This is a genomic window from Acinetobacter sp. BHS4, from assembly GCF_018454425.1.
Taxonomy (GTDB): Bacteria; Pseudomonadota; Gammaproteobacteria; order Pseudomonadales; family Moraxellaceae; genus Acinetobacter; species Acinetobacter pittii.
This window is the reverse complement of record NZ_CP075323.1, coordinates 3,570,390-3,628,060: the sequence shown is the minus strand read 5'-3', so window position 1 is coordinate 3,628,060 and position 57,671 is coordinate 3,570,390. Positions and strand designations below refer to the sequence as shown.

The window sequence follows — 57,671 nt, the reverse complement described above, 5'->3', positions numbered from 1 at the left end:
AAATAGCCCTCTTCAATTTGTTCCAAGATATAGCGGTTAATATTTTGTAGTTGATAGAGTTCTATTGATTGGTGGAAAGTTAGTGCTTCAAGTAATTTAAAGCGCTGGACCGCAATTTGTCCGATTCCGTGTACGACAAAAAATAAAAAGGCCAATAAGGCACTATTACCAATCGTATTTAAATTATTGTAGTCAAATAAACTGCCAACGAAGCGTTGGTAAATAACCGCAATGACTGCAAGTAATGTAATGAGCAACGACATTCTTGCGCTAAGTAAAATGGCCGAAGTAAATATGGCAATAACATAGAGCAAGCTGAGTTGAAGATTTGGTTCACCTACAGAAAATGTAAGTAAACTCAGACAGATAATATCAACTACAAAAAATAAAATGAGCTGCCTTGTTGCCTGAGTGGCAATAAACTTAAAGCATAAAAGTTGAAGAAGGCTTAATAGCGAATAGCCGAGTAGTGTATAAGAATATAAAGCAGGTTGTTGTAGACTATTATCGATTTGAGCATCGGTTAAAACCAAAATAATATTTAGACTAACCGCAATAATAAGGCGATATAAACCATACCACGTGCCCAAACGAAATATCGTATTGGACAAGGATGAGTTTAAGGGAAATTGCATATAAGTCTGATTAAGGCTTGATCAGACCGTAGCGAATCGCGAGATGAGTCAGTTTAACATCACTATCAATGGCTAGCTTTTCAAAAATACGGTAGCGGTAAGTATTCACTGTTTTGACACTTACAAAAAGTTTGTCTGCAATTTCTTGAGCGCTAATACAGTTTACAACCATCATTGCAACTTGCATTTCTCGTTCAGATAGAGAGTCAAAAGGCGATTGCTGTGTATCGGATAAATATGAACTCGCTAATTGCTCGGCAATATCGGCGCTGAAGTATTTGCCACCTTGCATCACTTTATTAATTGCGCGAACCATTTCTGTAATTGGAGCACCTTTGGTAATGTAACCTTTAGCTCCTGCTTTAAGCAACAGAGATGGGTAAGGTTCTTCTGCTAAGCCACTGACTGCAATCACTTTTGTATCTGGTGCGGTTTGTAGTAAACGGCGGGTTGTTTCTACGCCACCGATGCCAGGCATGTTGACATCAAGTAGAACAACTTGAGGATGTTTCTGACGAACAATAGCAATTGCTTCTTCACCCGATTCGGCTTGTCCAATGACCTCTACATCGGCATGATCTTCTAACATACGGCAGATACCTGTACGTACAAGTTCATGGTCATCCACAACTAAAACTGTAATCAAGAAGACCTCCTTTCTTTCAAAAAACAAGTTTTTTGTTACATAAAGCAAAATTAGCTTGCAATGGAATGACAAAATTAGCAATCCTATTCTTATATAGTGAGCGAATAGTTGTGCACAATTGTGTCGGTAAAAGCGTTATACCTTATCCCTCAAATGTAAGGCATAATTATAGTAAGCGCAAATGTGTATCACCCTGAGTCGAGTATTGTGCCGTGAAAAATTCTAAAAAGTCTTTAATGCATGTGCTAAGCATGTCTATTTTGCTTAGTTTGAGTTCAACAAGCTTTGCAGAACTCGTCAATAACCCGTCCTCAGGGAATAGTGGTACTGCAAGCTTAAATTGGTCAGCAGCGGATGCTAGTCAACTTTTAAATGATGAAGATGATGAACCAACTCCGCAAGGTTCAACATCTGTAACTACAACTTTGCGTGGCAGTAATGCGCCAAAAGTTATTAGCTCTACACCTAGAGTTGCTCCAATCCGTGATACGTCTGGTTACAATGCCCAGCCGAGTGTAAGTGCTCGAGCTGCACTTGTGATGGACGCGCAAACTGGTGAAGTGCTCTACAGTAAAAATACCAACGCTTCTGTACCAATTGCATCTATTACAAAAGTGATGACAGCGGTTGTAACGGCGGATGCCCGTTTAAACATGTCTGAAGAAATTACACTTGAGCAAATTGACTTTGCTGGTGCTGGTGGGAAAAATTCTAGCTCTACCTTACGTGTTGGCGACAAGATGAACCGTGCAGAAGTTCTTTTGTTTGCTTTAATGAAATCTGAGAACCCTGCAGCGGCTGCCTTAGCACGTACTTATCCAGGTGGTCGCCCTGCATTCGTAGCTGCAATGAATGCTAAAGCTCGTGCTTTGGGTATGAATTCGACTCATTACTATGAATCAACTGGTCTAGATCCACGTAATGTATCTTCGGCACGTGATTTAGGTATTTTAGTAAGTACCGCATCTCAATATGGTTTGATTCGTCAATTCTCAACTACACCGACTTATGACTTTAATTTGGGTTATCGCGTGTTGAAATCTAACAACACAAATGCTCTAGTTCGTAACGGTGGTTGGAATATTAACCTGTCTAAAACTGGATATATTAATGAAGCAGGTCGCTGTGTTGTAATGCACACGACTGTAAATTCACGTCCGGCAGTCATTGTATTACTTGGTGAACCAAGTACACAGGCACGTAATAATGATGCAACTAACTTATTGGGTTGGTTAAGTAATTTACCAAAACGTATTTAAGTTCAATATTCTAAAAACGCTTCTATCAAGAAGCGTTTTTTTATGGCTATAAAAAGACATAAAAAAACGGCTGTTTAATACAGCCGTTTTTTGAAAAATCAGATCTTACATATTAGATAAAATCGAATCTTTTACTTGGTCCATTGTTGCATCAATTGACAACATAACTGCATCAGCACATTGTTTGATTGCAGTGTCAGGATCTTTCAAGCCATTACCAGTTACTGTACATACAATTACAGAACCTTCAGCAATTTTACCCGCTTTAATATCACGGATCGCACCGCCGATAGAAGCAGCAGACGCTGGCTCAACAAATACACCTTCATACATAGAAAGTAAGCGTTGAGCTTCTAAAATTTCGCTGTCTTGAAGTTCATCAAACCAGCCTTTAGAGTCGCGTACTACAGCTTTTGCATGGTTCCAGCTTTGTGGATTACCAATACGGATTGCAGTTGCAACAGTTTCAGGGCTTTCAACTGGAGCACCACGTAAGAATGGAGCTGCGCCAGAAGCTTGGTAACCTACCATAGTTGGTAAACCTTCTGGTTTTGGACCAGTGAATTGATCAGTAGTAGCATCATAAATCACTTGTTCAAACTGATCAGCAGGTTGGTTTGCTACAGCTTCGGTATAACCCATCCAGTGAGCAGTGATGTTACCTGCGTTACCTACAGGTAAGCAGTGGTAATCAGGTGCGCGGCCTAAAGCTTCAACGATTTCATAAGCAATAGTCTTTTGACCTTGCAAACGGTAAGGGTTGATTGAGTTTACAATCGTTACAGGCGCTTGATCAGCGACTTCTTTTACAAGACGCATACCATCATCAAAGTTACCACGAATTTGCATAGTGATCGCACCATACATCATCGCTTGTGCCATTTTACCCATCGCAATTTTGCCTTCTGGAATCAAAACAAATGCTTTGATACCTGCACGTGCAGCATAGGCAGCAGCAGCAGCAGAAGTGTTACCGGTAGATGCACAGATAATCGCTTTAGAGCCTTCTTCAACCGCTTTGGTTACAGCCATGGTCATACCACGGTCTTTAAATGAACCAGTTGGGTTTAAACCCTCGTATTTCACATAAATTTCAACATCTTTGCCAATAATACGTGGAATATTCTCAAGTTTAATGAGTGGGGTGTTGCCTTCACCCAGAGAGATAGCACGAGTAGTTGCCGAAACTGGCAAACGGTCACGATAACGATCTACAAGACCAGTATAACGATTGGCATTAGACATGATGGTGTTCCAATTAGAGATGAAGCGGGAGAGGGAATCTTTCCCTCAACCTGATTAACTATCGAGCGATTCTAAACGAATTCTTACGATTTCGCCACGAATTGCAGGTAATGCTTGAATTTGTGCAAGAGCATCATCCATTTTTGATTCAACGATTGGATCGGTCAGAATCACGATTGGAATAAGATCTTTTAAACGAGATTGTTGCATGATCGCATCAATGCTAATTCCAGCGCGACTTAAGATGGTAGTTACATCTGCAAGTACGCCAGTTTGGTCTTCTGCATTTAAGCGGATGTAATAACCTGTGGTCATTTCTTCACGGCTTAAAATTGGCACATTGGTTAATGCTTCAAAAGCCAACTGAGGAATTGTGCCTGCACCGTCTTCGGTATAAGAGATGTCACGGACAATATCAATAACGTCGGCAACAACCGCAGAAGCTGTAGGACCTGCGCCTGCACCCGCGCCGTAATAGAGTGTTGGACCTACGGCATTTGCCTGAACTAACACAGCATTTTTAACGCCGTTTACATTCGCAATCAGCTGTTCATCTGGAATGAGTGTTGGATGAACACGTAACTCAATACCTTTTTCAGCACGACGTGCAATACCGAGATGTTTAATGCGGAAACCAAGATCTTCTGCATATTTCACATCTTGTGCAGTGATTTTGCTGATACCTTCGGTATAAACCTTATCAAATTGAAGAGGAATACCAAACGCACAAGACGCTAAAATGGTAAGTTTATGCGCAGCATCAATACCTTCAACGTCAAAAGTTGGGTCTGCTTCTGCATAACCGAGTTCTTGAGCTTCTTTTAATACATCATCAAATGCACGACCTTTCTCACGCATTTCAGTCAGAATAAAGTTACCTGTACCATTAATAATACCTGCCAACCATTCGATATGGTTGGCAGCAAGACCTTCACGGATCACTTTAATAATTGGAATACCGCCAGCAACTGCTGCTTCATAAGCAATTTGCACAGCATTGTCTTCTGCTGCTTTAAATAATTCATTGCCATGTTCAGCGAGTAACGCTTTGTTTGCAGTCACGACTTGTTTGCCGTGTTTGATCGCTTCCATGATAACTTCGTAAGCAGGGTGGATCCCACCCATAACTTCTACAACTACATCAACGTCTGGTTGACGAACGATGTCAAGTAAATCGGCGCTTTGTTTAATCCCTTCCAATTCAAGATCTGGACGAGGGCGGCGTGTTCCAACGTGGGTAATTTGAATTTCTCGACCGGTGCGACGTTTAATTTCAGCGGCATTTTCTTGTAGTAGTTTAAGGGCTCCTCCACCTACGGTTCCTAGACCGAGTATTGCCAGGCGAACTGGTTTCACGTCACACTCCATTCATCATTTAATCATTTAGTTGAAGCTAGATCATAGCTAAAAAAAACGCCAGACTCTAGCGCTTTTAGTGCTTGTTCAATGAATTAGAGTGCGATGTTTGGAAAAGAAGAGTAGATCAGTCTTTAAACAGAGGTTGTTTAAATATTAATTATTGAAAAAACAAAGCGCTGCAATCAGAGCAGCGCTTTTTAAAAGAGATAGATGATTAATCATTCACCAGCTTAAAGGATGTTATTTATCCAGACGTTTAATTAATTCATCCGGTGTTAGGTATCCACCTAAGTACTCGCCATCAACATTGTAAATAGCTGGTGTTCCATTTACACCCATGTTTAAGCCAAGTTGATATTGTTCACGAACAGGGTTTTTACATTGAGCAGGTGGGATATTAATACCTTGTACTGCTTGGTTAAAGGCAGCTTTACGGTCTGCACTACACCATACAGCTTCCATGGTCGGCATAAATTGTTCACCGCGTGGCCAAGCGATATAACGTACCTCAATACCTTTTTCATTAATTTCAGGTAAATGCTCATGTAATTTATGGCAATAAGGACAGCTTGCATCGGTAAACACATAAATCACATGTTTAGCCTTACCACCTTTAGCTGGGTAGACAATCAAATCTTCATTTTTTAAAGCAGCAAGATGCTTCTTGTTTTCTGAAGCTTGAAGATTATCGCCAATATTATGCAGTTCTTTACCGCCTAAACGAATGACATCACCTTGAATCAGGTATTTGCCATCACTGGTTGTATAAATCGACGTCATTCCTTCGAGATTTACCCAATATAAGTTAGGCACTTCAGTAGGCTTGATATCTAGAATTTTGGCGTTGATGTTTGCATTCTTAAATTGTTTTTGCAAAGTTTCAATTAAACGCTGTTTCTCATTGCGTTCAATGATGGTTGAAGCTTCCCCAGTAGCAGGTGCGGTCGCAGTGAGCGCATCTTCTTTTTGTGGTTTGTTTTCTTTAGAACAAGCACTGAATAACAGGCTAGAGGCCAACGCACAGGCAAGAAAAAGTTGAGATCGGGTAAAAGACATAGATAACCCTTATTTCATCAGTATTTATAGTCAGAAGCTGCTAAGCATAACAAAAAATCTAGTGTGTATTGTTAAAACTTTCTTAACCTTTGTGAACGAAATCAATTGATTGTTGGGTGTATTTAAAATAATAAGTTTTAAATTTTTTAACCTCTAGGATGATGTTTTTCATGCAATTGTTGCATTCTTACTTGTGCTACATGTGTATAAATTTGAGTAGTTGATAGGTCACTATGGCCCAGTAACATTTGCACTACGCGTAAATCGGCGCCGTGATTGAGCAGGTGTGTTGCAAAGGCGTGACGTAAGGTGTGAGGTGATAGTTCAGCTTGAATATTGGCTTGAAGCGCGTAACGCTTAATGGCATACCAGAAGTTCTGACGGCTCATAATCCCGCCATGCTGAGTTAAAAAGAGGTAGTCGGTTGAACTTTTATAAAGTTGAGGTCGAGCATCCTGTAAGTAGCGTTCTACCCATTCACAAGCAAATTGGCCTAGCGGGACCAAACGCTCTTTATTACCTTTACCAGTAATTCTTAAATAGCCTTGTTTTAAGTTAATAAGTTCTAGGCGTAAGTTCAGCAGTTCTGAAACACGTAAACCACATGCGTAAAGGACTTCAAACATTGCCCGATCACGTAATCCCAGTGCCGTATCAATATCAGGAGCCTGAATCAGTGCTTCGACATCTTCTTCTGATAAATCTTTGGGTAATGCTCTGCCAATTTTTGGAGAATGATGGGTTGCTACAGGATTATCGCTTCGTAATTTCTGTTCACGTAAAAATTTGTAAAACTGGCGTAGGGCAGATAAGCAGCGGGCAATCGAGCGCGGGCTTTTTCCAACTTTAGTCAACTCAATCAAAACATCAGCGATATCATCACTTGTCCACTCTGGAAGAGCTGATTTTTTATGAAGTTCACTGCATTGAATAAGGTCAGATAAATAAGCATTACGTGTATGTGGACTTACCGTCTGAGCAACGAGATAGTCACGAAAACCTTGTAAAAAGCTCAAATGTTCAGGAATTTGAACAGGGCTTGGAATACGCGGTTTTTTATTCAACATACACTAGATCCTCTAAACCTCTGTACTGTAAAAGAAACTTTAAGGTTTGTCGATTAAACTAGATAAGAAGTGAAATTTAACCTTATTTGGTAATTATTCTCATTTATATGTATACTATTAAAAAAGGTTTAGGATCGGATGCGGTGCGTTTATCAGCTTTAAAAGTGAAGCAAGCGGCGACCATCACCAAAGTGAATCGGATAGAAGTAGAGTCCGAGCAGCAAGATTTGGTCGCAATTCGTTTGGAAAGTCTGGGCTTTGTACCGGGCACACGAGTGGAAGTGATTACCAAAGGTGTTTTTGGTGGTGATCCGATCTTGATCCAAATAGGCTTTACTCGTTTCGCTTTACGTAAAGCAGAAGCGGAAAAAATTGAAATTCAAGTAGAAGAAGGAGTACCCGCATGAGTGATGCGTTACGTATTGCCCTTGTGGGAAACCCTAACTGTGGTAAAACCTCTCTTTTTAACCATTTAACTGGAACTCGACAAAAAGTTGCAAACTATGCGGGCGTAACGGTCGAGCGTAAGGTTGGTCATTTTCAGTTGCCTTCAGGTCGAGCTGTGCGTGTACTCGATTTACCGGGTACATATAGTCTTAATGCAACTAGTCCTGATGAAGTGATTACCCGTGATGTTTGCTTGGGTAAAATTGCAGAAGAGGGGCAGCAAGATGCCTTTTTATGTGTGGTTGATGCAACTAACTTAAAATTGCATTTAGGGCTAGTGCTCGAAATGATCGAGCTAGGTCGCCCGATTTTACTTGTACTGAATATGATGGATGAAGCGCGTCGTCGTGGTATCCAAATTAATACTCAAAAGTTATCTCAGCGTTTGGGCGTACCAGTTGTTGAAACAGTTGCTGTTCGAAATGCGGGGATTGAAAATTTATTACACGCCCTTGATCAAGAAAAATACAGTGTGCCACAAACCGAACTGAGTGGTTTAACTGGGACTCATCATCAGAAAATCGATATGATTTTTAAAGATGTTGTTTATTATGTTGATCAGGGTGATAAGCGGACTGATTTTCTAGATCGGATTTTCTTACATCCAGTTTTAGGTTTACTTAGCCTTGCCATCATGATGTTTATTGTGTTCCAAGCAGTTTTTGCATGGGCAGCTCCTTTTATGGACGGTATTGAGGGCTTCTTCGGCTGGCTGGGTGAAGTAATAGGAAGTGTGATTACGCAGCCACTACTGCATAGTCTGGTTGTCGACGGAATTATTGCGGGTGCAGGTGGCGTAGTTGTGTTCTTGCCACAAATTTTGATCTTGTTCTTCTTCATTTTGGTATTAGAAGAATCGGGCTATTTACCGCGTGCAGCATTCTTGCTTGATAAATTAATGTTCCAAGCTGGCTTAAGTGGTCGTGCTTTCATTCCTTTACTTTCGAGCTTTGCTTGTGCAGTGCCAGGAATTATGGCAACGCGTAGTATTAGTGACCCTCGTGATCGTTTTACGACCATTATGGTTGCGCCTTTAATGACCTGTTCGGCACGTTTACCGGTCTATGCCTTGCTGATTGCTGCCTTCATTCCAGAGAAAATGGTCTGGGGTATTTTTAACCTGCAAGGTTTAGTGCTTTTCGGTCTGTATATGGCTGGTATTGTGAGTGCGCTTTGTGTTTCATTTTTAATGAAGTTTTTGCAAAAAGATAAGTCGCAACATGCTTTACTGCTAGAGCTACCAAGTTATCGTTTCCCTGATTTAAAAAGTGTGGGAATCGGTTTATTGGATCGTGCAAAGATCTTCTTGAAACGCGTCGGCGGAATCATTTTTGCGCTCTCTATTTTGCTTTGGTTCTTGTGTACTTTCCCGCAGCCACCAGAAGGGGCGACATTACCTGCCATAGATTATAGTTTTGCAGGTATGCTCGGGCATCTTATCCAACCTTTATTTGCTCCAATTGGTTTTAACTGGCAAATCTGTATCGCGTTAATCCCAGCTATGGCTGCTCGTGAAGTGGTAGTCGCGGCATTAGGTACAGTTTATGCCTTGTCTGCAACAGATGATGATGCTGTGGCACAAGGTTTGTCACATCTGATTAGTGCAGATGGAACAGGTTGGTCTTTGGCAACAGGTTTATCGCTTTTAGTGTGGTTCATTTATGCTCCACATTGTTTGGCAACATTGGCAACGGTACGCCGTGAAACAGGTTCATGGAAACATGTTGCAGCTATGACTGCATATCTGTTTGGTTTAGCTTATTTTGCATCGTTTGTTACCTATCAAATTGCTTCCCACTATTGGGGCTAAGGCAATAAAGGAGGTTGTATATGGTTCAATATCTGATTATTGCGGTTTTAGTGATTTGGAGTGCTGTAGTTGTTTTTAAGAAAGTATTTCCAAAAACAGCAAATTCAGTCTTTTCTTCACTCTCTGCATTTTGCGAAAAGCAGGGTTGGGCAACTTTGGCAAAGTGGCTTAAACCGAAAATGACCTTTGGTTGTGCTGGCGGTTGTGGTTGTTCAAGCGAAGATAAACCTACGAATACAGTTCAAGAAATTAAGCCGATTAAATGGCAGTAGATTCAGTATTTCTTGTTTCGTTTAAAAAGCCATCATATTGATGGCTTTTTTACGCACTGACACAAAAAAAGATGAATAAAGTTCAAACTGAAAAAGCATTCAAAACAGCAAAGTGCTAACATTTTTGCCATTCTGTCGATTGATAAATTGTGGGGCAAAAATGTTAATACAACGTGGTGGGTTAAAAGTTGTAGCAGGCTTGGGAATATCAGGCGTTTCTGCTGTAAATTTCTTGCATGAACAAGGCTACCAAGTTGCAGTAACAGACTCTCGCCCCACGCCGCCAGGACATGATCAGATTCCAGCAGGAGTAAAGACAAGTTTCGGTCAACTTGACCAAGAATTATTATTACAAGCAGAAGAAATTATTTTAAGTCCAGGCCTTGCACCACAATTACCGGAAATTCAGGCAGCTATTGCTAAGGGTATTTCTGTGGTAGGGGATATTCAATTATTACGCCGTGCAACCGATGTGCCTATTGTGGCTATTACTGGCTCTAATGCGAAAAGTACAGTAACGACTTTAATTGGCTTAATGGCTAAAGATGCGGGTAAGAAAGTTGCTGTAGGTGGCAATCTTGGACGCCCAGCTCTAGATTTATTAAAAGATCAACCTGAGTTAATTGTACTTGAGCTATCAAGTTTTCAGCTAGAAACCACGTCTCACTTAAATGCTGAAGTTGCTGTGGTTCTCAATATGAGTGAAGACCACTTAGATCGTCACGGCAATATGTTGGGTTACCATCAAGCAAAACACCGTATTTTCCAAGGCGTTAAAAAAGTAGTATTTAACCGTGATGATGCTTTAAGTCGTCCTCTTGTTCCAGATACCACGCCAATTCAAAGCTTTGGTTTAAATGCACCAGATTTAAATCAATATGGTGTTTTAAGAGATGGTGATGGCACGCTTTGGCTTGCGCGTGGTTTACAGCGTTTAATTAAAAGCTCAGATTTATATATTCAAGGCATGCATAACGTAGCAAATGCTTTAGCTTGTCTCGCATTAGGAGAGGCAATAGGCCTGCCTATGGAATCTATGCTTGAAACCTTAAAACAATTTAAAGGGTTAGAGCATCGCTGTGAATATGTAAAGACTGTGCATGATGTACGTTATTACAATGATTCTAAAGGCACTAACGTTGGCGCTACGCTTGCAGCAATTGATGGTTTAGGCGCTGCCATTGAAGTGAAAAAAGGAAAGGTTGCCTTGATTTTAGGTGGGCAAGGTAAAGGTCAGGATTTTGGTCCATTACGTTCTTCTATCGAAAAATATGCCAAAGTTGTGGTATTGATTGGTGAGGATGCTCCGGTGATTGAACAAGCCATTCAAGGTGCAACCAAAATTTTACATGCAGCAACGCTTAAAGAAGCTGTAGAGCTGTCTCAACGTGAAACACAGGCCGAAGATGTGGTGTTGTTATCACCAGCATGTGCAAGTTTTGATATGTTTAAAAGTTATAATGACCGTGGTCAGCAGTTTGTTGCCTGCGTCAATTCGTTGGTTTAAAGAAAACATGATTAGGAATGTAGTATGGCAGGCTTAGCTCAGACCACAATCCAGAAAATCAATCATTGGTATGAACGGATATTGCCTAAATGGCCAGCGGAAGTGACGCCACGTAATGTCCTGATTTTCTGTGTCGTTGCATTATTATGTATCGGTTCAGTGATGGTTGCATCTGCTTCGATGCCCTATGCTGAATATATGCATGAAAACCCGTTTCACTATGTGATTCGTCATGGTATTTCGATTGTCGCTGCGGGTGTAGTGGCTTATTTGACCTATCGAATATCACTGAATACGTGGTTTAAAAATACCTTCCCGCTGTGGTTATTAACCATGGTTCTGTTGCTTGCTGCTTTGGTGGTGGGTTCGGAAGTCAACGGTTCTACTCGTTGGATTAAGATCGGTGGCTTTACCTTGCAGCCAACCGAGGTTGCCAAAGTCATGATGGCAATCTTTACCGCAGACTACGTTGTGCGCCGTGCCAAAGAGGTTCGTACTCATTGGAAAGGCTTATTGCGTTTAAGTGGAGTTATGGCAATCACGGTCGGTTTAATTATTGCTGAGCCTGACTTGGGGGCAACAGTCGTTATTGTCATGATGATGGTTGGTGTGTTCTTTTTAGCGGGCGCGCCACCAACTCAGTTCTTAATCATGCTTGGTGCGATTGTCACAGGTATTGTGTTTTTGATCTTATTTGAACCCTACCGTTTCCAACGTTTGATTTCATTTACTGACCCATGGGCAGACCCGTTGGGTGTGGGTTATCAGTTATCAAATGCATTAATGGCTTTTGGCCGTGGTGAATGGTTTGGTACAGGCTTAGGGCATAGTGTACAAAAACTATCTTATTTACCTGAAGCACATACTGACTTTATGTTGGCAGTGCTAGGTGAAGAGTTTGGTTTTGTGGGTATTTCTATTGTTATTGGCTTGTCTTTCTTGATGCTGGCATGTTGTATCAAAATTGGTCACCGTGCTTTGAAACATCATTATCTTCGCGCAGGCTATTTAGCTTACGGCATTAGTATTATTTTCTTGCTCCAGATTTTGGTAAATGCGGGCATGAATATGGGCTTAATGCCGACGAAAGGTTTGACTTTGCCATTCATTAGTTATGGTGGTACGTCTTTAATGATGTGTGCTGCGATGATTAGCTTAATCTTAAAGATTGATGCATCAACACAAGAAGTCAACCCAGAACGAGAAGAGTCGAACTTCTAATTGAGTATTTAGAAGTTTAAAAAGCCCGATTTGATATCGGGCTTTTTTATTATTTATAGATATGTTCCGCTGAGCTCTTGCCCATGGGGAATCAAATCAACATTCCACTGTGCTACAGCTTGTTTGAGCATCAGTCTAGGTTGATCTAAATCAACGTTGGGTTGTCCCAAGGCCAGTATCGCTTTTTGAAGTAATTCAGGTGCTTTTGATAAATCGAGTGCTTGAGCTAGATTTTGTTTAGAGAGCTTTTGCCCTTGGTCATTCATTGCAAGGGGTAGGTGCATATAGCTTAGTTGAGGATAACCTAGAAGCTGACCTAGCCAAATCTGACGTTCGGTGTTATTTAATAAGTCTGCGCCTCGAACGACATGGGTAATGCCTTGTAGATAATCATCCACAACGACTGCAAGTTGATAGTTAATAATCCCATCACGGCGCTTAAGAACAAAATCTCCAAGATCGTGTTGTAGATTGGAACAATGACGTCCTTGTAATCGGTCATCAAAACAGATCTGCTGATCTTGAACTTTTACCCGAATCGCTTGACCTTGAAAATCAAGATTGAGATCGCGGCAAGTACCTGCATAGATTGCATTTGAACCAAGCATTTTGCGGGTACATTGACATGCATAGATAAGACCTTCTTTTTTGAGTTGGTCTAATACGCTTTCATAAATGTCTAAACGATTTTTTTGAAAGATGATCTCTGTATCGGGTTCGAATTGGAAGGCTTCGAGTGATGTAAGAATATGCTCTTCACTGCCGGGATAAATACGAGGGATATCTGTATCTTCGATACGAACGAGCCATTTGCCTTGATGGGCTTTTGCATCGCAATAGCTGGCAACAGCAGTAATGAGTGATCCAAAATGCAAAGGGCCGGTTGGCGATGGCGCAAACCGACCTGAGTATGAGCAGCGATTAAGCGGAACATTGTTCCGCCGCTGCGCAAGAGAAAAGCTATGCTTTTCTGGCAGGCGATTTAACTGCTGCACAACAGCCGAGTTGTGCTCGGCTGGAGAATTATCAACAGTCACAATTAACCGTTATTTTGCTTCTCTTTGATTTCTGCCAAAGTTTTGCAATCAATACATAAAGTGGCAGTTGGACGTGCTTCTAAACGACGTAAGCCGATTTCAATACCACAAGTTTCACAGAAACCGTAGTCTTCATTCTTAATAGCTTCCATAGATTGTTCGATTTTACGAATTAACTTACGTTCACGGTCACGTGTACGTAATTCAATTGCAAATTCTTCTTCTTGGGTAGCACGGTCGTTTACATCTGGCAGTGCAGTTGATTCGTCTTGCATCGTATTTAAAGTACGATCAACTTCAGACATTAATTCAGCTTTCCATGCTTGCAGAATTTGTCGGAAATGCTCGAGCTGTCCTTCAGACATGTACTCTTCATTTTTCTTAGGTTGATAAGGTGCAATACCAAATAAACTTGCAGTTGTGCCTATGTCAGAAGTTTTAGGTTTCACTTTACGTGCACGTTTTGCAGAAGCTTTGTCACCTTCCACTACAACTTCTGTATGTTCATCCAAAACTTGGTTGTGGTTGTCATTCGCCATAATAGGGCATTCCTCATCATACACGTATTATCTATACGCAAAAAATATGGTGATATGCAAGTGTTTTTATAGAAAACCATCGATGGGATTTTCCCATCGGGTCGTCATCATATAGATTTTTCCTGCAAGATGATAGTCATTCCGACCCGTAAATATTTTCAAAACGTGTTTACCCCAGTCATAATTATATATAAGCATATAAGAAATAGGGCTAATAGCCTGAAATATCAGTGTTTATATGGCCTTGAAAATTTTCAAGACGAAAGACTTCGGTTTCAAAACTACCATCGTTTTTTAGACGAATGTAACGATAGCCGGGAGCATTTTGATCGAGTGCAAAATCATTACTAAAGGGTTTAAACTGCACACTTGTCGAGGGTGTAGAGAAAAATTCGATCCCTTGCCAAGTGTTTATTGAGTCCTGATGAACATGCCCGCAGACTAAAGCTTTTACATTTTTAAATGGAGCCAATGTAGTAAGCAGAGCATTAGAATTTTGTAACTTGTGATGATCAATCCATTTTGACTTCATGGCAAAAGGATGGTGATGACAAGCCAACAAAATCGGGTTATCTGCATACTCTTCGAGTAAATTCGTTAAGCTGTCTAGCTGTTCTGCTGATAGATGTCCATCAATATGACCTTTTACCGCACTATTTAATAAAATAACTCGCCAGTTCCCTAAGCAAATGACCACAGGTTCCTGATGATTCTCTTTATGCAATGGAAAATGGTCAACATTGTCATGATTACCTAAGGTCTGAAAAAAAGGCAGACCAAGCGTTTGCATATATTGAATATAACGTCTGTAGGTGATAGGCGTTGGTGCCTGAGCTAGGTCCCCAGTATGGATAATTGCATCAGTTTCAGGATGTTTATTAAGTATCTGTTGAATAATCGCATGAAAGCTTTCTTCAGGATTTATACCCACAAATTCTAAGTGCGGATACTCCAATAGGTGGGTATCGGTAATTTGTATAATGACATGGTCTTTTTGTGAAAGTGTTGAGACTTGAAAAGTCACCGTCCTACCTCTTCGGGTTTATTATCGTTTTGCTGTGTTGGGCCAGCCATTGTAATGCCATAATGACAGGAGCATTTCTTAAACGTCCGCTGTCGAGTAGAGTCTGGATTTCACAATAATTAAATAAGTGCAGTTGAATATTTTCCCCCTCATCATCTACGCCAAATACACCCCCTTCAGCGGGTAATGCAGTTTCAGCAACATAGAGATGGAATAACTCTGAGCAAGCACCAGCTGACGGGTAAAAGCTAAATAGATGCTCTAAATCTTGAACTTCGCAACCTGATTCTTCAAGGCTTTCGCGTCGAATACAACTTTCTGGTGATTCATCACCATCTAACACGCCTGCAATTATTTCCAGCTGCCACGGTGATTGAGAGTCATCTAAAGCCCCAACACGGAACTGTTCAATCAGTGCAAACTGTTGTTTTTGATCATTGTAGAGTAGTACGCCAGCTGCTTCAGGCCGATGAACGAGTTCACGCTGCAATACATGAGTATATTCAGATTGATTAAATAGACGATGTCGAAGGCTGACTTTTTCAACTTGAATAAAACCACGGAATAGAGATTCACGTGATGTTACTTCGACATCTTTAGATGTATAACTTGGACGTTCAACAATACTCATGATTCGGTCAGGACGAAATCTATTTATTTCATCCTAACCGAGAATCATGGCTAGGCAAGTGTTTTTTTTGAATATTTACACTTTATGATACAGTTTTTGACCTTGCTCCTGATAAACCTCTTTCATCGCTTTGAGGCCTTCTTCAACCTCTGAATTGTTATTGGTGAGGTTGTTGGCATAGTCGCGTACATTCTGAGTGATTTTCATTGAACAGAATTTTGGACCACACATTGAGCAGAAGTGTGCAGATTTATGAGCCTCTTTTGGTAAGGTTTCATCGTGCATACTACGTGCTGTATCAGGGTCCAAACTTAAGTTGAACTGATCATCCCAACGGAACTCAAAACGTGCTTTTGATAAGGCATTATCACGTACCTGTGCACCCGGATGTCCTTTCGCAAGATCGGCGGCATGTGCTGCAAGCTTGTAGGTAATAATCCCGTCTTTAACATCTTTTTTGTTTGGTAGACCCAAATGCTCTTTCGGTGTGACATAGCAAAGCATTGCTGTGCCGTACCAACCAATCATGGCTGCACCAATTGCAGAGGTAATGTGGTCATAACCTGGAGCAATATCGGTCGTTAAAGGCCCAAGCGTATAGAATGGCGCTTCTTTACACACTTCTAGTTGAAGGTCCATGTTTTCTTTGATCATGTGCATTGGTACGTGACCTGGGCCTTCAATCATGACTTGAACATCATGTTCCCATGCACGGTGAGTCAGTTCACCTAAGGTTTTAAGTTCGCTGAACTGTGCTTCGTCATTTGCATCTTGAATACAGCCCGGACGTAAGCCATCACCTAAGCTAAATGAAACGTCATAAGCTTTCATGATTTCACAGATTTCATCGAAATGAGTGTATAAGAAATTTTCTTCATGATGCGCTAGACACCACTGCGCCATGATCGAACCACCACGAGATACAATACCTGTTAAACGGTTTGCTGTAAGTGGTACATAGCGAAGTAATACACCTGCGTGAATGGTGAAGTAGTCAACACCTTGTTCAGCTTGTTCAATTAGTGTGTCTTTGAAGATTTCCCAAGTCAGGTCCTCTGCAACACCATCAACTTTTTCAAGTGCTTGATAAATCGGTACTGTGCCGATTGGAACAGGTGAGTTACGAATAATCCATTCACGTGTTTCATGAATGTTTTTACCTGTCGACAAGTCCATAATGGTGTCGGCACCCCAACGGGTTGCCCAAGTCATTTTCGCAACTTCTTCATCAATTGAAGAACCAAGTGCTGAGTTACCAATATTGGCATTAATTTTAACCAAGAAATTACGACCAATAATCATTGGCTCAAGTTCTGGGTGGTTAATGTTTGCAGGAATGATTGCACGACCTTCAGCAACTTCTTGGCGAACAAATTCAGGTGTAATTTCTTTTAAATTTTTTGCACCAAAATTCTGACCAGCATGTTGACGCATATCAACACCTTCACGCTGGCGTTGATTTTCACGAATTGCAATATATTCCATTTCAGGTGTGATGATACCTTGCTTGGCATAGTGCATTTGAGTGACATTTTTGCCTGCTTTAGCACGGCGTGGATTTTGAATATGGGCAAAACGAATATCAGCGGTACGAATGTCTTTTAAACGTTCCTGACCAAATTTTGATGTCAAGCCAGAAAGTACGTCAGTATCGTTACGTTCTTCAATCCAGTTTTGGCGAACTGAAGGTAAACCTTTGTCTAAATCGATTTGAACATTTGGGTCGGTATAAACACCTGAAGTGTCATATACCATAACAGGAGGGTTATGTTCACCGCCAAGACCGGTAGGGGTGTCGGTTAAAGAAATTTCTCGCATTGGAACCTGAATGTCAGGGCGAGAGCCTTCAATATAAACTTTTTTAGAAGCGGGTAAGATGCGAGTTAAATCTTTTGCATCTTGTTCATGTTGTGCTGAAATTTCAGCAGAAGAAAGATTCGTTAACTGGTTCATCACATGATCCTTATGAATAACATCAACGAATCAAGCACGACCAAAAACGATGGCGGATTTATCTTTATGAGATAAATTTAAGGCTGTAAGTTTTCAGATGGCTTGATTCCTACGCAGGTCTTAACCTGATCAGGTTCAACGGTACTTGTGATCAAACTTGTGTTGCGACAACACGGAATTTACACAATCTCAGCGAGCTATTACTCGCGCTCCGTCAAGCGATTTACAGACTAACATGTTTTAGGTTGGCTGGCATTGTCAATTTGTATCTATACAAACCGCATCCATATGGCAGTCACGATAGACTTCCGTGTTCCATGGTGAATCAAATTTTAAGAGCTGCTCAAGCTGTTCATGAGTCATCTGATAATTTGATTTTTTATCACCATTTTTATCAGTTAAATCTATTTTAAATTGCTTATTGCGCTCTTCTACAGGCGTAGCAATAAACTTAAGAAACAGTTGAGCAGATTTGGCTAAACTCGACTCATTTTGTGTAGAGAGAAACCGAATTTGCTGAAGCGCATCTTTATCAAACCATGTGTTCGGTGCATATTCATCTGACACGGGCGTATTGTCTAAGCCAAAGAAAATAAAATAGCGATATTCATTAAATAGTAGTTTTGCATCACCAATAAAGTGGCTCTTTGGATATTTCTGAATAAACTTTTCCCAAAATAATGCGCGTTCAGTGAGCTCTTTCCAAGATATAGCCAACGCACCATCGTTATAAAAAATATTTTGATTGTCTTTCGCCATACGCGTTAAAAACTCTTTTTGGTCCGCGGGTAAGGACTTAGAAAAAACATCAACTAAATAGCTTGGTTGGCGTCGATAGGTAAACATGCCTTCACCTTGATAGAGAAGTTCAATGTAGGCTTGCCCTTCATGTTGAAGTAAATATTGATCACGTGGGCTCAGTTGGGCGAAGAGCTTTTTCTGACTTTGAATTACCTTTTTAAGGTCTTTTTTCTGTTCTAAAACGGCATAGCCAAATGCTTCAAAAGCTCTCCCTGTTTTTTCAGTGTAGTCTTGTTTTAGAAAACGTTGATACATGGCAGTTGATGCATCAATCAGCTTAAGCTGCTCATGATTTTTTAAAGAAGGAACACAGGTTTTAAGCTTTTCATTAATTTGATTTAAGTCTTCTATTTTGCTGTTTTGATTAATCGTGTGCATAGCTACCATAATTTGTAAGCAGCTACTGTCTTGTTTTTGAGTGGCCTTTTGCTCAGTTGGTTTTTGCTCTTTAGATACAGCCTGATCTTGCTCTGATGTTTTATTACATCCAGCTAAAAGTAGTGCACCGCACATACTCATTATTAGAACTTTTTTCATCATTGTACTTTTATAGAAATTAATATTGCTCAAATTATAACGCTTAAAAAGATTGCATCATTGTTAGAAATCTTTATTATTAGGTAGGTCGGTCTACTTAATTAAAAGCTATGAATGATAAAACAGCAAGACAGAAAATTCTCGATGCAGCAGCAACCTTATTTTATAACGATGGCATTACGGCAACAGGAATCAACTCAGTTACGGCTAAAGCAGATGTTGCGAAGATGTCGCTTTATAATAATTTTTCTTCAAAAGGAGATCTTGTTGATGCCTACATTGCTGCACGCCATCAAGAGTGGCTTGATCTCTACCAAAAGCGTTTAGAAAAAATAAAAACAGCTAAAGAAGCCATCTTGGCCGTATTTGATGCCTATCAAGACCATGCGGAATTTGCCTACGAAAAAGGCTTTCGAGGTTGTGGTTTATTGAATGCTGCGGCTGAGTTTCCGGCCAATAGTACAGGACGTAGTTCTGTAAGGCAGCATAAAGAGGAAGTGGAGGCTATTGTTGCTGAGCATTTAAAAAAATTAATCCCAGAGTCACAGCGCGTTAACTATGTGGCTACGCAGCTTTCTTTTCTTTTAGAGGGTTCTATGGCACGAGCAGGCTTAGAAGGAAACAGTCGTCAACTTCTATTAGCAAAACAAATGGCAGAAGACATTTTAAATAGAGAATGTCCACATGATTAGCCTCATTAAAAATAGTAGCTATGGAGGCACAATTGCAATTTTAGTTGCTTCTGTTTTGTGGGGAACAACAGGTACGGCGGCAGCATTTGCACCGACTCTTGGCCCACTTGCTATTGGCGCTGTAGCGATGGGCGGTGGAGGACTTTTACAAGCTTTGGTTGCATCACGAGCAATACGCGAAAACCGTCAGTTTATAAGGGAAAATATTTCAATACTGCTTTTAGGCATAGCGGCGGTGGGTATTTATCCTTTGGCTTTTTATTCCTCAATGCATTATGCGGGCATTACGATTGGCACCGTTGTTTCAATTGGTACCGCTCCATTAATAGCAGCAATTTTAGAGCGATTTTTTGACCGCAAAGCTTTATCGGCTATTTGGTTTCTAAGTTTTGTGTGCGGTGTGCTTGGTGTAAGTATGTTATCGATGGGGGAAAGTCATGCGATCCAAGAGAGTACAAATCAATGGAATAAATTCTTCGGTATTTTTCTTGGGCTTGTCGCAGCTACAACTTATTCACTTTATTCATGGGCTGCAAAAAGATTAATAGATCGGGGTGTTGCTGCTAAAGCTGCAATGGGTATGATTATGGGCGGTGGAGCGGTTATTTTACTGCCTACTTTGTTGATTACAGGTGGAGGGTTATTGCATAGCTCAACCAATTTACTTGTGGCTGGCTATATGATGCTGATTCCTATGTTTTTGGGTTATTTACTTTTTGGATTTGGTCTAAAAACAGTAAATGCCAGCAAAGCGACAACCTTAACTTTATTTGAACCTTTAGTGGCTGCGATTTTTGCGATTGTTTTGGTTGGCGAGCATGTTTCATGGGTAGGTTGGATAGGTATATTTTTGATTTTTATTTGTATTTTAATATTGTCAAAAACTAAGAACGCTTAAAAAACTAAAACTTTTAATGGCTTGAGTTTGATTTGAATTTTTCTTAGTCTTAAAGGCAAGTTTTATCGTTGATTTGAACAATGAAAATAAAATTAATGGTCGCTGTTGGCCTTTGGAGTTTTGCATCTTCGAGTTTTGCTCTAGATTTGGTTGAAGCTTATGAGCGCGCAAAACAAAATGACCCGACGTGGCAAGCCAATCAACAACAATATGAAGCAGATCAACTGAACTTAGGCTTAGCAACAGGGGCATTATTACCTACTGTCACATTGTCTGGAAATATTACCCGTAATCGGCAAACTGTAAAACGTTCAAACTTTCCGGGTGTTGATCAAGAAGGCCTGTCAGATGCTTTGGTAAGTAATACATCAACGACTCGACAAGCCACTCTCACTGCACGTCAGCCATTATTTCGAATGGATGCTTGGGAAGGTTATAAGCAAGTTAAAACTTCGGTTGCCTTAAGTGAAATTACCTTAAGACTGCAAAAACAAGATCATGTTTTAAATGTGGCAGAAGCCTATTTTAATGTGTTGCGTCAGCAGGCATTGAGTGTTGCATACTTACAAGAAGAAAAGGCTTTGCTTGAACAGCTCAATATGATGAATGCCAAACTCAAAGAAGGGTTGGTGGCACGTAGTGATGTAAGTGAAGCAAATGCTCAATATCAAAATGCCAGAGCCAATCGTATTTCAACCAATGTTCAATTACTTTTAGCTCAAGAGCAGCTTTCTGAATATATTGGTTCTTATCAAGATAAACTCGCTGTACTGCGAAGTGATTTTAATTTTCAAAAGCCTTATCCAGCAGAACTTAATGACTGGCTTTCTTTGGCGCAGCAAAAAAACTTAAAGATCCAGCAAGCCCGTTTACAGCAAAAATATAGTGAAGATCAGCGCCGTGTCGAAAAGGCTGCGCTTTATCCTCAAATAGATGCCGTAGCAAGTTATGGCTATACTAAACAAACGCCAGAGACACTCATTTCGACTGACGGAAAATTTGATCAGGTCGGGGTAGAAATGAACTGGAATTTATTTAATGGTGGACGGACCCGAACATCAATTAAAAAAGCCACTGTAGAAGTCAGTAAAGCGCAGGCACAACTTGATGCAGCCATTCGCCGTGCCAATGTCGATGTGAAAAGTGCGTTTATGCAGGTAGACACAGATCAAGCCAAACTTGAAGCAAGAAAGGCTGCAATGGATTCATCTTCTTTAGTTTCTCAAGCTTCAAAAGCGAGTTATAACGAAGGCTTAAAAAGTATGGTTGATGTTTTATTGGCGCAGCGTAATGCTTTTTCTGCAAAACAGGATTATCTTAATGCTCAGTATGACTATTTATTGAATGTGCTTCGTTTAAAAGCTGCGGTAGGCCAGTTGGGTGAAAAAGATCTGGTTGAGCTTAATAGCTGGTTAACTTATCAGTAATTAAATGCTTTTATCTGAAATTTAATTTTGTCATAAAAACTTAATGATTGCTGTGTTTTAATGCTCAATCATTTTATTCCCGCGCCATCATGTTGGAGGCTTCCCTTGAGTCCGAGTAATCCGGTGTTAAGCCATCATATTTCTTCTCAATTTAATGAAGATTTGCAAGATGTAAACACAAAGTTTATGACCATGGGTGGCTTGGTCGAACAGCAGGTTGCAAATGCAATCCATTCTTTACTTGATACCGACGCAAATTTAGCGATTGATGTTCAATTTAAAGATAATGCAGTCAATCAATATGAACGTGATATTGATGAAGGCTTAACGTTGATTTTGGCGCGTCGTCATCCGGCAGCGATTGATTTGCGTATGGTTATTGCCATGAGCAAAGCCAATACTGACCTTGAGCGTATTGGTGATGAAGCAGCGAAAATTGCCCGTATTGCACAAAATCTGTGTGAAGAGGGCGGGTCACCGCGTGGCTACATGGAAACACGTCATATTGGTAACCAAGTTCGTGTCATGATTCATGATGCACTTGACGCTTTTGCACGTTTAGATGCAGATCAAGCTTTACGTGTACTTTTAGCGGATGCTGACATTGACCGTGAATATCAATCAGCAACACGTACATTAATGACCTATATGATTGAAGACCCGCGCCATATTGCTCGTGTGATTAATGTCATGTGGGTTTTACGTTCATTAGAGCGTATTGGCGATCATGCACGTAACATTGCTGAGCAAGTGATTTATATGGCCAAAGGCTTTGATGCTCGTCATACCAAAATTGAAGAAATTGAAGCTAAAGTCCACGAAAAGTAATCTTGAGCTGAAATATTTAAAGGCCTTGTTTGAAGCAAGGCCTTTTTATTTTTAAAAATAATAGATAAAAAAATGTCCCGAACTTTGGGGGGAAGTTCAGGACAGAAAATCAAGTGCATAAACACGACAGGGATCGTGTTCTTCTTGCTATAGAGTGATATTAAGTTCTTCACTTTTTGATGTCATGTAGAGTCCTGTGCGCTCTATGTAAGGCTTTTTATGTTTGTGTAAGTTTCACGTAAAAAAAGGCGGATCTATGTATATAGACCCGCCTTTTTAATGATGAATAAGCTAAAACAAACCGATTATTCTGGTTTCCAGCCTTCAGCTTTTTCTACACTTTCGTCATTGTTAAAGAACTTCTCACGTTGTTCTTCCAGAAACTTTTTAGCTTCTGGTTCAAACACGTTTAAACGCTTTTCATTAATGAGCGTAGTTTGGTGTTGTAACCATTCTTGCCATGCTTGCTTAGAAACATTTTCAAAAAAATCTTGGCCTTTAGCACCTGGGAAAGGAGCGAAGTCTAAACCTTCCATTTCCTTTTGATATTTACGGCAAAATACTTGGCGACTCATGTTTTATCCTTAAGCGTATAACTGTTCTAAACGTGCGTGGGCACGCGCAATTGCAGCTTCAACCTGTTTTGGAGAAGTTCCACCAATATGATCACGAGCATTTACAGAAGCTTCTAGAGTTAAGGCTTTGTCAAACACATCTGCTGTAATTAAGTCAGAGAATTGCTGTAATTGCTCAAGTGTGAGTTCAGATAAGTCTTTTTCTTCAGCAACACCTAATGCAACTGCTTTACCTACAATTTCATGAGCATCACGGAAAGCAACGCCTTTTTTCACTAGGTAGTCTGCAAGATCGGTTGCAGTCGAGAATCCACGAAGAGCAGCTTCACGCATGATTTCAATATTTGGAACCAATGCAGGAATCATGTCTGCAAATGCCATGAGTGAACCACGAACTGTATCGATTGCATCAAATAAAGGTTCTTTGTCTTCTTGGTTATCTTTGTTGTACGCCAATGGTTGACCTTTCATGAGCGTAAGTAAGCTAATTAAGTCACCAAATACACGGCCAGATTTACCGCGAATAAGTTCTGGAACATCCGGATTTTTCTTCTGTGGCATGATTGAAGAACCGGTACAGAAGCGATCAGGAATATTCACAAATTTGAATTGTGCAGAAGTCCAAAGAATGAGCTCTTCTGACATACGTGATAAGTGCATCATAATAAGTGCAGCAGCTGCATTAAATTCGATGGCAAAGTCACGGTCAGATACAGCATCAAGAGAGTTTTCAGATACAGCTTCAAACCCTAAAAGCTCTGCTGTATATGCGCGGTCAATTGGATAAGTTGTACCCGCAAGAGCAGCAGATCCAAGCGGCATACGGTTAACACGTTTACGGCAGTCTTGGAGACGTTCAGTGTCACGTACCAACATTTCAAACCACGCTAACAAGTGATGACCAAAAGTTACTGGTTGAGCGGTTTGTAGGTGTGTAAAGCCTGGCATAATCGTATTTACATTTTTGGCAGCCAAGCCTAACAAGCCTTTTTGTAAACGTTCTAATAATTTTAAAATATCATCAATTTCGTCGCGTAGGTAAAGACGAATATCAGTTGCAACCTGATCGTTACGGCTACGACCTGTATGTAATTTTTTGCCTGTAATGCCAATACGTTGAGTCAAACGTGATTCAATGTTCATGTGAACATCTTCAAGATCGATGCGCCACTCAAAGTTTCCAGCCTCAATTTCTGAGCGAATGGTGCTTAAACCTTCAATAATGTCATCGCGTTCTGCTTCTGTGAGTACGCCAACTTTCGCAAGCATGGTAGCATGCGCAATCGAACCAGCGATGTCTTGCTTATAAAAACGTTGGTCAAATTGAACAGAGGCGGTAAATTCGGCTACAAAAGCGTCCGTCGCTTCAGAAAAACGACCACCCCACATACCTGAGGTTTGGTCTGGGGTTACTGAATTAGGGGGATTTGAAGATGTGGTCATGGTGGCTCAGTAAAATAAAAAAGAGTATATCACTTGCCGAAGCTCAACAAACAAAGTTGTTTTCTACAGCATACCGAAATCAAAATTCCTCCTATTTTTTTACGAAAAGTGGGCGTTGGCAACACTTATTCGAATTAATTATCGCAAGTAATGTTTTGGCATTGGTTCTGGCATTGGCTGAAGCGCAGTCTTGGCAAGCCTTAAGCGGGGGAAGGCTTTTTCAATACATCGTTTTTATTAACTGGGTAATATTGTCCTTTTTTGCATTGGTTGAACGCTTTCAGGGTTTTTTTAGCAGCTTACGTCAAGAATTTGCTTTGGTCATTGGTTTTGTCATGCTGCAAAGTATTGTTGTTTTGACCACTTTAATGAGTAATTTTTTTCAGTTTGGTCTTTTACATAAACATGCGTCATTAACGCAGGGCTGGGGTGTTTATTTTACCAATGTACCTTTATATCTAAGCTATGGAATATTACTCGGGGCCTTCTGCTTACGTTATTTATATGTCAGGGAACAATGGTTGCATCAGCAATATGCCGAATTAAATGCACGTATTCAGGCCATGCAAGCACGAATTCACCCTCACTTCTTATTTAATAGTTTAAATAATGTGGTGAGTTTAATTGCGATAGATCCAGATAAAGCAGAAAGCATGCTCATTAGTTTGTCGCGTTTATTTCGAGCGAGCTTCCAAGAATTAAAATTGGTGAGTCTGCATGAAGAAATCGAGCTGAGTAAACAATATTTAATGATTGAGCAGGTTCGTTTAGGTGAGCGTTTAAAAGTTGATTGGAAGATCGAGCTTTCACCTGTGCAACTAAAACAGATCACTATTCCTTTATTGACATTACAACCTTTGTTAGAGAATAGTATTTTTCATGGGGTAGAACCAATGATGGGCAAAGCAACCATAGGGGTATTGGTTGAAATATTGCAAAATCAGGTCAGTATAGTCATTACCAACCCATATACAGACGATACAATAAATTCACGGAAAGGGCATGGAATCGCTCTTGAAAATGTTAAGCAACGCCTGAAAGCGTATTATGGGAACACCGTTAGATTTCAGGTTTATAAAGGTGAAGCTTTATATACCACTATTATGAGCTATCAATATCAAACAAAATAATAAGTCAGTCAGAGTTAACCATAAAAAAATGGACCAAGTTAACGGTGACAAGGAGGATGAATGAAGGTGCTAATTTGTGATGATGAACCACTTGCAGTGGAGCGTTTATCACGTTTAGTTTCAAAGATGGGACATGAGGTTGTATCAACGGCTCATCATGGACAGGAGGCCTTGGAACAGGCACGGCTTCATCAACCGGATGTAATCTTACTTGATATTCAAATGCCAGGTATGAATGGGCTTGTCTGTGCAGAACAGTTAAGTCAGCTCAATCCTCGACCTGCGATTGTGTTTTGTACCGCCTACGATCAGCATGCATTGGAAGCTTTTAAAGCTCAGGCTCAAGCATATCTTCTTAAACCGATTGATCCTGTTGAACTTGAGCAAGCTTTAAGTCAGCTAACTCAACTTACTCAAGCACAGCTCAATGCATTACCGAATTCTGAGCTTTTACAAGATTTAAAGACACAGCGTCATCAAATTGCCGCAAAAACCTATCGCGGGGTTGAACTGATTCCTGTTGAAAATATCTATTACTTTTTAGCAGATCAGAAATATGTCACTGTGAGACATAAAAATGGCAGTGTATTAATAGATGAAACATTAAAAGAGCTTGAAACCGAATTCGCAGATCAGTTTATTCGTATTCATCGAAATGCATTGGTTTCGGTTGCATATCTAGATGGATTGGAGCTAGTCAGTTCGGGGCAATATCAGGTTAGATTACGTGGTCTTGATGAAAGACTTTCAGTGAGCCGTCGGCATTTATCTACGCTTAGAGAGCGAATTCATCAGCTTTAAATTTAAAAGAGTTATCTTGGACTTGCGAGATTTTACTTGCAATTTTAAGGGATCAAGTTAAGTTTAGGGTGTATTGTTTGACCAGCCCATGCTTGAATTTATGAAAACCTTGAAAATTGCTACACGACAAAGCCCACTTGCTCTTTGGCAGGCAGAACATATTCGTGCCCGTTTAGAGGAGCTTCACCCTGATTTAACGGTGGAACTGGTTAAATTTGTCACGCAGGGCGATAAAATTTTAGATACGCCTTTAGCAAAAATTGGGGGCAAAGGGCTGTTTGTTAAAGAATTAGAAGCAGCACTTTTAGATGGGCGTGCAGACTTAGCTGTACATTCAATGAAAGATGTCCCAATGGCTTTGCCAGAGGGTTTAACTTTAGCAGTGATTTGTGAGCGTGAAGATCCGTTAGATGCTTTTGTTTCTAATCAGTTTGAAAAATTCGCTGATTTACCACAAGGTGCAAAAGTCGGTACATCAAGCTTGCGTCGAAAATCTCAGATTTTAAAACAACGTCCTGATTTGCAAATTATTGACTTGCGTGGAAATGTTGGCACACGTTTGGCGAAGCTAGATGAAGGTCAATACGATGCAATTATTCTGGCCAGTGCCGGTTTGAAGCGTTTAGGTTTGTCAGAGCGTATCCGTCATTGTTTAACACCAGATGTTAGTTTGCCTGCTGTGGGACAAGGTGCATTGGGTTTAGAGTGCCGCGCAGCTGACCAAGATGTATTGGCTTTAATTCAACCTTTATTACACACAGAAACAGATGTTTGTGTGCGTGCTGAACGTGCATTTAATGCCTACCTTGAAGGTGGTTGCCAGGTCCCAATTGCAGGTTATGCCACACTACAAAATGGTCAAATCCATATCGAAGGTCGTGTTGGAAGCCCAGATGGCCAAACATTATTACGTGCTGAACTGACAGACGAAGCCAATAATGCTCAGCAATTGGGTGAGAACCTTGCTCGAAACTTACTTGATCAAGGTGCTGGCGAGCTATTAAAGGCCCTCTACTAAACCATGTTGTTTATTAATACTCGACCTGATTCGCGTGCAGCTGAATTAACAGAAGCTTTGCAAAATGAAGGTTATCAGGTTGAGTCTTTACCACTTTTAGAGCTCGTTGCTAAGCCCTTTTCCGAACACTTACTCCAGCTTTACCAACAATTAGTTAGGGCGCAAGCTATTGTGGTCGTCAGCCCAACCGCTGTTGAAGTGGGTGTGGAATATTTAGTAAAAAGCGGTTTAAAAATTAGCGATTTAAAACATATTCAGTGGATTGCGGTAGGGCAAGCAACAGCCAATTGTCTAAACGAATATGGAATACAAGCACATATCCCCGATGTTGAAACTTCTGAGGGGATGTTGAACCTACCTATTCTGCATAATATGCAACAGACGGGTAGCGTGGCTTTTTGGCGGGGAGAAGGTGGACGCCAATTTATGATGGAGACCTTGCAACAACAAGGAATTCAGATTTTAAATTTTGTTCTATATTATCGGCAGTGCCCAGAAGCTTCATATTCTACATTCAAACATCTGACACAGAATTCAAATTATAATTTAAATAAATGGCTCGTCTTAATTACCAGTGAAGCGAGCTGGAAGTATTGGTTAGAGCTTTGCTTAAAAAATAATGTACAACCTGATGGTGTATATCTGGTTTTGGGACCTCGTCTTTTTCAAATTGTTAAAGAGTATCGCGATCAGCAACAGGCTCATTTTCACATTATTCAACTTGAAAATTTATCGCCTTCGGGGATGATTCATCACATTCAGGCATTATAAGGATTCATATGAGAAAACTTGTTTCTATCATCATTTTGCTGGGCATAGCTTGGTTGGCTAAGCTCAGCTACGATATGTGGCAAATTTCTCGTACTGTTCCCGAGCTTAAACAAAGCCTGCTGCAATCCGAACAGCACTATGCCAATTTAAATGATCAATTGGTTGCTTTGCAGCGACAGTTGCAGAATCAAACTGTGAATACAGGGAGTAAAACCAGTTCAGTCACTCAACCAGATGCACCGCCGACAGGTATTGCTCCTACAGTTCTAATTAAACAAAAGTTAGATTTAATTCAATTTGCAATTGATCAGCAGCAGTTGATTTATGCAGTTGATCAATTAAATCAGTTACAGCAATCGCTTGTGCACTATGAAATTGCTCCAGCATTGCAACATAGCTTGAATCAATCGCTCGAGCAGGATAAACAGGCAGTTCAACAGTTTACTTTGGCTCAAAATCAACGCCATCAACTAATCGATGATTTATTACAGAACATTGATAAGAATATTCAACAAGCCTTAGCCCAGCCTAAACTTGAAATGGATCAATCCGAGACTGTGTCTTGGTGGAAAAAGTGGTTCCGTATAGAAAAAGTAGAAACGCCGTCTATTAATTTAATGAGTCGCAGTGTCGTGCTTAAAGAAGTGCAATTAAGATTATTAATTGCTGAACAGGCGCTCAATCAAGGGAAAATGACTGAGTATCAAAATGAGTTGCAATCTGTGATGCAAAAGTTAGATGAAATGCCTGATACAACCAGTCAGCAGTTAAAAAAACGTATTGCTAAAGTGGCACATTTATCAGTCGTGCCAGTTCCTAAACTCTCTACACTTGGGCTAATTGGCTCATAAGGAGGATATATGAAGCACCTCCTGTGGGTTTATGTCGTCATCAGCTTAATACTCTTTGCAGCCTTAGCTTTATTTAGCTATGGCTATGGAATGGGATATGTCTATATTTACTGGCGACAATTGCAGCTGCAAACAAATGTCTGGGGATTAACTCTTACTTTTGTAGTGATGAGTTTTATTGCTCAACTCGTATGGCTGTGGATTAAACGTTATTCCTCTCGTGAACAAAGAAAAAGTGAAAACATCTTCCAGTTTAAAAACCTTCATCCTTATGAACAATTAGGTATTGTTTGGTTATTAGAAGCGGCCGAAGATCAACGTGTATTTATTGAACGTGTTTTTACTCAATCAGGGCTTTTAAAAAATATTATTGATGCCAGATTTCTGGTTTTAAGTGGGGATTATCCAAAAGCATTGGCTGCTCTCGATCAATCACCACCTATGGCATTTGAATTGGCAGAGTTACAGCGAATTGAAATATTTTTGGCCGAAAATGAAGCCGACCGTGCATTAACTCATCTTGAATTTTTATACCAGCATCAGTTATCGCCTTGGTTACAAGAAATAGAAACTGCTTACCAGCAAAAATTAACTGCGTTATGGGGGCAATTAGCGCTGCAACATCCATGGGTGTATTTACGTTCCATGAAATATGGTTTGCTAGATGCTGAGCACCGTGATTTATGGTTGCAGCAGCTTCTTCAGCAATTTGACCAAGCCTCTATTGATGACTTACATGCCTTGCAGCAACGTTATTTGGATTTAGAGTCTGAGATTCAAACTCGACCTTATAGCAGTAAGTTGTTATGGCTAAAACTGTTAGCACGCATGCCAGATATGAGCATGCAACATGCGGCGCTAACACTCCACTTATTAAAAGAGCAATTTGACCCAGAAGTATTTTATCTATGGTTTCAGCAACAATTGCTTAAACAAGTTCCAGACTATGCCGATGTTGAAGAAAAAATTATTGAGTTCGAAAATCAATATATGAGTTTACCAGTTTTAACCTTTGCAAAATGGCATGTCTATATGGCAACTGGGCGTCAAGCAGAAGCTGAAACATTATTATCATTATATCCAGATAATATTTTAATGAGCTATTTGCGTATTAAGTCAACGCTTAAAGAAGATGATGTGTTAATCAAACAGTTAAATCTAATCTTTGAAAATGATGCAAATTTTTTAAAGTTTAAAATATGAGGTAAAAATGAAAGAACTGTCTGTCTACCCGATAATATATGAACAGAAAGTAGCGTGGGGAGATATGGACGCTTTTGGTCATGTCAATAATGTACAATATTATCGATATATTGAAAGCTCACGTATTTTATATATGGAAGCAATCAATATATTAAACCCACATTTATATACCGTGGTAGCTTCAAGTCAGTGTAAATATTTAAAGCCTGTTTTTTATCCCGATGTATTGAAAATTGGTGTTCGCGTGGAAGAGCTCCGTAATAGCGCATTCCGTATGGCTTATATATTGTGGAGTGAAACCCAACAACAAATAGTCGCTACTGGTGAAGCTGTTATGGTATGCGTTGATAAATTAACAGAACGAAAATGCGAAATACCGCAGGAAATAAAACAAAAAATTATTGAGCTAGAAAAATCAGTTGGGCATGACTTAATACATTTATCTTAAATAAATATTAATAAAATATATTTCATTTATAATTGGTAATGTAATTAAAAGGTAATTTTTTTGGTTATTCTGATGAACACGGCTTTCAAACTATTGCTTATTGAATAGATTATAAATAATATTGGTCTTGATTTTATGTTTTTAAATTTTGTCTGTATTATTTTGAATTGTCTGTAAGACTGGAGTATTTATTAATGAAACCGGATATCAGTGAATTATCTGTTGAAGAGTTAAAACGCTTACAAGAAGAAGCAGAAGCTTTAATTGCAAGTAAAAAAGATCAAGCAATCGAAGATGCTTATAATCAAATTATCGAGATTGCTGAAAATGTAGGTTTTAGTGTTGAACAACTTCTTGAGTTCGGTGCTCAAAAACGTAAGAAAACAACTCGTAAATCTGTTGAGCCTCGTTACCGCAACAAAAACAATGCTGAAGAGACTTGGACTGGTCGTGGTAAACAACCACGCTGGTTAGTTGCTGAAATTGAAAAAGGCGCAAAACTTGAAGATTTCTTAATCTAATCAAATTGCCGTTTTTAAAAGCCAAGCAAATTTGCTTGGCTTTTTTATTGATAAAAATATCTCAAAATTTTGCTATAAATATTATTTAAAAAATTGAGTGTTTAAATTGCTCTTTAAATGAATTGTTGAGATCAAATGTGCATTTACTTCATTGAGCGCCAAGTTTTCATGATTTTGTCATACGTTCAACTTATAGTCTCAATACCGAAGCCAAGCCCGATTGCTTGGTTTTTTTATATGAAGTGAATTGGCGATGTTGAAAAAGTATGCATAATGTCAGACTAGGGAGCTACTCTCAAAATAAGGACGATAATTTGCATGTTGGTAAGGCTGAATGAAGAAAAAGTCTAAGCAATGGAAGTGGTGGTTTTTTGCCCTCATTGCATTTTTAATTTTTATTATTTTACAGATCCCGGCGACTTGGCTTATTTCTAAATTTTCAAAGAATAATCAAACTCTACACAATGTAAGTGGAAATATCTGGCAAGGCCAAGCAGATTGGCGGCGTGGTACTTTGAGAGGTTCGATTCATTGGAAAACTAGACCTCTTGACCTGTTTTTATTAAGGTTCGCTGCTGATGTAGATATCCATAGTGGTAATACCCAATTAGCTGGGGTAATGGGCTATGGTGTGGGGAAAAAAGTAATTGTAAAGGCTATGAATGGTCAAATTGCGCCTGAAACATTAAAACAAATTGTGAATTGGCAATGGCCTACGAACAGCATTCAACTGAAAGATATTGAGTTTAATTATAAGAAAGAGCAGGGGTTCGCAGCAGTTGATGGTCAATTACATTGGGGTGGCGGTGCTTTAATTTATAATATTGGTGATCGTCAAGACCGTATGAATATGCCTTCTTTAAATGGGCAATTAACGGATCAAAATGGACAATTACAAGTTGATATACGTGATCAACGCAGTCAAAAAATGGCGAATCTCTTATTAGATGCCAACATGATGCTTGATGTGCAGCTCACCCAAAGATTATTACTTAATATTCCATCTTATGATGGAAAAGCTGGTTTGGATACGTTTGTCATTAGTTCTCGTCAACCCTTAATACAAGGGGGTAACTAATGAAAGTATGGATTGAGAAATTACAGCAATTACAGTGGCAAAAATTAGATCGGTTAAGTGTAATTGTATTTGCCTTTTTAATTTTATGGTTGTGTTGGAAATTAGCTTCATTATTTTGGTGGGTAATTGCGCCTCCTCAAATGATGCAATTTGATCGGGTCGAGTTAGGATCACAGCAGCCACAAATTCCTAACATTAGTACTTTTTCACTTTTTAATGAACCTTCAGCCAATGCAGCACAAGAAAATGTCAACCTAGAATTACAAGGCGTAATGCTGGGTTATCCGAATCGTTTTTCCTCAGCTGTTATTAAGCTAGATAATACTGCCGACCGATATCGGGTAGGAGAAACAATAGGTTCTACCTCTTATCAGTTGGCAGAAGTTTATTGGGATCACGTGATATTACGTCAAGGTAATGGAAGTACCCGTGAACTCCAATTTAAAGGTTTGCCAAACGGTTTATATCAACCTATGACGCCAGATGCATCACAACCAACTGCTACTGCACCTCAGTCGTCAGCACCTGTTAATACTGCTCAAGAGGCGTTAGGGCAAGCTATTCAGCAAATGCAAGGCAACCGTGAACAATATCTGCGTGACATGGGTGTTAGTGGGAACTCCAGTGAGGGTTTTGAAGTTACAGAACGTACACCCACTGCGCTTCGAAATAAGTTAGGTTTAAGGCCGGGCGATCGGATTGTTTCATTAAACGGTCAAACGGTTGGGCAGGGACAAACGGATGTGCAGTTACTTGAACAGGCTCGACGAGCTGGGCAAGTGAAAATAGAAATAAAACGTGGTGATCAAGTGATGACCATACAACAAAATTTTTAGTGATAACACGTCACCATAAGAGTTAGGAATTATCGCAAGTTATGGCTTTATTGAATCATCAACGTCCACTTTGGGCATTACTTGCAGCAGCCCCATTGATTGCGACAGTGAGCAGCAGTGTCTATGCCCAAACATGGAAGATCAATTTACGTGATGCTGACTTAACTGCATTTATTAATGAAGTGGCAGATATTACGGGTAAAAACTTTGCAGTAGATCCACGAGTACGCGGTAACGTCACAGTAATATCGAATAAACCCCTCAATAAAAATGAAGTTTACGACCTGTTTCTTGGGGTCTTAAACGTAAATGGTGTGGTGGCAATTCCTTCGGGTAACACTATTAAACTGGTACCAGATAGTAATGTCAAAAATTCGGGAATCCCTTACGATTCTAGAAACAGACTACGTGGTGATCAGATTGTTACTCGGGTTATTTGGCTTGAAAATACCAATCCTAATGATCTAATTCCAGCACTTCGTCCTTTAATGCCACAATTTGCGCATATGGCTGCAATTGCGGGGACTAATGCACTGATTGTTTCGGACCGTGCAGCAAATATTTACCAACTTGAAAATATTATTCGTAATCTAGATGGTACTGGTCAGAATGATATTGAGGCAATAAACCTTCAGTCGAGCCAAGCTGAAGAAATCATTACTCAACTGGAGGCAATGAGTGCTACGGGAGCATCGAAAGATTTTAACGGTGCACGTATACGTATTATTGCAGACAACCGAACCAATCGTATTTTAGTTAAGGGCGATCCTGAAACGCGTAAGCGTATTCGCCATATGATTGAAATGCTGGATGTGCCTTCGGCCGACCGTTTAGGTGGTTTAAAAGTTTTTCGATTGAAATATGCAAGTGCAAAAAATTTATCAGAGATTTTGCAAGGCCTTGTAACAGGACAAGCTGTTTCTTCGTCAAATAGTAATAACAGTTCTTCTAATTCATCGAATCCGATCAATAATTTGATGGGTAATAACCAGAATTCTAGTTCAAACACCTCTGGTTCAAATGGGAGCTCAATTTCTACGCCATCTATTAATTTAAACGGTAATTCGAACAATAATAATCAGAACAATATCTCTAGCTTTAGCCAAAATGGGGTGAGCATTATTGCGGATAATGCCCAAAACTCTTTAGTGGTTAAGGCAGATCCTCAATTAATGCGCGAAATTGAATCTGCTATTCAGCAGCTTGATGTTCGTCGTCAGCAAGTTCTGATTGAGGCTGCGATTATTGAGGTTTCAGGTAAAGATGCTGATCAATTAGGGGTGCAATGGGCACTTGGTGACATTAATAGTGGTATTGGTCTAATTAACTTTACGAATGCAGGTTCAAGTCTAGCTTCATTGGCAGCAGGTTACTTAACTGGCGGTGCTTCTGGTTTGGGAAGTGCAATTGGAGCAGGTAGTTCAATTGCATTAGGGAAGTATAAAGAGGGTGCGGATGGTTCTCGTCAGCTTTATGGAGCTTTAATTCAAGCTTTAAAAGAGAATACAGCTTCTAATTTATTGTCTACCCCCTCTATTGTAACGATGGATAATGAAGAAGCTTATATTGTTGTCGGTCAGAACGTTCCATTTGTAACAGGATCGGTCACTACAAACAGTACGGGGATCAACCCCTACACCACGGTTGAACGTAAAGATGTCGGTGTGACATTAAAAGTTATACCTCACATAGGTGAAAATGGCACAGTTCGACTTGAAATTGAACAAGAAGTTTCAAATGTTCAGGCGAGTAAGGGGCAGGCTGCCGATTTGATTACAAACAAACGTGCTATAAAAACAGCCGTATTGGCTGAGCATGGACAGACAGTAGTCTTGGGTGGCTTAGTATCTGACGATGTTGAATTTAACCGTCAAGGTATTCCTGGGTTAAGCAGTATTCCATACTTAGGTAGATTATTCCGCTCGGATACTCGAAGTAATGTGAAGCGTAACCTTCTTGTTTTTATCCACCCAACAATTGTGGGTGATGCAAATGATGTGCGCCGTTTGTCTCAGCAGCGCTATAGCCAGCTTTATAGCTTGCAATTGGCTATGGATAAAAATGGCAACTTTGCAAAACTGCCTGAGCAAGTTGATGATGTCTATAATCAAAAGATGACACCACCGAGTATTGCCTCTCAGCCAAAAAACTATCAACAAGTTCCTTCAGGTGGAAAAACCTCGACGGTAACTACACCTGTAGCCGTAGAGCCAGCAGTGCAAAAGCAAACTTTACAGTTACCTGATCCTGAAGTTAATCGTACTAAAAATACAGTAACAACAACGACACTGCGCCCAAGCACAGCACAGTAGTAGCATGTTATGATTGATAAAAAATGAATAGGACATACGCATGACTTGGAAACTACAAGCAATTACTGGTGAAATTACTGGCCAAGAAATTAATGTTGATCGTGATATGTTAGTAGGGCGTCATCAAGATGCTGATGTGTTGTTACAAGCTGCTGAAATTTCACGTCGCCATGCTGCATTGCTTCTAAAAGATCAAGCGCTATGGGTGCAAGACCTTAATTCTTCTAATGGCACATTTGTAAACGATATTCGTATTGAGCAAGAAAAGCAGCTACATAATGGTGATATTGTTCAGTTTGCTAGTTTTAAATTTTCTGTACTAGCGCCTGCACAGAAAATCACGGAATTACCTGAAATTGAAGCCGAACCTGTAAATACGACATCCTCTCCAGATTTAAGCGATCAAGGAATGCCGAGTCTTGCGGAGCGTGCCGCAGAAGTAGAAGTTCGTCGCGATGGTATGCCGCAGAATATTTCTATTCCAAAACCTGCACCTATTCCAGAGGGTGTGGATATTAATGCACAACAGCAAACACCTATCGCTTTTGATGAACCGGTTTCTCGTGTTGCTGAAGAAAGAGAGCAACAGAAGAATGCCTCGGTTGGTTTAATAACTATTATTATTTTAGTAATCTTAGCTGTATTAGCATGGTTATTCTTTAAATAATCCTTTGCTGCTTTTACAATCAAGGCATGCTAAAAGCATGCCTTTTTAATTTTGAGAAGAACAAGATGTCTGTTGCACAACTAAATAAGCGCGATTTAATTTTATTTGATTTGGATGGAACACTGGTTGATTCTGCTGCTGATTTATATAGATCAATGAATTTAAGCTTGCAAGAATTAGGCTGGCCTTTAATAACAGAAGCCCAGATACGAGAATGGGTCGGTAAGGGAGTATCTAAACTTTGTGAAAGTGTTCTGTTTCATATTTTTGGGAAATTAGATGCTGAACAGCATAAAATTCTACTGCAGAAATTTGTTGATATTTACAGTGCCGAGCTTTGTGTAAATACTCAAATTTATCCTGGTGTAACCGAGTTTTTAAAACACTGTAAAACCTTAAATATACAAATGGCATGCGTTACCAATAAGCCTGTACAACTTGCCCAAGGTTTGCTTGATGCTTTACAGCTCTCTCCATATTTTCAAGTCGTACTTGGTGGGGACAGCTTACCTGAGAGAAAGCCTCATCCATTGCCATTATTGCATTGTATGCAAAGCCTAAAAATATCTGCTTCACAATCATTAATGATTGGCGATTCAAGTAATGATATTGAGGCTGCGCGTCGTGCTGGAATTGATTGTATTGTGGTTAGCTATGGCTATAATCATGGAGAAAATATCTATGATTGCCAACCTCAGCAAGTTGTTGATAGTCTTGCTGAGTTAATTATTTAATGAATGAAATGGAGATCAGAATGAATAAGCGTATGGTTTTTCGATGGCGTGTCTAAACCGAATCTAGAAAAACACACTTTTAAATCGAAACCATATTAGAGAAAATTCATGACAACATTAGTGCAATTCGAGCAACTTAAGGCTGCTGGTTACAACACAATTCCAGTCTATCGCCAACGCTTAGCAGACACAGAAACACCTTTATCTGTTTTCGCTCGTTTTAAAGACCACACGCAAGCTTATTTATTTGAGTCAGTCGAAGGTGGCGAAAATTGGGCACGCTACTCTATGATTGGTTTAGGAGAGTCGACGGTTTTCTCATGTAATGCAGGTGTTCTATCTATACAACATGCTGATGGCTCAATTACACAACAAGATTGCCAAGACCCATTTCAATATATTCGTGAATTTCAGAAGCAATTTACAGTGCCATCTGCTGAGCTCTTGCCGGATTTGCCAACCTTTACTGGCGGATTAGTAGGTTATTTGGGCTATGATGCTGTTCGTTACATAGAACCACGTTTAAAAAATGTTCCTACAGCTGACCCAATTACATTGCCGGATTTGTGGTTGATGCTATCAAAGACTGTCATTGTTTTTGACAACCTTAAAGATACTTTATTTTTAATTGTTCATGCGGATACAGAGCAGAGTAATGCTTATGAAGACGCTCAGCAAAAATTAGATCAATTAGAGCAATTGTTAGCTACACCAGTAAGTCTGCAAGCTAAGCCACATACACCTCCACATTTTGAATCAATTACTGGTAAAGCGAAATTCTTAGAAACAGTCGAAAAAGTTAAAGAATATATACGTGCTGGTGATGTGATGCAGGTTGTTCCGGGGCAGCGTATGGTTTCTGATTTCGATGGACAGGCATTACAAGTTTATCGTGCTTTACGTCATTTGAACCCATCGCCTTATTTATTTTTGGTACAAGGGCAAACGATTACAGATAAAAAGCCATTCCATATTGTAGGGTCATCGCCAGAAATTCTTTCTCGTTTAGAAAATGGTATTGCGACAGTGCGTCCTCTTGCAGGTACCAGACCACGTGGAAAAACTAAAGAAGAAGATCTTGCTTTAGAAAAAGATTTGCTTTCTGATGAAAAAGAAATCGCTGAGCATTTAATGCTGATTGACCTTGGTCGAAATGACGTTGGGCGAGTTTCTAAAATTGGCAAGGTGCAAGTGACAGATCAAATGGTGATTGAGCGCTATTCACATGTCATGCACATTGTCTCAAATGTACAAGGCGAAGTTCGTGATGATATCGATGCGCTAGATGTATTTAAAGCAACTTTCCCAGCTGGTACTTTATCGGGTGCACCAAAAATTCGTGCAATGGAAATTATTGATGAAGTTGAGCCTGTGAAAAGAGGTGTGTTTGGTGGGGCAGTAGGATATTTAGGATGGCACGGGGAAATGGATATGTCGATTGCAATCCGTACTTGTGTTATTCGAGATAAAAAGGTCTATGTACAGGCTGGAGCAGGTCTAGTTGCGGACTCAAATCCTGAATCTGAATGGAATGAAACGCAAATAAAAGCTCGCGCAGTGATCAAAGCGGTTGAATTATCATCAAACGGATTGATTTTATGAGTTTTTAGCGGTTTTTTTTAAAAAACCGCTTGCATCGTTTGGAAGTTTTGCTAAACTGCACACCGTTCCGATACGAAACGTACGAAACACTAAGAAGAGCCGGCATAGCTCAGTTGGTAGAGCAACTGACTTGTAATCAGTAGGTCCACAGTTCGAATCCGTGTGCCGGCACCATCTTAAAGGTGTGTAGTTGTGAAGTAAAGAACAACACTGAAATAAGTGTGATATGGTGAGATTCCCGAGCGGTCAAAGGGGGCGGACTGTAACTCCGCTACGAAAGTTTCGAAGGTTCGAATCCTTCTCTCACCACCATTAACTTCGATTGAAGTGGTATATATACCAACACAGTGCGGGAGTAGCTCAGTTGGTAGAGCGGCAGCCTTCCAAGCTGCATGTCGCGAGTTCGATCCTCGTCTCCCGCTCCATCGAAGGATAATCGCTCTTATAGCTCAGTGGTAGAGCACTCCCTTGGTAAGGGAGAGGTCTCGAGTTCAAATCTCGATAAGAGCTCCAGATACAGTTTAGTAGATTTTCTACAAAGATTTAAAAAGCAGGCTTATTAGTCTGCTTTTCAAGTATTGGGTGTTTGATTTTTTAGGCGATATGTCGATGCTGAGTTTTTGCTCAGAATTGTGTTCGACGTAAACGAGGACTATAAACATGGCTAAGGCTAAGTTTGAACGTAATAAGCCACACGTAAACGTGGGCACAATCGGTCACGTTGACCATGGTAAAACAACTTTAACTGCTGCGATTGCAACAATTTGTGCAAAAACTTACGGCGGTGAAGCGAAAGATTACTCACAAATCGACTCAGCACCTGAAGAAAAAGCACGTGGTATTACAATTAATACTTCACACGTAGAATACGATTCTCCAATTCGTCACTACGCGCACGTTGACTGCCCGGGCCACGCCGATTACGTTAAAAACATGATTACTGGTGCTGCTCAGATGGACGGCGCGATCCTTGTGTGTGCTGCGACTGACGGTCCAATGCCACAAACTCGTGAACACATCCTTCTTTCTCGTCAGGTTGGTGTACCTTACATCATCGTATTCTTGAACAAGTGTGACCTTGTTGATGATGAAGAATTACTTGAATTAGTAGAAATGGAAGTTCGTGAACTTCTTTCTACTTATGACTTCCCTGGTGATGACACTCCAGTTATCCGTGGTTCTGCGCTTAAAGCGTTGGAAGGCGATGCTGGTCAATATGGTGAGTCTTCAGTTCTTGCTCTTGTTGAAGCGCTTGACTCTTACATCCCAGAACCAGAACGTGCTATCGACAAAGCATTCTTAATGCCAATCGAAGACGTATTCTCAATTTCTGGTCGTGGTACTGTAGTAACAGGCCGTGTAGAAGCTGGTATCGTTAAAGTTGGTGAAGAAGTAGAGATCGTTGGTATTAAAGATACAGTTAAAACAACTGTAACTGGCGTAGAAATGTTCCGTAAACTTCTTGACGAAGGCCGTGCAGGTGAGAACTGTGGTATCTTACTTCGTGGTACTAAGCGTGAAGACGTACAACGTGGTCAAGTGCTTGCTAAACCAGGTACAATCAAGCCGCACACTAAATTCGACGCAGAAGTATACGTACTTTCTAAAGAAGAAGGTGGTCGTCACACTCCATTCTTAAATGGTTACCGTCCACAGTTCTACTTCCGTACAACTGACGTAACTGGTGCAATCCAATTACAAGACGGCGTTGAAATGGTTATGCCAGGCGACAACGTTGAAATGTCAGTAGAATTAATCCACCCAATCGCAATGGACCCAGGTCTACGTTTTGCGATCCGTGAAGGTGGTCGTACTGTAGGTGCTGGTGTTGTTGCGAAAGTAACTGCATAAGCATATTATAGTGACGGATTACGTCTCAGGTTGAGGGCTTTGGCTCTCAACTTGCATTATAGGTCAGTAGTTCAATTGGTAGAGCGTCGGTCTCCAAAACCGAATGTTGGGGGTTCGAGTCCCTCCTGACCTGCCATATTTTGAAATAAAAAGCTTGATGCTGGCTTAGTTGTTCATATAATAAGTCGCGAGTTCTACGACGAGTACAAAAATGTCGAATGATAAATCGCGTGACGCATTGAGCGACGCGCCAATTCCTCAAAGAAATAATTCTGCTGAAGTTGTTCGTTCTGGTTCGCCTTTAGATATTGTTCTATGGGTGATTGCAATAGCATTGTTGCTTTTAGCTACCATGGTGAATCAACATTTGCCAGCGTATTGGGCACCTGCAAATAATGTTTGGGTGCGCGTTGGGGCAATTTTTGCTTGTATCGTTGTGGCTTTAGGTTTATTATACGCCACCCATCAAGGTAAAGGCTTCGTTCGCTTGCTAAAAGATGCACGAGTCGAATTGCGTCGAGTAACTTGGCCAACAAAACAAGAAACAGTCACTACATCGTGGCAGGTTCTATTGGTTGTAGTTGTCGCATCATTGGTTTTATGGTGCTTTGACTATGGTTTGGGTTGGTTAATTAAGTTGATTATCGGGTAAAAGAGCTATGAAACGTTGGTACATTATTCATGCCTACTCTGGCTATGAAAAACAAGTGATGCGTTCACTTACAGAACGAATCCAGCGTAGCGCTGTTGCCGATAGCTTTGGTGATGTCCTTGTTCCTACCGAAGAAGTGGTAGAAATGAAGGATGGTAAGAAACGTAAATCTGAGCGTAAATTCTTTCCTGGCTATGTGTTAGTCGAAATGGAAATGAATGATGATACTTGGCATATCGTTAAAGAATGTCCAAAGGTTCTAGGTTTTATTGGTGGCACACCTGAAAAACCAGCACCAATCACTCAACGTGAAGCAGATGCGATTCTTGCGCGTGTACGTAATACTGGTGAAGCGCCACGTCCTAAAACGATGTTTGAACCAGGTGAAGAATTACTTGTTATTGACGGTCCATTCACAGACTTTAAAGGTGTGGTGGAAGAGGTTCAATACGACAAGTCACGTTTAACGTTGACGATTAATGTATTTAATCGACCAACTCAGGTTGAACTCGAGTTTCGCCAAGTCGAAAAAACGATTTAATCTCAATTGGTTGAAAAGCGCCCGATTTTATCGGGCATTGTTGTTGTAACAGTAATGTTGCGTAAAGATTGGGGAGCCTAGCGGCGTTTGTACCCAGAGGTATTTTAAAATGGCTAAGAAGATTGACGGCTATATCAAGCTGCAAGTTCCAGCTGGTAAAGCAAATCCATCTCCACCAATTGGTCCTGCATTAGGTCAACGTGGTGTAAACATCATGGCATTCTGTAAAGAATTCAATGCTGCTACACAAAAAGTTGAACCAGGTCTTCCAATTCCTGTAGTGATTACTGTGTACAACGACAAGTCGTTCACATTCATCATGAAAACTCCTCCAGCTTCTATTCTTCTTAAGAAAGCTGCTGGTATTCAAAAGGGTTCATCTGTACCAAACAAAACTAAAGTTGGTAAGTTGACTCGTGCTCAGTTAGAAGAAATTGCGACTACTAAAGAACCGGATTTGACTGGTGCTGATTTAGACGCACGTGTTCGTACCATCGCTGGTTCTGCACGTTCTATGGGCTTGGAAGTGGAGCTATAAGACATGGCAAAGTTAACTAAACGTCAAAAAGCCATTGCTGCTGCTGTTGAAGCAAACAAAGTTTACACTTTGGAAGAAGCAGTACAAGTTCTTAACAGCCTACCTGCTGCAAAGTTCAAAGAATCTTTGGATGTAGCTGTAAATCTTGGTGTAGACCCACGTAAATCTGATCAGGTTGTTCGTGGCGCAACTACATTACCTGCAGGTACTGGTAAAACTGTACGTGTAGCTGTATTTGCTCAAGGCGCGCAAGCAGAAGCTGCTAAAGAAGCTGGTGCTGATGTTGTAGGTTTTGATGACCTTGCTGAAAGCATCCAAGGTGGAAACCTTGACTTTGATGTTGTAATCGCTGCTCCTGACGCTATGCGTGTTGTTGGTAAGCTCGGTACAATTCTTGGTCCACGTGGTTTAATGCCAAACCCTAAAGTTGGTACTGTAACTCCTGACGTAGCAAATGCTGTTAAAAACGCTAAATCTGGTCAGGCTCGTTACCGTGTAGACAAAGCGGGTATTATCCATGCTGCGATCGGTCAAGTAGGCTTTGATGCTGCTGCTATCCGTCAAAACGTTGAAACTTTAGTTGCTGACTTGAAAAAGTTAAAACCTGCAACTTCTAAAGGTGTATACATCAAAAAGATCACTTTGAGCTCAACTATGGGTCCTGGTCTTACTGTTGATGTAAACAACGTTTCTAACTAAGTCTAGACTTAGTAAAGAATTTTAAAGTCCTGATTGGGGACAGAACTTAAATAGAAATATTTTCTATTTGGTTGGGTGGAGCAAAGCTCTATCCCTTACCCGTCAGGCGGACTTTGAATTGATAAATGAGAATTTATCAGCGTCAAAGACCTCAGGCGAAGAGATGTCATTTTTGAATAGCACTTTTCTTAATAAACCAGCCTGCGTAGACGCGGTGGTGTGATTTGTTCCTCCTCCGCGTGTAAGTCGAAAGGCTTACGAATTGGGAGTGTGCCCATTGGGTACATAAATCACCTTAGGAGGTTTTACAATGGCTCTTCTTATTGAAGACAAAAAACAGATCGTTGCGGAAGTAAGTGAAGTTGCTTCTAAGGCGTTTGCAGCCGTTGTTGCTGACTACCAAGGCTTAAGCGTAGAGCAATTAACAACACTTCGTGTTGAAGCTCGTAAGTTAGGTGTTTCTACACGTATTGTACGTAACACTTTGGCTAAACGCGCACTTCAAGATACTCAATTCAATATCTTGAACGACAACCTTGTTGGTCCAACAATTCTAGGTTTTTCAACTTCTGAAGATGACATGGGTGCAGCTGCACGTTTGTTCGAAGATTTTGCTAAAACTAACAAAGCATTTGAGTTAAAAGCTGCTGCATTTGACGGCAAAGTTTATCAAGGTGCTGACGTTAGCGTAATTGCAAACCTTCCGAACCAAGAGAAAGCTCTTACTATGCTTGCCTCTGTCCTTCAAGCTCCTATTTCGAAATTGGGTCGCCTTATTACAGCGCTCAAAGAGAAAAACGAGTCAGAAGCTGCTTAATCAATTTTACACACCATTCAATATCCATTTGGAGTTATTCTCATGGCTTTAACTAACGAAGAAATCTTAAACGCAGTTGCTGAAAAAACTGTTCTTGAACTTGTTGAATTAATTTCTGCTTTCGAAGAGAAATTCAACGTTTCAGCTGCAGCTGTTGCTGTTGCTGCTCCAGCTGGTGGCGCTGCTGCTGCTGCTGAAGAACAATCTGAATTCAACGTTGAGTTGACTTCTTTCGGTGCTAACAAAGTAGCTGTAATTAAAGCAGTTCGTGAAGCAACTGGCCTTGGTCTTAAAGAAGCTAAAGACCTAGTTGAAGGTGCTCCTCAAGTTCTTAAAGAAGGCGTTTCTAAAGAAGAAGGCGAAGAACTTAAGAAGAAACTTGAAGAAGCTGGTGCTACAGTTACACTTAAGTAATTGTAAAAGGAGTCGGTTTTTAAATCGGCTCCATAAAATGGCTGATGGCTCTTGGGTCATCAGCCTTTTTGCGTTACAATAATCGGCTCGATTTTTGTTAGTTTTGTTTGTTTTTTAGAAAAATTCAAATAAAACAAGTAATTTCAAATGTTTACCAATATTTTTCTTTTTTAAAAATATTGTTAAGCGTTTTTATACCACTAAAAATTGCAGCATTTGTAAACAGTGGTGGCCATATCGGCCTGCGTAATTCCTTCTGAGCCCGTTCTGCAGGCGGGCTTGGTTTACTTTCCGAGGACTCCAGATGGCATACTCATATACCGAAAAGAAACGGATCCGTAAGAATTTTGGTAAATTGCCCCAAGTAATGGATGCACCGTACTTACTATCGATTCAGGTCGATTCGTACAGAACATTCTTGCAAGATGGCAAAACTCCAAAAAACCGCGAAGATATCGGTCTCCAAGCCGCATTTCGTTCAGTTTTTCCTATCGAAAGTTATTCTGGCAATGCTGCTTTAGAATTTGTTGAGTATAGCCTTGGTAAACCTGAGTTCGATGTACGCGAATGTATTCTTCGTGGTTCGACTTATGCGGCACCAATGCGCGTTAAAATTCGTTTGATTATTAAAGATCGCGAAACTAAATCTATTAAAGACGTACGAGAACAAGAAGTCTATATGGGTGAAATTCCACTCATGACTGAAAACGGTACATTCGTCATTAATGGTACTGAGCGTGTAATCGTATCTCAATTACATCGTTCACCAGGCGTTTTCTTTGATCACGATAAAGGTAAAACCCACTCAAGTGGTAAAGTGTTGTATTCAGCACGTATCATTCCTTACCGTGGTTCATGGTTAGACTTCGAATTTGATGCAAAAGACTTAGTTTACGTACGTATTGACCGTCGTCGTAAATTACTTGCTACTGTTGTGTTACGTGCACTAGGTTATAACAACGAACAAATCTTGAATTTGTTCTATGAAAAAGTACCTGTGTATCTTGACATGGGCAGTTACCAGATTGACCTAGTACCTGAACGTTTACGTGGGGAAATGGCTCAATTTGATATTGCTGACAATGACGGCAAAGTTATTGTTGAGCAAGGTAAACGTATTAATGCTCGTCACGTACGTCAAATGGAAGCTGCTGGTTTAACAAAACTTTCAGTTCCTGATGAATACTTATATGAGCGTATCACTGCTGAAAATATTACTTTGCGTGATGGTGAGGTAATTGCTGCGAATACTTTGTTAAGCCATGAAGTTATGGTGAAGTTGGCAGAAGGTGGTGTTAAACAGTTCAATATCTTGTTTACGAACGATATTGACCGTGGTTCGTTTGTTGCTGACACTCTGCGTGCAGATACAACGGCTGGTCGTGAAGAAGCATTAGTTGAAATTTATAAAGTAATGCGTCCAGGCGAGCCGCCAACAAAAGAAGCTGCTGAAAACTTATTCAATAACTTATTCTTCTCTTCTGAGCGTTATGACTTATCTCCAGTAGGTCGTATGAAGTTCAACCGTCGTTTGGGTCGTCCATACGAAGTTGGTACTGACCAGAAGTCACGTGAAGTAGAAGGTATTTTATCGCACGAAGATATCATTGATGTATTACGTACATTAGTTGAAATCCGTAACGGTAAAGGTGAAGTCGACGATATCGATCACTTGGGTAACCGTCGTGTACGTTCTGTTGGTGAAATGACTGAAAACCAATTCCGTGTTGGTTTAGTTCGTGTTGAACGTGCAGTTAAAGAACGTTTAAGTCAAGCAGAAACAGATAACTTGTCTCCACAAGATCTAATTAACGCTAAACCAGTTGCAGCTGCAATCAAAGAATTCTTTGGTTCAAGCCAATTATCTCAGTTCATGGACCAAAACAACCCATTATCTGAGATTACGCATAAGCGTCGTGTATCTGCGCTTGGGCCTGGTGGTTTAACACGTGAACGTGCGGGCTTTGAAGTACGTGACGTACATCAAACTCACTATGGTCGTGTATGTCCAATTGAAACGCCGGAAGGTCCAAACATTGGTTTAATCAACTCGCTTTCAGTATATGCAAAAGCAAATGACTTTGGTTTCTTGGAAACACCTTACCGTAAAGTGGTAGATGGTCGAGTAACTGATGCAGTTGAATACCTTTCTGCGATTGAAGAAGTAGGTACTGTTATTGCACAGGCCGATTCTGCAGTAGATAAAGATGGCAACTTAACAGAAGAGTTCGTTTCTGTTCGTCATCAAGGTGAATTCGTACGTATGCCACCAGAAAAAGTGACGCATATGGACGTTTCTGCTCAGCAGGTCGTATCTGTTGCTGCATCACTTATTCCATTCCTTGAACACGATGACGCGAACCGTGCACTTATGGGTTCAAACATGCAACGTCAGGCAGTTCCTACTCTACGTGCGGATAAACCGCTTGTAGGTACAGGTATGGAAGCGAACGTTGCACGTGACTCAGGTGTATGTGTGATCGCAAACCGTGGTGGTGCAATTGAATACGTAGATGCTTCTCGTATCGTTATTCGTGTAAACGAAGATGAAATGATCGCTGGTGAGGCTGGTGTAGATATCTACAACCTCATTAAATATACGCGTTCTAACCAGAATACTTGTATCAACCAAAATATTATCGTGAATTTGGGCGACAAAGTTGCTCGCGGTGATATCTTGGCAGACGGTCCGTCTACAGATATGGGTGAGCTTGCGCTTGGTCAAAACATGCGCGTTGCGTTCATGACTTGGAATGGTTACAACTATGAAGACTCGATCTTATTATCTGAGCGCGTACTTCAAGAAGACCGTTTAACTTCTATTCATATTCAAGAATTATCTTGTGTAGCGCGTGATACTAAGTTAGGTGCAGAAGAAATTACTGCCGATATTCCTAACGTTGGTGAAGCTGCACTTTCTAAACTTGATGAATCAGGTATCGTTTATATCGGTGCTGAAGTTACAGCAGGTGACATCCTTGTTGGTAAAGTAACGCCTAAAGGTGAAACTCAGTTAACTCCTGAAGAAAAATTGCTTCGTGCAATCTTTGGTGAGAAAGCAGCTGACGTTAAAGATTCATCTTTACGTGTTCCATCTGGTACAAAAGGTACAGTTATCGATGTTCAAGTCTTCACTCGTGATGGCTTAGAGAAAGATGACCGTGCATTGGCGATCGAAAAAGCACAACTTGATGCTTACCGTAAAGACTTGAAAGAAGAATACAAGATCTTTGAAGAAGCAGCTCGTGAGCGTGTAATTCGTTTGCTTAAAGGCCAAGAGTCTAATGGCGGTGGTTCAACTAAACGTGGTGACAAACTCGTTGAAGAAGTGTTATCTGGTTTAGAGCTTGTTGATTTACTTGAAATTCAACCGGCAGATGAAGCAATCGCTGAGCGTTTAACTCAAATTCAAGTGTTCTTAAAAGAAAAGAGCGCAGAAATTGATGAGAAATTCGCTGAGAAGAAACGTAAGCTTGCAACAGGTGATGAACTAACAACTGGCGTATTGAAAGTTGTTAAAGTTTACTTAGCTGTTAAACGTCGTATTCAGCCTGGTGATAAGATGGCTGGTCGTCACGGTAACAAGGGTGTTGTATCTAACATCTTACCTGTTGAAGACATGCCACACGATGCTAACGGTGTACCGGTAGATATCGTATTGAACCCGTTGGGCGTACCATCTCGTATGAACGTGGGTCAGATTCTTGAGACTCACTTAGGTATGGCGGCTAAAGGACTTGGTGATAAAATCGAGAAAATGTTGAAAGAACAGCGTACAGTTTTAGAACTGCGTGAATTCTTAGACAAGATTTATAACAAAGTCGGTGGTGAGCAAGAAGATCTTGATAGCTTAACTGATGCTGAAGTCTTGGCACTTTCAGGCAACTTACGTGCCGGTGTACCTTTGGCTACTCCTGTATTCGATGGTGCTGAAGAAAGCCAAATTAAAGACTTGCTTGAGTTAGCTGGTATCTCTCGTACAGGCCAAACAGTATTGTTTGATGGCCGTACTGGTGAACAGTTTGACCGTCCTGTAACTGTGGGTTACATGTACATGCTCAAATTGAACCACTTGGTTGATGACAAGATGCATGCGCGTTCAACTGGTTCTTACTCTCTTGTTACACAGCAACCGCTTGGTGGTAAAGCACAATTCGGTGGTCAGCGTTTCGGTGAGATGGAGGTCTGGGCACTCGAAGCTTATGGCGCAGCATATACTCTCCAAGAGATGTTAACTGTTAAGTCGGATGACGTTGAAGGTCGTACACGCATTTATAAGAATATTGTAGATGGTAACCATTACATGGATCCGGGTATGCCTGAATCGTTCAACGTATTGACCAAAGAGATCCGTTCTTTAGGTATCAACATTGAACTGAAAAATGGTGATTAAGTCGTAAGACTCACGATTTTTTAGGTAAAAACAATATTTGTGACCCAGTCGGGTAAGCGTTGCTTCCCGACACACGGAGAAAAAAATTGAAAGACTTGCTCGATATCATGCGTAAGAAAACGGACTCAGATGGTCATGCACCAATTGAGTTTGACCGTATCCGTATTGGTCTTGCGTCACCAGAAATGATTAAGTCATGGTCTCATGGTGAAGTTAAAAAACCTGAGACAATTAACTACCGTACTTTTAAACCTGAACGTGACGGTTTGTTCTGTGCCAAAATTTTTGGTCCAGTAAAAGATTACGAATGCTTGTGTGGTAAATACAAGCGTATGAAATACAAAGGCGTCATTTGTGAAAAATGTGGCGTTGAAGTAACTACAGCGAAAGTTCGTCGTGAACGTATGGGTCACATTGAACTTGCTTCTCCAGTTGCACATATCTGGTTCTTAAAATCGTTACCGAGCCGTATCGGTTTATTATTAGATATGACACTTCGTGATATCGAACGTGTATTGTATTTCGAATCATACGTTGTAACTGACCCAGGTATGACTCCGTTTGAAAAGTATCAACTTTTAACAGACGAAGAATACTTTAATGCACTTGAAGAACACGGTGATGAATTCACTGCGAAAATGGGTGCAGAAGCGGTTCAGGACTTGTTGAAAGATATCGATCTTGAAGCTGAAATCGCACGTTTACGTGAAGAAATTCCTCAAACAACTTCTGAAACGAAGTTGAAAAAAGCGTCTAAACGCTTGAAATTGATGGAAGCATTCAAAGATTCAAACAACAAGCCAGAATGGATGGTGATGAATGTACTTCCGGTACTTCCACCTGATTTACGTCCATTAGTTCCACTTGAAGGTGGTCGTTTCGCGACTTCTGACTTGAACGATTTATACCGTCGTGTCATTAACCGTAACAACCGTTTGAAGCGTCTTCTTGACCTTGCTGCTCCAGATATCATCGTACGTAACGAAAAACGTATGTTACAAGAGTCTGTAGATGCATTGCTTGATAACGGTCGTCGTGGTCGTGCAATTACTGGTTCTAACAAGCGTCCATTAAAATCTTTGGCAGATATGATCAAAGGTAAACAAGGTCGTTTCCGTCAGAACTTATTAGGTAAGCGTGTTGACTATTCTGGTCGTTCGGTAATTACTGTAGGTCCTACTTTACGTCTTCACCAATGTGGTCTTCCGAAGAAAATGGCACTTGAATTATTCAAGCCATTCATTTTCGCGAAACTACAAGCTTCAGGTCAGGCAACTACCATTAAAGCTGCGAAGAAAATGGTTGAGCGTGAGACTCCGGAAGTTTGGGACGTTCTTGCTTCTGTAATTCGTCAACACCCAGTAATGTTGAACCGTGCGCCAACACTTCACCGTTTAGGTCTTCAAGCATTTGAACCTATTCTTATTGAAGGTAAGGCAATCCGTCTTCACCCACTCGTTTGTGCTGCGTTTAACGCCGACTTCGATGGTGACCAAATGGCGGTACACGTTCCATTGACACTTGAAGCACAGTTAGAAGCTCGTGCATTGATGATGTCAACAAACAACATCTTGTCACCAGCAAACGGTGAGCCAATCATCGTTCCTTCTCAGGACGTTGTCTTGGGTCTTTACTACATCACACGTGATGCTGTAAATGCCAAAGGTGAAGGCATGGTGTTTGCAGATACTCATGAGGTAAACCGTGCACTTGCTACTGGACAGGTTGCGATCCATGCGCGTGTTAAAGTACGTGTACACCAAACTGTTATCAATGAAAATGTTGAACGTGAACATCAAACTATTATTGTTGATACAACACCTGGTCGTTGTTTGCTTTGGGAAATTGTTCCACAAGGCTTAAGCTTTGACATGATCAACCTTGAGATGACTAAAAAGAACATCTCTAAATTGATCAACTCTTGCTACCGTAAACTTGGTTTGAAAGATACAGTTATCTTTGCTGACCAATTAATGTACTTGGGCTTCCGTCAAGCGACTCGTTCAGGTGTATCTGTAGGTATGGAAGACATGCTCATTCCACCTACTAAGCACACAATTATTGATAAAGCAGAAACAGAAGTTCGTGAAATCGAACAACAGTTCGAACAAGGTTTCGTAACTGCTGGTGAGCGTTATAACAAAGTTGTCGATATCTGGGCGCGTACAAACGACCAAGTTGCTAAAGCAATGATGGATAACTTGTCTTATACACTTGTTAAAAACAAACAAGGTGAAGATGAGAAACAAAAATCATTCAACAGCATCTATATGATGTCTGACTCGGGTGCCCGTGGTAGTGCGGCACAGATTCGTCAGCTTGCTGGTATGCGTGGTTTGATGGCAAAACCGGATGGCTCGATTATTGAGACTCCGATTAAAGCGAACTTCCGTGAAGGTTTAACAGTACTTCAGTACTTTATTTCAACACACGGTGCGCGTAAAGGTTTGGCCGATACAGCATTGAAAACTGCGAACTCTGGTTACTTGACTCGTCGTCTTGTAGACGTAGCGCAAGACTTGGTAATTACTGAACCTGACTGTGGTACAGCGGGTGGTTTAGTAATGACTCCATTCATTCAGGGTGGTGATGTCATCGAGCCATTACGTGACCGCGTATTAGGTCGTGTAACTGCTGAAGATGTACGTCGTGCATCTGATGATGAAGTTGTATTACCTCGCGGTACGTTAATTGACGAGAAAATCGCAGCTCAGCTTGAAGAAGCTGGTGTCGATGAAGTTAAAGTACGCTCAGTAATCGCATGTGAATCAACATTCGGTGTATGTGCTCGTTGTTATGGTCGTGACCTTGCACGTGGTCACTTGGTGAACCCAGGTGAATCAGTTGGTGTAATGGCTGCACAGTCAATCGGTGAGCCAGGTACACAGTTAACGATGCGTACGTTCCACGTTGGTGGTGCTGCGAGCCGAACTTCTGCTGCGAACAGTGTTCAAGTACGTAACAAAGGTACTGTACGTTTCCATAACGTGAAAACTGTACAACATGCAAAAGGCCACTTGGTTTCAGTTTCACGTTCAGGTGAAATTGGTATTGCCGATGATTTAGGTCGTGAGCGCGAGCGTTATAAACTTCCTTACGGTGCAAGCATCTTGTTGAAAGATGGTGAAGCTGTAGAAGCTGGCGGTATCGTAGCGACTTGGGATCCGCATACACATCCATTAGTAACAGAAGTTGCTGGTAAAGCGCGCTTCAGCCAAATCGCTGATGGCGTAACTGCAACATCGAAAACTGATGATGCAACTGGTATGACTACTGTTGAAATCTTGCCTGTAACAGCTCGTCCTGCTTCTGGTAAGGATTTACGTCCTGCAATCGTGTTGGATACAACAGATGGCGGCGAACAGTTCTACTTCTTGCCACAAAATACAATCGTAACTGTCCGTGATGGCGAAACGATTGGTGTGGGTGACGTTATTGGTCGTGTACCACAAGAAACATCACGTACTCGTGATATTACCGGTGGTCTTCCGCGTGTAGCTGACTTGTTCGAAGCGCGTAAGCCAAAAGAGCATGCAATTCTTGCTGAAGTATCAGGTGTTGTAAGCTTCGGTAAAGAGACTAAGGGTAAAAACCGTTTGGTAATTACTCCTGATGATGGTTCTGAGATTTACGAAGAATTGATTCCAAAATGGCGTCAAATCAACGTATTCGAAGGCGAGCATGTGAACCGTGGTGAGACTATTTCTGATGGTCCACAAAACCCACATGACATCTTGCGTTTGAAAGGTGAAGTTGCATTAACTAACTACATCGTGAACGAAGTTCAAGACGTTTACCGTCTCCAAGGTGTAAAAATCAACGATAAGCACATTGAAGTTATCGTACGTCAAATGTTGCGTAAAGTTGATATCACTGATGGCGGTGATACAAGCTTCATTAAAGGCGAGCAAGTGGATTACATCCGCGTTGTTCAAGAGAACCAAGCTGTCTTGGCTCAGAACAAGTTCCCTGCGAAGTTTGAACGTCAATTGATGGGTATTACGAAAGCATCGCTTTCTACTGACTCGTTCATCTCTGCTGCATCGTTCCAGGAAACAACTCGTGTGTTAACTGAAGCGGCTGTAACAGGTAAAGAAGATGATTTACGTGGCTTGAAAGAAAACGTTGTAGTAGGTCGTTTGATTCCGGCAGGTACTGGTCTCGCGTACCACTTAGAGCGTCGTCGTCAAGAAGCAGAAGCTGCAGAGCATGAGCTTCATAATGACTTCAGCGAAGTAGACCAAGCATTTAGCCAAGCATTAAACTCTGAACAATTCTAAGTTTAGACTGGCACTAAAAAAGGCACCTTAGGGTGCCTTTTTTATTTATATTTATTTATAACAATTTTAAATTGTAATTACATAAACATATTAAAGAGCCATTATTTTATTACTTAAGCGGGATAAATACTCCACAAAAACACACTAGGCTACCTGCTTATGAAGACTGGAGTAAATCTAATGAAAAAAATGATGATGATTGTTAGTGTTGGCCTGATATCTACAACTTTGTTTGTTGGTTGTCAGAATGCAAGCCCAGAAAGTCAACGTATTGGTTCAGCTGCTATTGGTGGTGGTGCAGGTGGTGCAGTAGGAAAACACGTGGGCGGTAATATAGGTGCAGGTCTAGGAGCGGCACTCGGTGCAGGTGTTGCGGCTAATGCAAAAGGGTCTAGCAGTAAAACCGTACGTAATAGTGCAATTGGTGCTGGTGTCGGCGCTGTATTAGGTGGAGCAATTATTGGTGGTGACGCTGGTGCTGCTACAGGTGGAGCATTAGGTGGTAGTGCCGGTGCAGCCTATGAAGAGAAGAAAGGGAAGTACTAAAAATATCCTTAATAATTGTTAAACTATAGAAGTCTTTATGTGATTAAAGACTTCTTTTTTATAATTAAAATTTGGCTTAATAAATATAAAAGGCAGAGCTTTACAAAATATCAATCGATTAGGACAGACGGATAACACAATCTGATCAAATTCCTCATAAAAGGGGATTATTCTTTTCTCTAGAACAGATCATTGTGAGAACGGTCATGAAAAAAACAATTGGATTAGTTTCTGCTTTAATGTTGTCTACACTTATGTTCACAGGCTGCCAAAATATGAGCCCATCTGACCAACGTATTGGTGCAGCAGCAGCAGGTGGAGCACTTGGTGGTGGTTTAGGTAACCATGTAGGTGGAGGTATTGGTGCAGGCTTAGGCGCAGCGGTAGGTGCAGGCGTAGGCTCTAATACCCAAGGCGGCAGTAAACAGACAACGACTAAGAGTGCGATTGGTGCTGGTATCGGTTCAGTCGTAGGTAAAGCACTGATTGGTGGTGACTCTGGTGCTGCAATTGGCGGTGCGATCGGTGGTGGTGCTGGTGCTGCGATTGAAGAGAAAAGATAAAAATTAACAAATAAAAAATAAGCGCTTTCAGCGCTTATTTTTATTGAGGGAAAGGTTTCGCCTTTTTACGTCTGATATAAAGCGTTTTCTGAACCTCTGCAATTCTTACTCCAGATTCATCAAAAATGTTTAGATGATAAGTTCTTAAAACAGGTTCATAGTTCTCGGCAAGTTCACGAATTTGTTCTATTTCAGCTAAATCAACTCGAATATCTGCATGTACAGTACTGCGTCCTGGAGAAAGAAAATTGATTTCGGCAGCTTTGTCCCAAACAATATATTTTGATCCGAGATGATGCATAAGAATCATCATATAAAATGGGTCCACCATTGAATAAAGGCTTCCACCAAAATGTGTACCGACTAAATTTTGGTTTTTCCAAGTCAGTGGCATTTTTACACGCACATGGCAAAGTTCTAAATTCATGATTTCAATATAAATCCCTGCGCCACGATAAGGGGGATAGTGATTAAATAGAAATTTTGAAATCGTAGGATTGTTCTGAAGTCTTCTTAAAATAGCCATAATAGTCAATTTTTTTTATTGCAACAGTATTCATACTAGATAAGTATCATCTTTTTTATATTGATGGCAATGCTCTATCCGACTAACGACATGATCGATTGAAAAACAAGATAGGAAATGATTATGCAGCCAAAAGTTCATACAGTAACAACAAGTGATCAACAAACGCTTTGTGCTAAAACATGGGGTGACGAAAAAAATACTCCCTTGGTTTTAGTACATGGCTATCCAGACAATCAAGAAGTATGGGAATCAATCATTGAGCATTTGATTAATGACTTCTACATTGTTACTTACGATGTACGTGGAGCTGGTTTGTCATCTATACCAAAACGTATACGTGATTACCGTTTAGAGCGTTTATCTCTAGATTTCCAAGAAGTTGTTGATGAGTTATTGCCAAATCGTCAATTCCATATGGCTGCACATGATTGGGGTTCGATTCAGTCTTGGGAGTCGGTCACTGAGCCTAAGTTCAAAGGTCGTTTATTATCATACACCACCATTTCTGGACCATGTCTTGATCATGCCGCTTTATTTTTACGTGATAAATTTAAATCTTCACCAGCTCAAATCTTAAAAATATTAACCAAATCTTGGTATATCGGGGCATTTCATCTTCCGTTATTAGCACCAACTGTATGGTCTCTATTTAGTCCTGAAAAATGGGGTAAAGTTCTTACTCAGTTGGAAAGGAAAAGTAATTTACCTTTAAATAATAATATTAATGCTGATGGTAAATATGGCATTAATTTATATCGTGCCAATTTTATTCCTCGCTTAACTGGCCCACGTCAACGTTATGCGCAGTGTCCAGTTAAGGCTGTTATTTTAAAATATGATACTTTTGTAAGCCCAGAATACATCACTGAGGCTATGCCAAAGTGGGTTGAAAAATTTGAATATGTAGAGCTTAACGCAAATCACTGGGCCATTCTGAGTGAGCCAGAGAAAATAGCAACTCATATTCGTGAGTTTATTAAAGCTCAAGCGTAACAGTGAAATAACTGCATAAAACTGTTAATTCGGCGATATTTTCGGCTTCATAGATATGAATCTGCTAGAATATTGCCTTTTGTTTTGCTCTGAACTTATTCATGAATGCTGTCGTTATTGCGATTGCAGTGATGTTCTTATTATCACTGGCGCGCGTTTCTGTCGTACTGACTTTAGTGGTTTCTGCCATTGTGGGCGGCCTCGTAGCAGGTTTAAGCCTTTCCCAAACCGTTGAAGCTTTTAACGCTGGTCTTGGCGATGGTGCTGAAGTTGCACTTGCCTATGCAGTGTTAGGGGCATTTGCTCTGGCACTTTCAAAATCTGGATTGCCTGATTTACTTGCCCATAAGCTGATTGGTTTATTGGGAATGGAAGCTGGAAAAAGCCGTCAGACTAAAGTGAAATATCTCCTCTTAGGTATTTTATTAATTTCTGCTATTTTCTCTCAAAACCTTATTCCAGTTCATATTGCCTTTATTCCTGTACTGGTTCCGCCACTGTTACGGGTAATGAACCATTTAAAATTAGACCGCCGCGCCGCAGCCTGTGTACTTACGTTAGGTTTGGTTGGTACTTATATTTTTCTTCCGGTTGGATTTGGTGCAATTTTCCTTGAACAGATTCTGATGGGAAATATCAACAAAATTGGGGCAGCGTACGGCTTACATGTTGATCGAGCAATGATGCCAATTGGCATGGCTATTCCTGTTTTAGGTATGGTGTTAGGCACCTTGGTTGCTGTATTTATTAGCTATCGTAAACCAAGAATTTATGCTGATCGTGCGATTACGCCTGTGACCACGATTGATTTAGATAAACCTATTCGTGCAACTACTCAAGTTGAAACAGCCGACTTAAAAGCAGATGCTGAAGAGTTAAAGCATGAAGCAGAGCAAGCACCAGTTATTGCAAAGAAAACGATCTTGATGGCACTGCTCGCAATTGGCTTGACACTTGCTGCACAGCTGTATTCAGGTTCGATGATTTTGGGTGGTTTAGTCGGTTTTGCTGTTCTATCTACTGCCGGAATTTTTAAATGGCAAGATGCAGATGATGTCTTTGTACAAGGCATGCGAATGATGGCTTTAGTGGGCTTCATCATGATTTCTGCTGCCGGTTTCGCCTCAGTAATGACTCATACTGGTGATATTAATCAGCTAGTAAATGGTGTAGTCGAGATTATTGGAGATAACCGCGCGCTTGCTGCTTTCCTAATGCTTTGTATTGGCTTATTTGTGACAATTGGTATTGGTTCATCTTTCTCGAGTGTTCCTGTATTAGCTGTTATTTATGTGCCTTTATGTGTGCAGTTTGGTTTCTCACCATTAGCAACGATTGCACTTATTGGTACAGCAGCAGCATTAGGTGATGCTGGATCGCCAGCCTCTGATTCAACCTTAGGGCCAACAGCTGGTTTAGGCGTAGATGGGCAACACGATCATATTTGGGATACAGTCGTACCTACCTTTATTCACTTTAATATTCCGCTATTAATTTTTGGCTGGATCGCTGCAATGGTTTTATAAAGTTTTTATAAAATATTAAAGTGTAAACCTTCTTAATCATGATCTTTAGATTTAAATTAAGAAGGTTTTTTATTGTCTAAATAAAACATGTATTTAAAATAAATTATATTAAAACACTCGGAATTTAAAAGTATATTAAAATAGTTGGTAATATAAAATAATCTTGATTAATGAAGTTGGGATAAAAACCTATTAAAATGGTTGGATAATATATAATTTTATTTAAAACAGTAGTTTAAAAATAAACTGTAAAATAATTTTATAATGAGTATTGCATGGTTTTAAAATAAATGTTTATTATAAATATAAATAAGATTGGAGATATTAAAGTGTTCAAAAAAGCTTTGGTTATTGCATTAATGGGGATGTCTTCTTTTACTTTTGCTGGTAACTGGCAAGTGAAATTTGGTGGTAGTGTTATTGCGCCATCAGAAGATACGACACTTGC

At 40.4% G+C, this 57,671-nt stretch carries 53 protein-coding genes, 5 tRNA genes and 1 riboswitch (2 of these 59 cut by a window edge); of the genes, 43 read left to right on the top strand and 15 right to left on the bottom strand.

Annotated features, from left to right (window positions below; genetic code table 11):
* Both KIP84_RS17410 and KIP84_RS17405 read right to left on the bottom strand, forming a co-directional pair.
* A protein-coding gene (locus tag KIP84_RS17410; RefSeq protein ID WP_213688983.1) for a PAS domain-containing sensor histidine kinase crosses the window boundary here: on the bottom strand, positions 1-635 show its beginning. The gene continues 934 nt to the left of window position 1, outside the view; 635 of the gene's 1,569 nt are visible here — the first part of the coding sequence; its start codon is at positions 633-635; its stop codon lies beyond the left edge, outside the window.
* Positions 636-645: 10 nt separating this feature from the next.
* Positions 646-1,281, bottom strand: a complete 636-nt coding sequence (locus KIP84_RS17405) for a response regulator (RefSeq protein WP_002121174.1) — start codon at positions 1,279-1,281, stop codon at positions 646-648.
* Between the two features lie 212 nt (positions 1,282-1,493).
* On the opposite strand from KIP84_RS17405, the gene pbpG reads away from it, so the two are divergent.
* Positions 1,494-2,540, top strand: coding sequence for a D-alanyl-D-alanine endopeptidase PBP7/8 (gene pbpG, locus KIP84_RS17400; protein ID WP_005804058.1), 1,047 nt, complete (start codon positions 1,494-1,496; stop codon positions 2,538-2,540).
* 105 nt (positions 2,541-2,645) lie between these two features.
* On the opposite strand, the gene thrC is transcribed toward pbpG, so the two are convergent.
* The 4 genes from thrC to xerD all read right to left on the bottom strand — a co-directional run bounded on the left by thrC (position 2,646) and on the right by xerD (position 7,267).
* Positions 2,646-3,785, bottom strand: coding sequence for a threonine synthase (gene thrC, locus KIP84_RS17395; RefSeq protein ID WP_209834884.1), 1,140 nt, complete (start codon positions 3,783-3,785; stop codon positions 2,646-2,648).
* A 54-nt stretch (positions 3,786-3,839) separates the two neighbouring features.
* On the bottom strand, positions 3,840-5,141 hold the full coding sequence (locus KIP84_RS17390; protein ID WP_002121263.1) for a homoserine dehydrogenase: 1,302 nt from the start codon (positions 5,139-5,141) through the stop codon (positions 3,840-3,842).
* Positions 5,142-5,384: 243 nt separating this feature from the next.
* On the bottom strand, positions 5,385-6,200 hold the full coding sequence (locus KIP84_RS17385; RefSeq protein ID WP_032006847.1) for a DsbC family protein: 816 nt from the start codon (positions 6,198-6,200) through the stop codon (positions 5,385-5,387).
* Between the two features lie 146 nt (positions 6,201-6,346).
* Positions 6,347-7,267, bottom strand: a complete 921-nt coding sequence (gene xerD / locus KIP84_RS17380) for a site-specific tyrosine recombinase XerD (protein ID WP_032006845.1) — start codon at positions 7,265-7,267, stop codon at positions 6,347-6,349.
* Between the two features lie 143 nt (positions 7,268-7,410).
* Between xerD and KIP84_RS17375 the strand changes: the two genes are divergently transcribed.
* The 5 genes from KIP84_RS17375 (at position 7,411) to ftsW (ending at position 12,524) form a co-directional block, all read left to right on the top strand.
* The gene (locus tag KIP84_RS17375) at positions 7,411-7,674 is read left to right on the top strand and encodes a FeoA family protein (protein WP_001991212.1); all 264 of its coding nucleotides are present in this window, start codon (positions 7,411-7,413) and stop codon (positions 7,672-7,674) included.
* On the top strand, positions 7,671-9,524 hold the full coding sequence (locus tag KIP84_RS17370) for a ferrous iron transporter B (RefSeq protein ID WP_206219158.1): 1,854 nt from the start codon (positions 7,671-7,673) through the stop codon (positions 9,522-9,524). The genes KIP84_RS17375 and KIP84_RS17370 overlap by 4 nt, the downstream gene beginning before the upstream one ends.
* A gap of 20 nt (positions 9,525-9,544) precedes the next feature.
* Positions 9,545-9,796 (top strand): DUF6587 family protein, encoded by a 252-nt coding sequence (locus KIP84_RS17365; protein WP_032006841.1) that lies wholly within the window; start codon positions 9,545-9,547, stop codon positions 9,794-9,796.
* A 160-nt stretch (positions 9,797-9,956) separates the two neighbouring features.
* Positions 9,957-11,303, top strand: coding sequence for a UDP-N-acetylmuramoyl-L-alanine--D-glutamate ligase (gene murD / locus KIP84_RS17360; protein ID WP_213688982.1), 1,347 nt, complete (start codon positions 9,957-9,959; stop codon positions 11,301-11,303).
* A 24-nt stretch (positions 11,304-11,327) separates the two neighbouring features.
* Positions 11,328-12,524, top strand: coding sequence for a putative lipid II flippase FtsW (gene ftsW / locus KIP84_RS17355; protein ID WP_005079447.1), 1,197 nt, complete (start codon positions 11,328-11,330; stop codon positions 12,522-12,524).
* A 53-nt stretch (positions 12,525-12,577) separates the two neighbouring features.
* Here ftsW and gluQRS read toward each other — a convergent pair whose 3' ends face one another.
* From gluQRS to KIP84_RS17325, 6 genes are all read right to left on the bottom strand, one after another.
* A complete protein-coding gene (gene gluQRS / locus KIP84_RS17350; protein WP_213688981.1) occupies positions 12,578-13,561 on the bottom strand; it encodes a tRNA glutamyl-Q(34) synthetase GluQRS in 984 nt (327 codons plus the stop codon).
* A gap of 2 nt (positions 13,562-13,563) precedes the next feature.
* On the bottom strand, positions 13,564-14,100 hold the full coding sequence (gene dksA / locus KIP84_RS17345) for an RNA polymerase-binding protein DksA (RefSeq protein WP_002121205.1): 537 nt from the start codon (positions 14,098-14,100) through the stop codon (positions 13,564-13,566).
* A gap of 211 nt (positions 14,101-14,311) precedes the next feature.
* A complete protein-coding gene (cpdA, locus tag KIP84_RS17340) occupies positions 14,312-15,124 on the bottom strand; it encodes a 3',5'-cyclic-AMP phosphodiesterase (RefSeq protein WP_086398697.1) in 813 nt (270 codons plus the stop codon).
* 4 nt (positions 15,125-15,128) lie between these two features.
* Positions 15,129-15,755 carry an NUDIX domain-containing protein gene (locus tag KIP84_RS17335; protein ID WP_213688980.1) on the bottom strand — a complete coding sequence of 209 codons (627 nt, stop codon included), beginning with the start codon at positions 15,753-15,755 and terminating at the stop codon, positions 15,129-15,131.
* A 75-nt stretch (positions 15,756-15,830) separates the two neighbouring features.
* Positions 15,831-17,708 carry a phosphomethylpyrimidine synthase ThiC gene (gene thiC / locus KIP84_RS17330; RefSeq protein ID WP_032005848.1) on the bottom strand — a complete coding sequence of 626 codons (1,878 nt, stop codon included), beginning with the start codon at positions 17,706-17,708 and terminating at the stop codon, positions 15,831-15,833.
* A gap of 89 nt (positions 17,709-17,797) precedes the next feature.
* A riboswitch (TPP riboswitch) is annotated at positions 17,798-17,932 on the bottom strand.
* A gap of 34 nt (positions 17,933-17,966) precedes the next feature.
* Positions 17,967-19,049, bottom strand: coding sequence for a hypothetical protein (locus tag KIP84_RS17325; RefSeq protein ID WP_213688979.1), 1,083 nt, complete (start codon positions 19,047-19,049; stop codon positions 17,967-17,969).
* A gap of 107 nt (positions 19,050-19,156) precedes the next feature.
* Between KIP84_RS17325 and KIP84_RS17320 the strand changes: the two genes are divergently transcribed.
* The 4 genes from KIP84_RS17320 (at position 19,157) to phoU (ending at position 22,891) form a co-directional block, all read left to right on the top strand.
* The gene (locus KIP84_RS17320) at positions 19,157-19,738 is read left to right on the top strand and encodes a TetR/AcrR family transcriptional regulator (RefSeq protein ID WP_014208184.1); all 582 of its coding nucleotides are present in this window, start codon (positions 19,157-19,159) and stop codon (positions 19,736-19,738) included.
* Positions 19,731-20,636 carry an EamA family transporter gene (locus KIP84_RS17315; RefSeq protein WP_213688978.1) on the top strand — a complete coding sequence of 302 codons (906 nt, stop codon included), beginning with the start codon at positions 19,731-19,733 and terminating at the stop codon, positions 20,634-20,636. The genes KIP84_RS17320 and KIP84_RS17315 overlap by 8 nt, the downstream gene beginning before the upstream one ends.
* Positions 20,637-20,731: 95 nt before the next feature.
* A complete protein-coding gene (locus tag KIP84_RS17305) occupies positions 20,732-22,063 on the top strand; it encodes a TolC family outer membrane protein (RefSeq protein WP_014208186.1) in 1,332 nt (443 codons plus the stop codon).
* Positions 22,064-22,168: 105 nt separating this feature from the next.
* Positions 22,169-22,891 carry a phosphate signaling complex protein PhoU gene (gene phoU, locus KIP84_RS17300; RefSeq protein ID WP_000075183.1) on the top strand — a complete coding sequence of 241 codons (723 nt, stop codon included), beginning with the start codon at positions 22,169-22,171 and terminating at the stop codon, positions 22,889-22,891.
* 305 nt (positions 22,892-23,196) lie between these two features.
* Here phoU and KIP84_RS17295 read toward each other — a convergent pair whose 3' ends face one another.
* Both KIP84_RS17295 and argH read right to left on the bottom strand, forming a co-directional pair.
* Positions 23,197-23,466 carry an oxidative damage protection protein gene (locus KIP84_RS17295; protein WP_000089995.1) on the bottom strand — a complete coding sequence of 90 codons (270 nt, stop codon included), beginning with the start codon at positions 23,464-23,466 and terminating at the stop codon, positions 23,197-23,199.
* A gap of 9 nt (positions 23,467-23,475) precedes the next feature.
* On the bottom strand, positions 23,476-24,909 hold the full coding sequence (argH, locus tag KIP84_RS17290; protein WP_213688977.1) for an argininosuccinate lyase: 1,434 nt from the start codon (positions 24,907-24,909) through the stop codon (positions 23,476-23,478).
* Here argH and KIP84_RS17285 point away from each other — a divergent pair.
* The 30 genes from KIP84_RS17285 to KIP84_RS17140 all read left to right on the top strand — a co-directional run bounded on the left by KIP84_RS17285 (position 24,900) and on the right by KIP84_RS17140 (position 54,175).
* Positions 24,900-26,039: a histidine kinase gene (locus KIP84_RS17285; RefSeq protein ID WP_213688976.1), complete on the top strand. Its 1,140-nt coding sequence runs from the start codon at positions 24,900-24,902 to the stop codon at positions 26,037-26,039. The genes argH and KIP84_RS17285 overlap by 10 nt on opposite strands.
* 60 nt (positions 26,040-26,099) lie before the next feature.
* Positions 26,100-26,840 carry a LytTR family DNA-binding domain-containing protein gene (locus KIP84_RS17280; protein ID WP_005804096.1) on the top strand — a complete coding sequence of 247 codons (741 nt, stop codon included), beginning with the start codon at positions 26,100-26,102 and terminating at the stop codon, positions 26,838-26,840.
* Between the two features lie 100 nt (positions 26,841-26,940).
* Entirely contained in the window at positions 26,941-27,858 is a 918-nt protein-coding gene (gene hemC, locus KIP84_RS17275; protein WP_199114149.1) for a hydroxymethylbilane synthase, read from the top strand.
* Between the two features lie 3 nt (positions 27,859-27,861).
* On the top strand, positions 27,862-28,629 hold the full coding sequence (locus KIP84_RS17270; RefSeq protein ID WP_086265343.1) for a uroporphyrinogen-III synthase: 768 nt from the start codon (positions 27,862-27,864) through the stop codon (positions 28,627-28,629).
* An 8-nt stretch (positions 28,630-28,637) separates the two neighbouring features.
* Positions 28,638-29,480 carry a hypothetical protein gene (locus KIP84_RS17265; RefSeq protein WP_213688975.1) on the top strand — a complete coding sequence of 281 codons (843 nt, stop codon included), beginning with the start codon at positions 28,638-28,640 and terminating at the stop codon, positions 29,478-29,480.
* Between the two features lie 9 nt (positions 29,481-29,489).
* On the top strand, positions 29,490-30,683 hold the full coding sequence (locus KIP84_RS17260; protein ID WP_032006826.1) for a membrane protein: 1,194 nt from the start codon (positions 29,490-29,492) through the stop codon (positions 30,681-30,683).
* Positions 30,684-30,690: 7 nt separating this feature from the next.
* Complete coding sequence (locus tag KIP84_RS17255; RefSeq protein WP_032006824.1) at positions 30,691-31,131, top strand: thioesterase family protein; 441 nt, start codon at positions 30,691-30,693, stop codon at positions 31,129-31,131.
* 194 nt (positions 31,132-31,325) lie between these two features.
* A complete protein-coding gene (locus tag KIP84_RS17250; RefSeq protein ID WP_000801427.1) occupies positions 31,326-31,652 on the top strand; it encodes an H-NS histone family protein in 327 nt (108 codons plus the stop codon).
* A 334-nt stretch (positions 31,653-31,986) separates the two neighbouring features.
* Positions 31,987-32,730 (top strand): type II secretion system protein N, encoded by a 744-nt coding sequence (gene gspN / locus KIP84_RS17245; RefSeq protein WP_032005861.1) that lies wholly within the window; start codon positions 31,987-31,989, stop codon positions 32,728-32,730.
* Positions 32,730-33,566, top strand: a complete 837-nt coding sequence (locus KIP84_RS17240; RefSeq protein ID WP_213688974.1) for a type II secretion system protein N — start codon at positions 32,730-32,732, stop codon at positions 33,564-33,566. Before gspN ends, KIP84_RS17240 begins: the two co-directional genes overlap by 1 nt.
* Positions 33,567-33,607: 41 nt before the next feature.
* Positions 33,608-35,878, top strand: coding sequence for a type II secretion system secretin GspD (gene gspD / locus KIP84_RS17235; protein ID WP_068557577.1), 2,271 nt, complete (start codon positions 33,608-33,610; stop codon positions 35,876-35,878).
* A 40-nt stretch (positions 35,879-35,918) separates the two neighbouring features.
* Positions 35,919-36,545: an FHA domain-containing protein gene (locus KIP84_RS17230; RefSeq protein WP_204086950.1), complete on the top strand. Its 627-nt coding sequence runs from the start codon at positions 35,919-35,921 to the stop codon at positions 36,543-36,545.
* A 65-nt stretch (positions 36,546-36,610) separates the two neighbouring features.
* A complete protein-coding gene (locus KIP84_RS17225; RefSeq protein WP_213688973.1) occupies positions 36,611-37,279 on the top strand; it encodes a phosphoglycolate phosphatase in 669 nt (222 codons plus the stop codon).
* 108 nt (positions 37,280-37,387) lie between these two features.
* Complete coding sequence (gene trpE, locus KIP84_RS17220; RefSeq protein ID WP_213688972.1) at positions 37,388-38,881, top strand: anthranilate synthase component I; 1,494 nt, start codon at positions 37,388-37,390, stop codon at positions 38,879-38,881.
* A gap of 98 nt (positions 38,882-38,979) precedes the next feature.
* Positions 38,980-39,055, top strand: a tRNA-Thr gene (locus KIP84_RS17215).
* 54 nt (positions 39,056-39,109) lie between these two features.
* Positions 39,110-39,193: transfer RNA gene (locus KIP84_RS17210), tRNA-Tyr, on the top strand.
* Between the two features lie 37 nt (positions 39,194-39,230).
* Positions 39,231-39,306: transfer RNA gene (locus KIP84_RS17205), tRNA-Gly, on the top strand.
* Between the two features lie 13 nt (positions 39,307-39,319).
* Positions 39,320-39,394 (top strand) — tRNA-Thr (locus tag KIP84_RS17200).
* 147 nt (positions 39,395-39,541) lie between these two features.
* Positions 39,542-40,732, top strand: a complete 1,191-nt coding sequence (gene tuf, locus KIP84_RS17195) for an elongation factor Tu (RefSeq protein WP_005065785.1) — start codon at positions 39,542-39,544, stop codon at positions 40,730-40,732.
* A gap of 60 nt (positions 40,733-40,792) precedes the next feature.
* Positions 40,793-40,868: transfer RNA gene (locus KIP84_RS17190), tRNA-Trp, on the top strand.
* 75 nt (positions 40,869-40,943) lie between these two features.
* Entirely contained in the window at positions 40,944-41,384 is a 441-nt protein-coding gene (gene secE / locus KIP84_RS17185; protein WP_002114837.1) for a preprotein translocase subunit SecE, read from the top strand.
* 7 nt (positions 41,385-41,391) lie between these two features.
* Positions 41,392-41,925 carry a transcription termination/antitermination protein NusG gene (nusG, locus tag KIP84_RS17180; protein ID WP_002115092.1) on the top strand — a complete coding sequence of 178 codons (534 nt, stop codon included), beginning with the start codon at positions 41,392-41,394 and terminating at the stop codon, positions 41,923-41,925.
* Between the two features lie 109 nt (positions 41,926-42,034).
* Entirely contained in the window at positions 42,035-42,463 is a 429-nt protein-coding gene (rplK, locus tag KIP84_RS17175; protein ID WP_001074682.1) for a 50S ribosomal protein L11, read from the top strand.
* A 3-nt stretch (positions 42,464-42,466) separates the two neighbouring features.
* A complete protein-coding gene (gene rplA, locus KIP84_RS17170) occupies positions 42,467-43,162 on the top strand; it encodes a 50S ribosomal protein L1 (RefSeq protein ID WP_005804118.1) in 696 nt (231 codons plus the stop codon).
* 310 nt (positions 43,163-43,472) lie between these two features.
* Positions 43,473-43,979, top strand: coding sequence for a 50S ribosomal protein L10 (rplJ, locus tag KIP84_RS17165; protein WP_002115099.1), 507 nt, complete (start codon positions 43,473-43,475; stop codon positions 43,977-43,979).
* 42 nt (positions 43,980-44,021) lie between these two features.
* Complete coding sequence (rplL, locus tag KIP84_RS17160; RefSeq protein WP_001229360.1) at positions 44,022-44,393, top strand: 50S ribosomal protein L7/L12; 372 nt, start codon at positions 44,022-44,024, stop codon at positions 44,391-44,393.
* Positions 44,394-44,697: 304 nt separating this feature from the next.
* A complete protein-coding gene (gene rpoB, locus KIP84_RS17155) occupies positions 44,698-48,786 on the top strand; it encodes a DNA-directed RNA polymerase subunit beta (protein WP_002114857.1) in 4,089 nt (1,362 codons plus the stop codon).
* A gap of 86 nt (positions 48,787-48,872) precedes the next feature.
* Positions 48,873-53,066 (top strand): DNA-directed RNA polymerase subunit beta', encoded by a 4,194-nt coding sequence (rpoC, locus tag KIP84_RS17150; protein WP_213688971.1) that lies wholly within the window; start codon positions 48,873-48,875, stop codon positions 53,064-53,066.
* 180 nt (positions 53,067-53,246) lie between these two features.
* Complete coding sequence (locus KIP84_RS17145) at positions 53,247-53,612, top strand: hypothetical protein (protein ID WP_002114930.1); 366 nt, start codon at positions 53,247-53,249, stop codon at positions 53,610-53,612.
* A gap of 206 nt (positions 53,613-53,818) precedes the next feature.
* Entirely contained in the window at positions 53,819-54,175 is a 357-nt protein-coding gene (locus KIP84_RS17140) for a hypothetical protein (protein ID WP_002115127.1), read from the top strand.
* A 40-nt stretch (positions 54,176-54,215) separates the two neighbouring features.
* Here the strand turns inward: KIP84_RS17140 and KIP84_RS17135 are convergent, their stop codons facing one another.
* The gene (locus KIP84_RS17135; protein WP_005079397.1) at positions 54,216-54,701 is read right to left on the bottom strand and encodes a DUF4442 domain-containing protein; all 486 of its coding nucleotides are present in this window, start codon (positions 54,699-54,701) and stop codon (positions 54,216-54,218) included.
* Between the two features lie 117 nt (positions 54,702-54,818).
* Between KIP84_RS17135 and KIP84_RS17130 the strand changes: the two genes are divergently transcribed.
* From KIP84_RS17130 to KIP84_RS17120, 3 genes are all read left to right on the top strand, one after another.
* Complete coding sequence (locus KIP84_RS17130) at positions 54,819-55,697, top strand: alpha/beta fold hydrolase (RefSeq protein ID WP_213688970.1); 879 nt, start codon at positions 54,819-54,821, stop codon at positions 55,695-55,697.
* A 101-nt stretch (positions 55,698-55,798) separates the two neighbouring features.
* Positions 55,799-57,223, top strand: coding sequence for a Na+/H+ antiporter NhaC family protein (locus tag KIP84_RS17125; RefSeq protein ID WP_002114813.1), 1,425 nt, complete (start codon positions 55,799-55,801; stop codon positions 57,221-57,223).
* Positions 57,224-57,552: 329 nt separating this feature from the next.
* Positions 57,553-57,671 carry the 5' portion of an OmpW family outer membrane protein gene (locus KIP84_RS17120; protein WP_033849642.1) on the top strand. It continues 466 nt past the right edge of the window, so only the first 119 of its 585 coding nucleotides appear in the window; its start codon is at positions 57,553-57,555; its stop codon lies beyond the right edge, outside the window.

Bases quoted from the DNA above. Each gene is read 5' to 3' on its own strand.
- KIP84_RS17240 (WP_213688974.1), top strand. From the start codon at position 32,730: ATGAAAGTATGGATTGAGAAATTACAGCAATTACAGTGGCAAAAATTA.
- tuf (WP_005065785.1), top strand. From the start codon at position 39,542: ATGGCTAAGGCTAAGTTTGAACGTAATAAGCCACACGTAAACGTGGGC.
- KIP84_RS17270 (WP_086265343.1), top strand. From the start codon at position 27,862: ATGTTGTTTATTAATACTCGACCTGATTCGCGTGCAGCTGAATTAACA.
- KIP84_RS17145 (WP_002114930.1), top strand. From the start codon at position 53,247: ATGAAAAAAATGATGATGATTGTTAGTGTTGGCCTGATATCTACAACT.
- rplL (WP_001229360.1), top strand. From the start codon at position 44,022: ATGGCTTTAACTAACGAAGAAATCTTAAACGCAGTTGCTGAAAAAACT.
- thrC (WP_209834884.1), bottom strand. From the start codon at position 3,785: ATGTCTAATGCCAATCGTTATACTGGTCTTGTAGATCGTTATCGTGAC.
- KIP84_RS17130 (WP_213688970.1), top strand. From the start codon at position 54,819: ATGATTATGCAGCCAAAAGTTCATACAGTAACAACAAGTGATCAACAA.
- secE (WP_002114837.1), top strand. From the start codon at position 40,944: ATGTCGAATGATAAATCGCGTGACGCATTGAGCGACGCGCCAATTCCT.
- KIP84_RS17135 (WP_005079397.1), bottom strand. From the start codon at position 54,701: ATGGCTATTTTAAGAAGACTTCAGAACAATCCTACGATTTCAAAATTT.
- argH (WP_213688977.1), bottom strand. From the start codon at position 24,909: ATGACCACATCTTCAAATCCCCCTAATTCAGTAACCCCAGACCAAACC.
- KIP84_RS17140 (WP_002115127.1), top strand. From the start codon at position 53,819: ATGAAAAAAACAATTGGATTAGTTTCTGCTTTAATGTTGTCTACACTT.
- KIP84_RS17370 (WP_206219158.1), top strand. From the start codon at position 7,671: ATGAGTGATGCGTTACGTATTGCCCTTGTGGGAAACCCTAACTGTGGT.
- gspN (WP_032005861.1), top strand. From the start codon at position 31,987: ATGAAGAAAAAGTCTAAGCAATGGAAGTGGTGGTTTTTTGCCCTCATT.
- KIP84_RS17320 (WP_014208184.1), top strand. From the start codon at position 19,157: ATGAATGATAAAACAGCAAGACAGAAAATTCTCGATGCAGCAGCAACC.
- KIP84_RS17255 (WP_032006824.1), top strand. From the start codon at position 30,691: ATGAAAGAACTGTCTGTCTACCCGATAATATATGAACAGAAAGTAGCG.
- hemC (WP_199114149.1), top strand. From the start codon at position 26,941: ATGAAAACCTTGAAAATTGCTACACGACAAAGCCCACTTGCTCTTTGG.
- xerD (WP_032006845.1), bottom strand. From the start codon at position 7,267: ATGTTGAATAAAAAACCGCGTATTCCAAGCCCTGTTCAAATTCCTGAA.
- KIP84_RS17385 (WP_032006847.1), bottom strand. From the start codon at position 6,200: ATGTCTTTTACCCGATCTCAACTTTTTCTTGCCTGTGCGTTGGCCTCT.
- KIP84_RS17265 (WP_213688975.1), top strand. From the start codon at position 28,638: ATGAGAAAACTTGTTTCTATCATCATTTTGCTGGGCATAGCTTGGTTG.
- dksA (WP_002121205.1), bottom strand. From the start codon at position 14,100: ATGGCGAATGACAACCACAACCAAGTTTTGGATGAACATACAGAAGTT.
- KIP84_RS17250 (WP_000801427.1), top strand. From the start codon at position 31,326: ATGAAACCGGATATCAGTGAATTATCTGTTGAAGAGTTAAAACGCTTA.
- rplK (WP_001074682.1), top strand. From the start codon at position 42,035: ATGGCTAAGAAGATTGACGGCTATATCAAGCTGCAAGTTCCAGCTGGT.
- KIP84_RS17325 (WP_213688979.1), bottom strand. From the start codon at position 19,049: ATGATGAAAAAAGTTCTAATAATGAGTATGTGCGGTGCACTACTTTTA.
- KIP84_RS17285 (WP_213688976.1), top strand. From the start codon at position 24,900: ATGTGGTCATGGTGGCTCAGTAAAATAAAAAAGAGTATATCACTTGCC.
- rpoB (WP_002114857.1), top strand. From the start codon at position 44,698: ATGGCATACTCATATACCGAAAAGAAACGGATCCGTAAGAATTTTGGT.
- murD (WP_213688982.1), top strand. From the start codon at position 9,957: ATGTTAATACAACGTGGTGGGTTAAAAGTTGTAGCAGGCTTGGGAATA.
- KIP84_RS17305 (WP_014208186.1), top strand. From the start codon at position 20,732: ATGGTCGCTGTTGGCCTTTGGAGTTTTGCATCTTCGAGTTTTGCTCTA.
- thiC (WP_032005848.1), bottom strand. From the start codon at position 17,708: ATGAACCAGTTAACGAATCTTTCTTCTGCTGAAATTTCAGCACAACAT.
- KIP84_RS17125 (WP_002114813.1), top strand. From the start codon at position 55,799: ATGAATGCTGTCGTTATTGCGATTGCAGTGATGTTCTTATTATCACTG.
- nusG (WP_002115092.1), top strand. From the start codon at position 41,392: ATGAAACGTTGGTACATTATTCATGCCTACTCTGGCTATGAAAAACAA.
- KIP84_RS17315 (WP_213688978.1), top strand. From the start codon at position 19,731: ATGATTAGCCTCATTAAAAATAGTAGCTATGGAGGCACAATTGCAATT.
- rplJ (WP_002115099.1), top strand. From the start codon at position 43,473: ATGGCTCTTCTTATTGAAGACAAAAAACAGATCGTTGCGGAAGTAAGT.
- ftsW (WP_005079447.1), top strand. From the start codon at position 11,328: ATGGCAGGCTTAGCTCAGACCACAATCCAGAAAATCAATCATTGGTAT.
- KIP84_RS17280 (WP_005804096.1), top strand. From the start codon at position 26,100: ATGAAGGTGCTAATTTGTGATGATGAACCACTTGCAGTGGAGCGTTTA.
- rplA (WP_005804118.1), top strand. From the start codon at position 42,467: ATGGCAAAGTTAACTAAACGTCAAAAAGCCATTGCTGCTGCTGTTGAA.
- KIP84_RS17365 (WP_032006841.1), top strand. From the start codon at position 9,545: ATGGTTCAATATCTGATTATTGCGGTTTTAGTGATTTGGAGTGCTGTA.
- KIP84_RS17335 (WP_213688980.1), bottom strand. From the start codon at position 15,755: ATGAGTATTGTTGAACGTCCAAGTTATACATCTAAAGATGTCGAAGTA.
- KIP84_RS17230 (WP_204086950.1), top strand. From the start codon at position 35,919: ATGACTTGGAAACTACAAGCAATTACTGGTGAAATTACTGGCCAAGAA.
- KIP84_RS17225 (WP_213688973.1), top strand. From the start codon at position 36,611: ATGTCTGTTGCACAACTAAATAAGCGCGATTTAATTTTATTTGATTTG.
- gspD (WP_068557577.1), top strand. From the start codon at position 33,608: ATGGCTTTATTGAATCATCAACGTCCACTTTGGGCATTACTTGCAGCA.
- KIP84_RS17260 (WP_032006826.1), top strand. From the start codon at position 29,490: ATGAAGCACCTCCTGTGGGTTTATGTCGTCATCAGCTTAATACTCTTT.
- trpE (WP_213688972.1), top strand. From the start codon at position 37,388: ATGACAACATTAGTGCAATTCGAGCAACTTAAGGCTGCTGGTTACAAC.
- KIP84_RS17295 (WP_000089995.1), bottom strand. From the start codon at position 23,466: ATGAGTCGCCAAGTATTTTGCCGTAAATATCAAAAGGAAATGGAAGGT.